Below are 57,671 nucleotides of genomic sequence, written 5' to 3' on the forward strand. Positions count from 1 at the left end.
TCGCACGACGAATGCACGACGAATGCACGAGGCGCGAGCGAACCGGTTACGCTCATGCCGCATGTCGAATGCAGCATCTGCGCAGAAGCCGCCGCACGCCATGTTCTGCGCGGCACCGCACATATCGGCATGTTCGCGACATCCTGTCTCAGCGCGGCAGTCGCAAGAGGCCGCCCCGCATGGCTTCGCCGTCCCTTTGCCGTCCCTTTGCCGTCCCATTACGCATCGTGCGCGTGCGCGAATTGCTGCGCAGCATAACGGATGGGGGAAAACGATAATAAAAAAAATATCGCACTGCGGCAAAATCGGGACCAAGCATTGACATGGCTTTTGGTGGGGAGCAAGAATGTTTCCCATCCACGGGACAGGGCGTCGAGGTCGCGAGCAATCGGCCCGTGCGCAGGCAACCTGCCTCTCAACCCGTCCTTCGGGGCACACCGGTCAACAGCAGGTATGGCTGCATCACGAGATTCCTCCGCTTCCTCGCGTAACAACGCTTCGGCGCACAGCACGCAGCAAACCTCGCCGGACGCTGCCGGCATGCAGCAGATGTTCGATGCCTGGCTCAATGCCTGGCGTTCGCTCGCGAATGCTGCCACTCAACAGGTGCAGGAAGGCGCCGCGGTTGCGGCGAATGCGGCACGCCATGGCGCCGCCGGTGCCCATGGTGCAAATGGTGCCGGCAAGAACGAAAGCGCAGGTGCGGCGTCCGCGTGGCCCTGGTGGCCGCTCGGCGCACCGGGCGCAACTGGGGCATTCAACGCGGGCGCTATGCCTTCGATGCCGGCCATGCCGCCGATGCCTGACTTCACCAAGGCTGCCGCATCGTTCGCGTCCTCGCCGTTCTCCGCATTGCAGGCGTTGAAACTGCCCACGGCATCCATTGCGCCCGAGCGCTTGCAGTCGCTCCAATCCGACTATTCGCGCGAGGCGATGCAACTGCTGCAACAGGCAGCCGACACCGCCCAGACCCCGCCCGAACTCAAAGACCGCCGCTTCTCGGCCGACGCATGGAAGACGACGCCGGCCTATGCATTCACGGCCGCGTGGTATCTGCTCAACGCACGCTATCTGCATGAGCTGGTCGATGCGCTTCAGACCGACGCGAAGACGCGCGAGCGCATTCGTTTCGCCGTGCAGCAATGGACCGCCGCCGCTTCGCCCAGCAACTTCCTCGCACTCAACCCCGAAGCGCAAAAGACGCTGCTCGAGAGTCACGGCGAGAGCTTGCGTCAGGGCGTGATGAATCTGCTCGCCGACCTGCAGCGCGGCAAGATTTCGCAGACCGACGAGTCGCGCTTCGTGGTCGGCAAGAATCTTGCGAATACGGAAGGCTCGGTCGTATTCGAGAACGACCTGATGCAGCTGATCCAGTACAAGCCGCGTACGTCGTCGGTGCGCGAGCGGCCGCTGCTCATCGTGCCGCCGTGTATCAACAAGTTCTACATTCTCGATCTGCAGCCCGAGAATTCGCTCGTCGCGTACGCGCTGGAGTCGGGCCACCAGGTCTATCTGGTTTCGTGGCGCAATGCGGACGCGTCGATTGCGCACAAGAGCTGGGACCACTACGTGGAAGAGGGTGTGCTCACCGCGATCGAAACGGTGCGCAGCATCAGCGGACGCGAGCAGATCAATACGCTCGGCTTCTGCGTGGGCGGCACGTTGCTCGCTGCGGCGCTCGCCGTGGCCGCTGCGCGCGGCGAACATCCGGCCGCCTCGATGACGCTGCTCACCGCGATGCTCGACTTCTCGGACACCGGCGTGCTCGACGTGTTCGTCGACGAGGCGCACGTGCAGATGCGCGAGCAGACCATCGGCGGCAAGGACGGCGCGATGCCGGGCCTGATGCGCGGCGTCGAATTCGCGAACACGTTCTCGTTCCTGCGTCCGAACGATCTCGTATGGAACTACGTGGTCGACAACTATCTCAAAGGGCGCACCCCGGCACCGTTCGACCTGCTGTACTGGAACAGCGATTCGACGAACCTGCCGGGCCCGATGTACGTGTGGTACCTGCGCAATACGTATCTCGAGAACCGGCTGCGCGAGCCGGGCGCGCTCACCGTCTGCGGCGAGCCGGTCGACCTCTCGCGCATCGACGTGCCCACTTTCATCTACGGTTCGCGCGAAGATCACATCGTGCCGTGGCGCACGGCGTACGCCTCGGTGCCGCTCCTTACGGGGCCGCTGCGATTCGTGCTCGGTGCGTCGGGCCACATTGCGGGCGTCATCAACCCGCCTTCGAAAAACAAGCGTAGTTATTGGACCGTGCGCGGCGACGGCAAGCATCTGCCGGAAGACGCCGACGCATGGTTCGAGGCGGCGGAGGAAGTGCCCGGCAGCTGGTGGCCCGAATGGGTGAGTTGGCTCGACCAGTACGCGGGACGCAAGATCAAGGCGCGCACGCAGCCCGGCTCGGCGGAGTTTCCCGAGATCGAGCCGGCGCCAGGACGCTACGTGCTGCAGCGCGACTGAAGCGCACGGCGTATCGGCCATTCGCCTGGCCGGACGGATTTTTAACTCGAAGGGCTCGCGCCGCCCGGCGCACTGATGCCCGAAGGAACCTGAAATGACTGATGTCGTGATCGTATCGGCCGCCCGCACGGCGGTGGGCAAATTCGGTGGCTCGCTCGCGAAGATCGCAGCGCCGGAACTGGGCTCGAAGGTGATCGTCGCCGCGCTCGAGCGCGCGGGCGTGAAGCCCGAGCAGGTGAGCGAAGTGATCATGGGCCAGGTGCTCGCAGCGGGCAGCGGCCAGAACCCGGCGCGCCAGTCGTCGATCAAGGCGGGCCTGCCCACGGCGGTGCCGGCCATGACCATCAACAAGGTGTGCGGCTCGGGCCTGAAGGCCGTGATGCTCGCGGCCAACGCGATCATCGCGGGCGACGCCGAGATCGTCGTGGCAGGCGGCCAGGAGAACATGAGTGCGGCGCCCCACGTGCTGCCGGGCTCGCGCGACGGCTTTCGCATGGGCGACGCGAAGCTCGTCGACACCATGATCGTGGACGGCCTGTGGGACGTCTACAACCAGTACCACATGGGTGTGACGGCCGAAAACGTCGCGAAGGAATACAACATCACGCGCGAAGAGCAGGACGCGTTTGCGGCGCTCTCGCAGAACAAGGCCGAAGCCGCGCAAAAGGCCGGCCGCTTCGACGACGAGATCGTGCCCGTCGAGATCCCGCAACGCAAGGGCGAACCGCTGCGCTTTGCCACCGACGAGTTCGTGCGCCACGGCGTGACCGCCGAATCGCTGGCAGGTCTCAAGCCCGCATTCAGCAAGGAAGGCACAGTGACGGCCGCGAACGCCTCAGGCATCAACGACGGCGCCGCGGCGGTCGTGGTGATGTCGGCGAAGAAGGCCGAAGCGCTGGGCCTCACGCCGCTCGCACGCATCAAGGCGTATGCGAATGCGGGCGTCGACCCGAAGGTGATGGGCATGGGCCCCGTGCCGGCCTCGCGCCGCTGTCTCGAACGCGCAGGCTGGTCGGTGCAGGACCTCGACCTCATGGAGATCAACGAAGCGTTCGCTGCGCAGGCGCTCGCCGTGCATAAGCAAATGGGCTGGGATACGTCGAAGGTCAACGTGAACGGCGGCGCCATCGCGATCGGTCACCCGATCGGCGCGTCGGGCTGCCGGATTCTCGTCACGTTGCTGCACGAAATGCAGAAGCGCGACGCGAAGCGCGGCCTGGCCTCGCTGTGCATCGGCGGCGGCATGGGCGTCGCGCTGGCTGTCGAGCGCGTGTAATGCCGCATTGATTCACCGGCGCTACGCCGCCGCGCACGGTGCGGCGGCGTAGCGTGCAGCAGCGTGTAGGAGCGGGTAGGCGCAGCATCCGAGGTCAGCAGGAGGAGCGGTAGAGGGGCGAGGCATGGGGCCGCCAGTCGGTGCCCCGAAAACGATAACGGAGCGTGGTTTATGTCACAACGAATTGCATATGTAACGGGCGGCATGGGCGGCATTGGCACGAGCATCTGCCAGCGCCTGCACAAGCAGGGTTTCAGGGTGATTGCCGGATGCGGTCCGAAGTCGCCGCGCCGCGTGAAATGGCTCGAAGACCAGAAGGCGCTCGGCTACGATTTCGTCGCGTCGGAAGGTAACGTTGGGGACTGGGAGTCCACGCGCGAAGCGTTCGACAAGGTGAAGGCCGAAGTGGGCGAGGTCGACGTACTCGTCAACAATGCGGGCATCACGCGTGACGTCGTGTTCCGCAAGATGACGCACGAAGACTGGACGGCGGTGATCGACACCAACCTCACGAGTCTCTTCAACGTGACCAAGCAGGTGATCGACGGCATGGTGGAGCGCGGCTGGGGACGCATCATCAACATCTCGTCGGTCAACGGGCAGAAGGGGCAGTTCGGCCAGACCAACTATTCCACCGCGAAGGCCGGCATTCACGGCTTCACGATGGCGCTTGCCCAGGAAGTGGCGACCAAGGGCGTGACCGTCAATACCGTGTCGCCGGGCTACATCGGCACCGACATGGTCAAGTCGATCCGTCCCGACGTGCTGGAGAAGATCGTCGCCACGATTCCGGTGCGCCGTCTCGGCTCGCCGGACGAGATTGCATCGATCGTCGGGTGGCTGGCGTCGGACGAGTCGGGCTTTGCGACCGGCGCGGACTTCTCGCTGAACGGCGGTCTGCACATGGGCTGATCCTGCCGGCGCCCGGTGCTGCAAGGGCGCCCACGGATCAGAAGAAGGTTGGCGGCGCGATGTTCGCGCACGGATGGCCGTGCGCCGGGCGGGCGCCGTTTCTGCGCTGTTACGCGCGAAAGGGCGATACATGACGACTACAAAGAAGAGCGCCGAACGACTGATCAAGAAGTATCCCAACCGTCGGCTGTATGACACTGAAACGAGCACGTACATCACGCTGACCGACGTCAAGCAGCTCGTGCTCGACCAGGAGGATTTCAAGGTCATCGACGCGAAGACGAATGAGGATCTGACGCGCAGCATCCTGCTGCAGATCATCCTCGAGGAGGAGAGCGGCGGGCTGCCGATGTTCTCGTCGTCCATGCTCTCGCAGATCATCCGTTTTTACGGCCATGCGATGCAGGGCATGATGGGCACGTACCTGGAGAAGAACATCCAGGCGTTCATCGACATCCAGAACAAGCTCGCCGACCAGTCGAAGAACCTGTACGAAGGCAACGCGATGAACCCGGAGGTCTGGTCCCAGTTCATGAACATGCAGGCGCCGATGATGCAGGGCATGATGACGAGCTACATCGAGCAGTCGAAGAACATGTTCGTGCAGATGCAGGAGCAGATGCAGAACCAGGCGAAGACCATGTTCAGCAGCTTCCCGTTCAAGCAGCCGGGGGGCGCCCCGGGCGCGGGCGGCAGCAGCGGTTCCGCTTCGCCTTCGGCCGGAGCGGCGCGCGGCGAGCCGAATCCGGACAAGGAACCGGAGAGCAAGTAAAGGTGAACCGCGGCGAACCGCGGCAAACGGCGGCGAACATGGCGGCTTTCGGTCTGAAGGCAGACCGAAAGCCGTGACACATAGCCGTGAGCCGCTGCGTTGCGCCGGGGCAAGCGTGGCCCGCGCAACGCAGTCGATTCCGTTGCGATCGAAGCGGCGGGCGCTGCTACACAAGGCGCGCCCAGCGCCTCTCGCACCGAACCAGCCGGGCGCCTCCCACAGCCCCGCGCGGTACAATACGCGGTTACGCGCCGGCGCCCGCCGCGCGCGAGGAACTCCGCGAGGCGGCGCACGCGTGACCGTGTGCGACTGTCTCGCCGCCATTGTCGTCATTGCGCCGGACCTCTCTTATGCCGCCCAGCCTTTCCCCCGCTTCATCCAGCGATTCCGCCCAGCCCGCCGTGCCCAAAGTAGGCTTCGTCAGCCTGGGGTGCCCCAAGGCCCTCGTCGATTCCGAGCAGATCATCACCCAGCTGCGTGCCGAAGGGTACGAGATTTCGGGCACCTACGACGGCGCCGATCTCGTCGTCGTCAACACGTGCGGCTTCATCGACGAGGCGGTGCAGGAAAGCCTCGACGCCATCGGCGAAGCGCTCACCGAAAACGGCAAGGTGATCGTGACCGGGTGCCTGGGCGCAAAGAAGAGCGCGAGCGGCACGGGTCTCATCGAGGAAGTGCATCCGAAGGTGCTGGCCGTGACGGGCCCGCATGCCGTGGGCGAGGTGATGCAGGCCGTGCACAGCCATTTGCCCAAGCCGCACGACCCGTTCGTCGACCTGGTGCCGGCGGCGGGCGTCAAGCTCACCCCGCGCCACTACGCCTACCTCAAGATCTCCGAAGGCTGCAATCATCGCTGCACCTTCTGCATCATTCCGTCGATGCGCGGCGACCTCGTCTCGCGTCCCGTCGCGGAAGTCATGCTCGAAGCCGAGAACCTGTTTCGCTCCGGCGTGAAGGAACTGCTCGTCATCTCGCAGGACACGAGCGCCTATGGCGTCGACGTGAAATACCGCACGGGTTTCTGGAACGGCCGACCGCTCAAGACGCGCATGACCGAGCTGGTGGGCGCGCTCGGCGAACTGGCCGCGCAGTACGGCGCGTGGGTGCGGCTGCACTATGTCTACCCGTATCCGCACGTCGACGAAATCATTCCGATGATGGCCGAAGGGCCGCTCAAGGGCCATGTGCTGCCGTATCTCGACGTGCCGTTCCAGCACGCGCACCCCGAGGTGTTGAAGCGCATGAAGCGGCCCGCCAACGCCGAAAAGACGCTCGAGCGCGTGCAGGCCTGGCGCAAGGTGTGCCCGGAGCTCACCGTCCGCAGCACGTTCATCGCGGGCTTTCCCGGTGAGACCGAGGAGCAGTTCGAAACGCTGCTCGACTTTATCCGCGAAGCCGAACTGGACCGCGTGGGCTGCTTCGCCTACTCGCCGGTGGAAGGCGCGAGCGCGAACGAGCTGGACGGCGCCTTGCCCGACGACGTGCGCGAAGCGCGCCGCGCGCGCTTCATGGAAGTGGCCGAAGCCGTGTCGGCCAGACGCATTCAGCGCAAGGTCGGCAAGACGCTGAAGGTGCTCGTGGACGAAGTGAACGCCGACGGCGGCATTGGCCGCACGGCCGCGGATGCGCCCGAGATCGACGGCGTGGTCTACGTGGCGCCGCCTTCGAAGCCCTCGAAGCGCTACAAGGTGGGCGATTTCGTTTCCGTGAAGATCACGGGCGCGGACGGCCACGACCTGTGGGGCGAGGTCTGAGCCATGGCATCCACGGGTCCGGCAGCTTCCACGGGTCACGGCACGCCGCAGATCCTCGCGCTCGGCGAGGCGATGATCGAGTTCAACCAGGTATCGCCGAACGCGCCCGAGTACCTGCAGGGTTTCGGCGGCGACACGTCGAACTTCTGCATTGCGGCCGCGCGCCAGGGCGCGGCGACGGGCTTCGTGTCCGCCGTGGGCAGCGATCATTTCGGGCGCCTGCTGCTCGATCTGTGGCAGCGCGAAGGTGTCGATACGTCGTATGTGCGCACCGACGGCGGCGCCTCCACGGGCGTGTACTTCGTCTCGCACGGGCCGTCGGGCCATGAGTTCGACTATCTGCGCGCGGGTTCGGCGGCGAGCCGTTACGCGCCGCGCGACCTGCCGCTCGATGCGATTGCGGCCGCCCAGGTCGTGCACCTCTCCGGCATCAGTCTCGCGATCAGCGTGTCCGCGTGCGACGCGGCGCTGGCCGCCATCGACCATGCGCGGGCGAACGGCGTGCGCGTGAGTTTCGACACGAACCTGCGGCTCAAACTCTGGCCGCTCGCGCGGGCGCGCGCCGTGATGCTCGAAGCGATCCGGCAAACGGACATCTGCCTGCCGAGCTGGGACGACGTGACCGCGCTCACCGGACTCAGGGGCCGCGACGAGATCGTGGACTTTCTGCTCGCCCACGGGCCGCGCGTGGTCGCGCTCAAGCTGGGCCGGGACGGCGCGTATGTCGCGACGCCGGACGAGCGCCGCGTCGTGCCGGGCCACGTCGTGGATGCGGTGGATGCCACGGGCGCCGGCGACTGCTTCGGCGGCACCTTCGTGGCGCGCCTCGTAGCGGGCGACGACCCGTTCGCCGCAGCGCGTTACGCGAACGTGGCGGCCGCACTCTCCACTCGGGGCTTCGGTGCCGTCGCGCCCATTCCGCTACGCGAGACGGTCGAACGCACGCTTGCAGGTTGAGCGATACCTTCTCAGCGCTTACACATTCGCAGCACAAAAAGGGAGACAGACAATGCAACGGGAAGTCGTAGTGGCAAGCGGTGTGCGCACCGCCATCGGCGATTTTGGCGGCAGCCTCAAGGACTTTGCGCCCACGGATCTCGGCGCGCGCGTGGTGCGCGAGGTGCTCTCGCGCGCGCAGGTGTCGGGCGACGAGGTGGGCCATGTGGTGTTCGGCAACGTCGTGCACACCGAAGCGAAGGACATGTACCTCGCGCGCGTGGCCGCGCTCAACGGCGGCGTCGCGCAGCACGTGCCGGCGCTCACGGTGAACCGGCTCTGCGGCTCGGGTCTGCAGGCCATCGTCTCGGCGGCTCAGAGCATCCTGCTCGGCGATGCGGACATCGCGATCGGCGGCGGCGCCGAGAGCATGAGCCGCGCGCCGTATTCGATGCCCGCGGCGCGATTCGGCCAGCGCATGGGCGACGCGCGTCTGGTCGACATGATGGTGGGCGCGCTCAGCGACCCGTTCCAGGCGGTGCATATGGGCGTGACCGCGGAGAACGTGGCGCGCAAGTACGGCATCACGCGCGAGGCGCAGGACGCGCTCGCGCTCGAATCGCACCGCCGCGCGGCACGCGCCATCGCGAACGGTTACTTCAAGGACCAGATCCTGCCCATCACGATCGCGTCGAAGAAGGGCGAGACGGTCTTCGATACCGACGAGCACGTGCGCGCCGAGGCATCGCCCGACGACTTCACGAAGTTGAGGCCGGTATTCGCGAAGGAAGACGGCACGGTGACGGCGGGCAACGCGTCGGGCATCAACGACGCGGCCGCGGCCGTCGTGCTGATGTCCGCCGATGTCGCCCAGCAGCGCGGCGTGAAGCCGCTCGCGCGCCTCGTCGCTTACGCGCACGCGGGCGTCGATCCCGCCTACATGGGGATCGGCCCCGTGCCGGCTTCGCGCAAGGCGCTCGAACGCGCGGGTCTCACGGTGGGCGACCTCGACGTGATCGAAGCGAACGAGGCCTTCGCGGCGCAGGCCTGCGCGGTCAGCAACGAACTCGGCTTCGATCCCGCGAAGGTGAACCCGAACGGCTCCGGCATTTCGCTGGGGCATCCCATCGGCGCGACGGGCGCGCTGATCACGGTGAAGGCGTTGTACGAGCTGCAGCGCATCGGCGGCCGCTACGCGCTCGTGACGATGTGCATCGGCGGCGGGCAGGGCATTGCCGCCGTGTTCGAACGGATCTGAATACGCGGCACGCCGGCAAGCGATGGGCAAGGCGCGGCGGATGCAAGGAAGAGGGCTGATGGAAGGATTGCAGGCAACGAAGTTGGGCAGCATGGGAGTCGCCGACCGGCTGGCGAAGTTCGCGACCGTTGCACGGAGCGCGGCGGGCGAGTGCGATGCGATAGACGCGAGCGGTACGAAGGAAGGCGAGTCGGGCCGCGTCAGGCCGGGCCGCGCCAAGCCCAGCCGCTTGAAATCTAGCCACGCCAGGGCCTTCGCACTGACCCTCGCGCTGCTCGCGGCCACCCTGAGCGCTAGCGTGCCGCTCACCGCGCAAGCGCAAAGCGACGCCGTCAAGGAACTCGCCGCGCCGCCGCCCATCCCGTTGCCGCTCAAGCCCAGCCCGGAATTCGCGAAGTTCCCGCGCTACACGGGCACGCTCGGCAAGCGTGCCATCGTGCTGCGGCTCGGACCGAAGACCGACGATCCTTCCGGCGTGCACGGCGAGTATCAGTTCACCGACACGGGCGAAGTCATCCTGATTGCCGGCGACCGCGAAGGCGACACGCTGGAAGTCGAGGAATCGAACGACGGCACGCACATTACCGGCAACTGGGTCGGCAAGTTCGGGCCAGACGGCGTGCTGCAAGGCGATCGCATGAACGTCGACGATTCGGACCCGCAACCGTTCGACCTGCATCCGCTGGCGGCGGGACAACCGGTGCCGGCCGGGGCCGCGCGGCCCGCGGCGCAAGTGCAGGGGCAAGTGCAGGGGCAAGTGCAGGGGCAAGTGCAGGGCCCAGCCCAGGCGGCGGCTGCACCGTCCCAGCCCGCAGCGGCGCCGCCGGTGGGTGCGGCGGCGGCCTCGTCGTCGGCGCCTGCTGCCGGCGCGCATGCCGTGGGCGGCGTGAGCAATCTCACCATCGGCGATTGATCGCGCACCGATGGCCCTGGAGGGCAAGCATTGCGCGGCCGGGTACTGCGCGCGGTGCTGTCCCGCTAACAGCATCCACGTCGCGGCCGCATTGGCGGCTCCTTGCACATGGCACCTTGCACATGGCACCTTGCGCACCGCAACCTCGGCTAATCTTCAGTCTACGCAGCGCGTGCCGGGCATCGGTCATTCAGTCCGCTCGCGCCGCTACCATCCTCATCCAATAACGTTCCCGTCGCGCTCGCTGCCATGACCCAACCGCCTTCCAAGCCGAACCGCCGCCTCCAGACCCGCATCGTGCGCGCCGAAGACCAGCTCACGCCGGGCTTCGAGTCGTTCGCCGTGCCCGTCACGAGGGCATCGACTGTCGTGTTTCCCGATCTCGCCACCTTGCGTGCGCTCGACTGGCGCAACGACGCGCAGTGGCGCTACGGCCTGCATGCCACGCCCACCTCGCTCACGCTCGCACAGCGGCTTGCCACGATCGAGGGCGGCAATCACGCGCTGCTCCAGCCCTCGGGGCTCTCGGCCATCTCGAACGTGTACTTCGGCATCGTGAAGGCGGGTGACGACGTGCTCATTCCCGACAACGTCTACTCGCCGAACCGCGACCACGCCGAGTGGCTCGCGCACGACTTCGGCCTCACGGCGCGCTACTACGATCCGATGATCGGCGCGGGCATTGCCGGGTTGATCCGCCCGGAAACGAAGCTCATCTGGCTGGAGGCGCCGGGCTCGGTCACGATGGAAGTGCCCGACGTGCAGGCCATCACCACCGTCGCGCGCGCACGCAACGTGATCACCGCGATCGACAACACCTGGTCGGCCGGCCTCGCGTTCCGTCCGTTCGAACACGGCGTGGACATTTCGGTGCAGGCGCTCACGAAGTACCAGTCGGGCGGCGGCGACGTGCTGATGGGCGCCACCATCACCGCGGACAAGGAACTGCACCTGAAGCTCAAACTCGCGCGCATGCGCATGGGCATCGGCGTGTCGTCGGACGATTGCTCGCTGATCCTGCGCAGCCTGCCCAGCATGAAGGTGCGTTTCGAGCAGCACGACCGCAGCGCGCTCGCGCTCGCGAAGTGGCTGAAGACGCGCAGCGAGATTGCCGCCGTGCTGCACCCCGCGCTGCCCGACTGCCCGGGTCACGAATTTTTCGCGCGCGACTTCAGCGGCGCAGGCGGCCTCTTTTCGGTCGTGTTCGACGAGCGCTACACGCCCGCGCAGATCGACACGTTCTGCGAATCGCTGGAGCTGTTCTCGCTTGGCTGGAGCTGGGGCGGCGCGCACAGTCTGGCCATGCCGTACGACGTGGCGTCGATGCGCAGCGCGAGCCGCTGGCCGCATCGCGGCACGCTGGTGCGCTTCTACGTGGGACTCGAGGACGAGGCCGATCTGCAGGCCGATATCGAACGCTGTCTCGCGGCGCTCGATTAACCTGGGTCAACCTGGGTCAGGCTGGATCAGCCTGGATCAGCCTCGGCTAGCGAAGGCGTTGCGGCCTTGCTGGTCGCCGCCTTATGCGGCAACGGCAACCGGCAACGCGGCCAATGTCGTGTGACGAGGTGAGTCGGGGGCGGCGAAGTCAGGCGGCGAACATGACATGAGCCGCCACGCCGCCCGAAATGTCAGAACAGGCGCAACAGCCCGTCGAGGCCGACGAAGTTGAAGGCCACGCTCGCTGCCTCGCGCACCACGGGCTTGGCGCGGAACGCCACCGAAAGTCCGGCCGCCGCCATCATCTTGAGGTCGTTCGAGCCGTCGCCCATCGCAATGGCGCGGCGCGGGTCGATGCCCATTTCCTTGCAGGTTTCGAGCAGCGTGCGCGCCTTCACGTCGGCGTTCACGATCTCGCCCACCACCTTGCCCGTGAGCTTGCCGTCCACGATTTCGAGCGTATTGGCGCGCGTGTAGTCGAGGCCGAGCCGCCCCTTGAGCCGTTCCGTGAAGAACGTGAAGCCGCCCGACACCAGCAGCGTTTTCAGGCCCGCGGCCTTCGCGCCGGCCAGCATGCGTTCGGCGCCGGGCGAAAGGCGCAGCCGCTCTTCGTAGACGCGCCCGAGCACGTTCGCGTCGAGCCCCGCGAGTAGGGCGACGCGGCGCGTCAGACTTTCGTTGAAGTCCTGAATCTCGCCGCGCATCGCGGCTTCCGTAATCGCCGACACCTCGGCCTTCAGCCCGCAGAAATCCGCAATCTCGTCGACGCATTCGATCGTGATGAGCGTGGAGTCCATGTCCATGGTCACGAGCCCGAAGTCCGCGAGCGAGCGGCCCGGCTCCACGAAGGCGTAGTCGAGCGCGTGGGTGGTGCAATAGACATCGAGGTCGGGACGCTGCGCCGGATCGGCGTCTTCGATACGAATGGCGTGCGCGTCGATTTCGACGGCGCGGCGGCCGCGTGCCAGCGCGACGAGCGGTTTCTGGTGGGCCGGGTTGAACGGCGACGAGGCCTGGATGACGAGATTCATGGGCTATGCAGCAGCGCGCGAGGCGGGATAGTCGGAGAAGAAGGGGCGCGGAAAATCCGGCTATTGTAACGGTTCGGGGCGGGCGATCCGGTGCCGTGGCAGCGGGGGCGGGTTTGCGGCTCGGGAGTCGGTGTCGTGCTGGCGTTCCTGGTCATCGGCAGCTTTTGCACGCCGTGGCGCAGGCGTTACAGGGTCAACCCAGGGCCAACCCAGGGCCAACGCGCCTCGCGCGGCCTTGCCGCTGTTCCCCTTGAGCGAGCGCCGGCGGCTCCGGGCGGCGCTAAGCGGCTCGAGGCGGCTCAAGGTGGCGCGAGGCGGCCCTGTCGCGACCCGTAATGGCTTCAGGTGCTCAGGCACGCATGCTGCTTGGTTCTTCGTTCAAGACCTGGGAGCGCAACATGTCACGCATGATCTGGAAAGGCGCGATCAGTTTCGGCCTCGTGCACGTGCCGGTGCAGCTGTTTCCGGCGACGCGTTCGGAGAACGTGAGCTTTCATCTGCTCGACAAGCGGTCCATGGACCCGGTGGGCTACCGGCAGATCAACAAGCGCACCGGCAAGGACGTGCCGCGCGAGCAGATCGTGCGCGGCTACGAGTACGAAAAGGAAAAGTACGTCGTGCTTTCCGACGACGAGATCCGCGCGGCGAACCCCGAATCCACGCAGACGGTCGACATCCTCGCCTTCGTGGATGCCCCCGCCATCTCGTTCCTCTATCTCGAAACGCCGTACTTCCTCGCGCCGGACCGCAAGGGCGAGAAGGTCTACGCGCTGCTGCGCGAAGCCTTGAAGGCGTCGGGCAAGATCGGCGTGGCGAGCGTGGTCATGCACAACAAGCAGCATCTCGCGGCGCTCGTGCCGCTCGGGCCCGTGCTCGCGCTCAACACGCTGCGCTGGGCCGACGAGATCCGGCCCGTGAGCGAACTCACGCTGCCGCCCGAAGACGCGAAGAAGGCCGGCGTGACGGCCCGCGAACTGGACATGGCGAAAAAGCTGATCGACGACATGAGCGAGGACTGGAACCCCGAGCGCTATCACGACACGTTCCGCGACGACGTGCTCGAACTTGTCGAGCGCAAGATCCGCGAAGGCAAGACCGAAGAGATCGAAACGCCGGAAGAGCCGCGGCCGCGGCGTAGCGCCGAGATCCTGGATCTTTCGGAGCTGCTGCGGCGCAGCCTCGGGCGCGGCAAGGGCCGAGGGAGCGGGCGAGCCGAGCGCGACGAAGAGCCGGACGACGACCCGTCGGGCGGCGAAGCATCGGAGGACGGCAAGCGCGGCAAATCGCGTAGCCGTGCGCGCGGCGACGGCGCAGGCACGACAACCCGTGCGACAAACGGCACGACTGCGCGAAGCAGCCACGCCGCCGCGCGCGGCACGGGCCGCACAACGGCGCGCTCGACCTCGCGCGGCACAGGCCGCAAAACCAGCGAGACCGCGCGCAAGGAAACGCCGCACAGAAAGCGGCACGCGGCTTGACGGCGCGAGGCGCAGCCGCAGGTTGAGGCAAACGCGCAAGCAAAGGCACAAGCAAAGGCAAACGGGCATGGCCGGCAAACTCGACACCTATCAGCGCAAACGCCGCTTCGATGCCACGCCGGAGCCCTCCGGCGCGCCGAAGCGTGCCGCTCGCGGTACGCGCGGTACGGGTACAGGAAAGACCGCCGCCGCCACTGCGCGCGCGAAGCGGCGCGGCAACGGCCATGCGCTGTCCTACGTGATCCAGGAGCACGACGCGCGGCGGCTTCACTACGATTTCCGGCTCGAGCTGGACGGCACGCTCAAGTCGTGGGCAATACCGAAGGGGCCAAGTCTCGATCCGTCGGTGAAGCGGCTGGCAGTTCACGTCGAAGACCATCCCATCGAATACGGCAGCTTCGAGGGCGAGATTCCCGAAGGCAACTACGGCGCGGGCACGGTGCTCGTCTGGGACCGCGGCGTGTGGGAGCCCGCGGGCAGCGAAAAGGAGGCGCTCGAGTCTTACCGCGCGGGCAAGCTCAAGTTCAGGCTCGAAGGCGCGAAGCTGCACGGCGGCTGGACGCTCGTGCGAAGCGGTATGCGCGGCAGCGGCGACAAGGAGCAGTGGCTGCTCATCAAGGAGCGCGACGAAGAGGCGCGCCGCACCGACGAGTACGACGTGCTCGCCGAATGCCCCGGCAGCGTGCTTTCGCCACGCGGTGCAGCGGCGGCGCGGCCTGCGGGTGCCGCGGGCCCAGCCAGCACTGCGGGCGCGGCACGCCGCAACAGCGCAGGCACCCCGCGCCGATCAAAGCAGTCATCGAAGGCCGACCGCCCCGACATCATCGCCACGCGCAACACCGAGTCGCTGCGCGAGCTTGCGCGCGAGCCCGGCATCGAAGGCGCGGTAAAGGCGGCGTTGCCGGCCACGCTCAAGCCGCAGCTCGCCACGCTCGTCGATTTCGCGCCGCCCGGCAACGACTGGGTCTATGAGATCAAGTTCGACGGCTATCGCGTACTCGCGCGCATCGACCATCACGCGCGCAAAGAGACGGTGCGCATTTTCACGCGCACCGGCAACGACTGGACCGCGAAGTTCAGCCGCCAGGCGCGCGCGTTCGAGCGGCTGGACCTCGAATGCGCGTGGCTCGATGGCGAGGCGGTGGTGCTCGACCGTCACGGCATGCCGGACTTCCAGGCGCTGCAGAACGCGTTCGACGCGAACCGTCCCCAGGACATCACGATCTTCGTGTTCGACGTGCCGTTTCTCAACGGCTACGACCTGCGCGCCGTGCCGCTCGTGCAGCGGCGCGCGATCCTGCGCGCGCTCCTTGCCGACGTCGACGAGCGCACTCAAGGGCTGCTGCGTTTTTCCGAGGACTTCGCGGTGAATCCCGACGAACTGCTGCAAGGCGCCTGCGCGAACGGACTCGAAGGCATCATCGCCAAGCGCGCCGATAGCCATTACACGTCGGCGCGGGCGTCGTCGTGGATCAAGCTGAAGTGCCGGCAACGGCAGGAGTTCGTGATCGGCGGCTATACCGAGCCCGCGGGCAGCCGCGCGGCGTTCGGTTCGCTGCTGCTCGGCGTCTATGACGCGAAGGGCAAGCTCCAGTACGCGGGCCGGGTCGGCACGGGCTTTGACGCCGCCAGACTGCGCGCCGTGAAGAAGGAACTCGACGCGCTCGAAGCGCAGCGCATGGCGTTTGCGACCATGCCGCGCGAGCGCAGCAGCACGCCCGTGCACTGGGTGAAGCCCGAACTCGTCTGCGAGTGCAATTTCGCGCAGTGGACGGGCGACGGCCTCGTGCGCCAGGCCTCGTTCGTGAGCCTGCGCCGCGACAAGCCCGCGCGTCAGGTGAGCCGCGAAGCGCCGGTGCATGCGGCGGCATCCGCGGATGAACCGGCACAGGACCGTTCGAACGAGGAGGACACCATGCAGCAGACCGGGGAAACAGTGGGAAAGCCCTCCCGCTCGAAGAAGGCAGCACGTACTGCACCTGCTGCACGCGGTACGTCGTCGGCGGCATCGGGCGCATCCGCTCTGTCGAAAGCCCACTCGCGCAGTGCATGGGCCGAGGTGGCGGGCGTACGCATCTCGCATCCCGATCGGGTGATCGACCCCGACAGCGGCACGCGCAAGCTCGACCTCGTTCATTACTGGGAGTGGGTGGCGCCGTGGCTGCTGCCCCATCTGCAGGACCGGCCCGTTTCGCTCGTGCGCGCGCCCGACGACATTGGCGGCGAACTGTTCTTCCAGAAGCACGCGCAGAAGCTGGAGATTCCGCACATCACCCAGCACGCGGGCCTCGATCCGGGCCACGCGCCGCTCCTGACCATCGACAGCGTCGAGGCCCTCGTGGGCGCGGCGCAGATGGGCGTGATCGAGCTGCACACGTGGAACGCGCTCGTCACGGACATCGAGCGGCCCGAGCGCATGGTGTTCGATCTCGACCCCGACCCGGCGCTCGGCTGGGACCGCATGATCGAAGCCGCGGAACTCACGCGCACGATCCTCACTGAACTGGGCCTCGAATCGTTTTGCAAGACGAGCGGCGGCAAGGGCTTGCATGTGGTCGTGCCGCTCACGCCGCAGGCCGGCTGGGACGAGGTGAAAGCCTTCTCGCAGGCTGTCGCGCAGCATATGGCCGCTACGCTGCCGGACCGGTTCAGCGCGAAGATGGGCCCGCAGAATCGCAAGCGCAAGATATTCGTGGACTACCTGCGCAACAACCGGGGGTCGAGCACCATCGCCGCGTATTCGGTGCGTGCGCGGCCGGGGCTCGGTGTCTCGGTGCCGATCACGTGGGACGAGGTTCCCGGCACCACGGCCGGCGACCAATGGACGATCGCGAATCTTCACGAGCGCCTGGACGCGTTGCGGCAGGACCCGTGGGCCGGTTATGCGAAGACGCGCCAGCGCATTACCGCGACCATGAAAAAACGGCTTGGCGTGAAGAACTGAAGCGCGCAGCCGCATACAACGGCATACATTGACGTATAGCGTCGTATGGCGACGTATAGCCGGGCACGCGAGCCGAGATCGGGGGAAGCGGACTGCCGTCAGCCGCGCTCGTGGCATGTGCTGCGCCCGGCGCATCATTCCATTCCAATAAGGAGCCTCGGATGAAAGCTGTTGGTCTTTATCGTTATCTGCCCGTCGACCATCCCGAAGCACTCGTCGACGTGGACATCCCCACGCCCGAGCCGCAAGGGCGCGATTTACTCGTGAAAGTCGAGGCGATCTCCGTCAATCCCGTGGACTACAAGGTGCGTGCACCGAAAGACACGGTGGAGAAAGCGCCGCGCATCCTGGGCTGGGACGCTGCGGGCACGGTGGCCGCCGTAGGCCCCGAGGTTGAACTCTTCAAGGTGGGCGACCCGGTGTTCTACGCGGGCAGCATCACGCGGCCGGGCGCGAACAGCGAATACCACGTCGTGGATGAACGCATTGTGGGCAGCAAGCCCGCCTCGCTCGACTTCACGCACGCCGCAGCTTTGCCGCTCACCGCGATCACGGCGTGGGAGGCATTGTTCGACCGGCTCGGCGTGTCGCCCGAAGGCGCCGATGCGGGCCGCTCGGTGCTGATCGTGGGCGGCGCCGGCGGCGTGGGCTCCATCGGCATCCAGCTCGCGAAACGGCTCGCGAAGCTCACGGTGATCGCCACGGCGTCGCGGCCCGAATCGGCGAAATGGGCGAGCGGGCTCGGTGCGGACCACATCGTCGACCACTACGGCGATATGCCCGCACAGATGAAAGCGGCAGGCTTCGAACAGGTGGACTACGTGCTGCTCTTTCACGACACGGACGCCCACTTCCCGGCCGCCGCGCAGATCGTGAAGCCGCAGGGCGCCATCTGCACGATCGTCGAGAACACGAAACCGGTGCCGGTCGAGCTGCTCAAGGCGAAGAGCGCGTCCTTTCACTGGGAGTTCATGTTCACGCGCTCCATGTTCGGCACGCCCGACATGATCGAACAGCACCGTCTGCTGGGCGAAGTTGCGCGCCTCGTGGATGCGGGCACGCTGCGCACCACCGTAGGCCAGCATCTGGGCACGATCAACGCGCAAAACGTGAGGCATGCGCATCAACTGCTGGAGGCGGGGCGCGCTATCGGGAAGATCGTGCTGTCGGGGTTCTGAGCGCGGCACATGGGTTCATGCGAGGTTCATGCGAGGTTCATGCGGAGTTCATGCGGAGTTCATGCGGAGTTCATGCGGAGTTCATGCGGAGTTCATGCGGAGTTCATGCGGAGTTCATGCGCGGGTCCGGGCGGCGGGTCCACGCGCAAAAAACGCGCGGCGACAAGCGGGGGAATACCTGAATCGGTGCGCGTCGCGGCGGTCGCAGGGTGGCGTTAGACTGGCAGGACACCCTAAGACTGGAAGGCAGCACCGCGCCGCATGCGTGGCCGTTTGAACGCGCGATGGCGCGGCGCCACAACAAGGAGGTGAGGTATGAGCTCCCGCCGTACACGCCGGGCCGTTGTTACCGCAGCCGTACTTGCCGTCGTTTCGGGAGGCGGATTCATGACGAAGGCCGAGGCCGCGCCGCCCGTCAAGGTGACGTCGCAGACGCCGCCCGACGGTCCCATCCAGTACACCGTCAAGGTCGTGTCGAAGGAGTTCGGCAACGCGCAGGAGACGCGCACGCTGCGGTCCGGCCAGACCGACGACTTCACGTGGAAGACCGTGCCGCCCGGCGGCTCCGTGAGCGTGAACAACCAATGCCCCGGCTACGCGGACCTGCCGCTCGATGCGAACGGTGCGCTGCTGCGTCAGACGCGGATTCGCCTTGCGCCCATCGTCGCGAGCGACGGCACGGCTACCGTGCAGTTGAGCTTCCAGGCGCAGGCGCCGCGTGGCAAGGCGACGGTGAAGAGCGGCGGCAAGACGCTGACCTGTCCGACCTTCGCAGCGACGAACCAGGTGCTGCGCTTCGCGATGCCCACCAATGGCACGGTGAAGACCGTCACGCTCACCGACGGCACGCAGGTCAGCGTGTCCGCCAAACGCTAGGGGCGGCCCGCCGTTCGCTCCACGAGCCGCGCCGCGAGAAAGCGGTGCTCGGCCGAGAACAGGTGCCGGTAGGTAAGCAGCACGGCGCCCACGGTACCGAGCGCCGACGACGCGGCGATCAGAAACATGATCACGATCTGGTAGCGCACGGCCTGCAGCGGCGATTGCCCCGCGAGCACCTGGCCCGTCATCATGCCGGGCAGGCTCACCACGCCCACCACGGCCATCTGGTTGAGCGTGGGAATCATGCCGGCCCGCACCGCCTGGCGCGCGGGCTCCTGCGCCGCTTCCCAACGCGTCGCGCCTAGTGCGAGCGCCATTTCGACGCGGTCGCGCCGGGCCGTGAGTTCTTCGGTCATGCGCTCCACGCCGAGCGACACACCGGTCAGCGTGTTGCCGAGAATCATGCCGAGTATCGGAATCGCGTATTGCGGCGCGTACCACGGCCGGATGCGAATCACGACGAAGAGCCCGACGGCCGCCACGAGCCACGAACTAACCCAGATCGAGACGATGCTGTCCGCGCGCTGGCCCGCGTAGGTGCGCGAGCCGCGCTGCGCGCCCGCGAAGCCCGCGATCAGCGTCATCAGCACCATCAACGGCAGCACGGCGTACCAGCGGTCGTACTGGAACACCCATCCGAGCACGTAGCCGATCGCGAGCAGCTGCACCACGGTGCGCACCGCGGCCCAGGCGAGCTTGCGTTCGAGATCGAGCTTGAGCAGCACCGACACCGCGCCGTTCACCACGATCAGCAACGCTGCGATGCCGACGTCGACGAGGCTGAGGTTTTGCAGGCTCGTGTTCATCGCGTGGACTCCTTCGGGAGGTTCGGATCGGGCTGCGTCGCGGGTTGCTTGCCTTCGTGCCGGGGCCGGGTTTCCGGCGGCGCCGTGGCCGCGGCGGCGGGCGCTTCTGCGTTCGCGTCCGTTTCTGCGTTCGCCTCCATTCCGCCGAGCACGCCGGCGCGCATCGTGAGATGCCGGTTGCTGACGCGTTGCGCCTGGGCGGGATCGTGCGAGACCCAGATCGCGGCGCGTTGGGTCGTACCGCTGTCGCAGGCCTCGAACCATGCGAGCACGAGCGATTCGATGGCGCGCGACGACTCGGGGTCGAGCGACGCCGTGGGTTCGTCGAGCAGCAGCACTTGCGGATCGAGTTGCAGTACGCGCACGAGCGCCGCAATCTGCGCTTCGCCGCCGGAGAGTTCGCTTGCTCGCCGTGCGAGGAAGTCGTCGCCGCGTCCCGCCGCGCGCACGAGTGCCGCGGCGCGCTCGCGGTCGAACGAAACGTCGCGGTAGACGCGCAGCGCATACGGATAGCGCAGGTTGTCTTCCACGGTGCCGTCCAGCATGGCGGGGCGCTGGCGGATGTAGGCGACGTTGCGCCGGTAGCGCGGCATCGCCTCGCGCGAGACGGGTTGGCCGTGCCACCACACGTCGCCGCCATCGAGCGGATCGAGCAGGGCGAGCGCGCGCAGCAGCACGCTCTTGCCCGAACCGGAGGGACCGGTGACGGCGGCGCGGTCGCCCGCATGCAGCGCGAGGCTGGCGGGGTGGAGCAGCAGCTGGCCGCGCTCGGCATCGCGGCGCACGATGGCGCGGGCTTCGAGAAGGGGCGTATCGGTCATGGGCGCGGTTATTCGGGGACCTGCGGCGCGGCGGCACCGCTCGCGTGGTTTCTTCGTCCGTGGCCGGATGGCTTCGCGGGCGGCCCGCACGAGGCCGGGCCGCGGTTTGCGGGGCATGCCGCGCTGCGGCATCATACGGAGCCTTCGGGGCGTGAAAGCGGACTGGCCGCTGCGGCGGGTACGGACCCTGCTGCCGCCCTTATAAACGGTCAAAAACACAACGGAGCAGGCATGACGCCGGAGCAGACCCCCGCGCGCACTCCCGGCCGACGCGTCGGCAAGATCATCGCATGGCTCGTAGCGCTCGTCGCTGTCCTCGTCGCCGTGGTCGCTGTGGTATTTCTCACGTTCGACTGGAACCGCGCCCGCCCCTGGGTGGACGACAAGGTGAGCCAGGCGATCGGCCGCACCTTGCGCATCGAAGGCGACCTCAAGCTGGGCTGGCGGCATCCGGTGGGCGAGACCGGCTGGCGCGCATGGGTGCCGTGGCCGCGCTTTTCGGCGGCGCACATCACTGTGGCCAATCCCGACTGGGCGAAGACGCGCTACTTCGCGACGCTCGACGAGATCGACTTCGAGGTCGAGCTGCTGCCGCTCCTCGCACATCGCATCGTGGTGCCGGTGATCAACCTTGTGAATCCGTCCGTCGATCTGGAGCGTACCCAGGACGACCGCAACAACTGGACCTTCAAGCTGCCGTCGTCGAGCGGGCCGTCCACCTGGAAGCTGGATCTGCACGATGTCACGTTCGCCAAAGGCTATGTCGCGTATGCGGACCAGAAAACGAAGGCCGACGTGCAACTGACCGTGGACACGCTGGGCCAGGCGATCCCGATCGGCGACGTGATGGCGGCGCAGGAAAATGCGTCGCGCAACGCGTCGGCACAGATGGTGGGCAAAGCGGGCGCGGCGCGGCTGGCGGCCCAGGCGAAGGCAATCGAGGCGTCGGAGGCTGTCGAGGCTTCGGGGGCTTCGGGGGCTTCCGGCGCTCCAGGGGCTTCCGGCACTTCTGGCGCTTCTGGCACTTCGGTTCCGGGCGCGACTGCGGCCGCTTCCGGTTCGCGGACGGCGGCTGCGTCGGCTCCGGGCACGCCAGGTTCGGTCAGTTCGGGATCAGCGGCCAGGGCTCCGGTGGCCTCGGCGAGCGCGGTCGCCTCGGCGGGCAGCGGCTCCGCCAGTGCAAGCAGGGCCACCAGTTCCAGCAGTGCCGCCAGTTCAAGCAGCGCCGCCAGTGCAAGTGAAGCCGCCCGCGCTACTGCCACGCCTGCCGCCGCACCGCTCTACGCCATCGGCTGGACGCTGAAGGGCACCTACAACCACGCGCCCGTCTCCGGCACCGGCAAGCTGGGCGGCATACTCGCGCTGCAAGACGCGAATCGCCCGTTCCCCGTGCAGGCCGACGTACGCGCGGGCGACACGCACATTGCGCTCGTGGGCACGATCACCGATCCCGCGCACCTCGCGGCCGTCGATCTGCGCCTGTGGCTGCAAGGCGCAAGCATGGCGCATCTCTACACGCTCACCGGCATCACGTTGCCCGAGACGCCGCCTTACGCGACGGATGGCCGGCTCGTGGGCCAGTTCAAGCGCAACGGCAACGTGTTCCGCTACGAGAATTTCACAGGCCGCGTGGGCGGTAGCGATCTCAACGGCACGCTGGCGTGGTTCCAGCGTCAGCCGCGGCCGCTGCTGCAAGGCCAGTTGGTGTCGAACCTGCTGCAGTTCTCCGACCTCGCGCCGATCATCGGCGCAGATACCAACGCGAGCAAACGCAAGCGCGGCGACGTCTCGAAGCAGCCGGCGGACCGCGTGATTCCCGTCGAGGCATTTCGCACCGACCGCTGGAAGGCCATCGACGCGGACGTGACGCTCACGGGCCGGCGCATCGTCAAGAACGCGAACCTGCCGATTACGGACCTCTACACGCACGTGCTGCTGCGCGACGGCGCGCTCTCGCTGCAGCCGCTGCGCTTCGGCGTGGCGGGCGGCACGCTGGATTCGAATATCGACCTCGACGGCAGCGGCGTGCCGCTCAAGGGGCGTTTCGCCGCCGCGGCGCGTCACCTGAAGCTCAAACAGCTGTTTCCGGGCGTGAAGTCGATGCAATCGGCGCTCGGCGAGATCAACGGCGACGCGTCGCTCACGGCCACCGGCAATTCGCCCGCCGCGCTTGCCGCCACCTCGAACGGCGAGGTGAAGGCGCTCGTGACGCAGGGCACCATCAGCCTGCTGCTCATGGAAGCGGCGGGGCTCAACGTGGCGAACGTGGTCTATGAAAAGCTCTTCGGCACGCGCGACGTGAAGATCAACTGCGCCGCGGCGGATTTCGTCGCGACCGACGGCGTGCTCGACTCGCGCGTGTTCGCACTCGATACCGAGGACGCGGTGATCAACATCGACGGGAAAGTGAATCTTCACGACGAGTCGATGGATCTCCACATTCATCCCCATACAAAGGGCTTTCGTGTGTTCTCGCTGCGCTCGCCGCTCTACGTGAAAGGCACGTTCAAGGACCCGCACGTCGGCGTGGACGCCGCCGCGCTCGCGTTGCGCGGCGGGGCGATGGTGGGGCTCGGGTTGCTCAATCCGTTCGCAGCGCTGATTCCGCTCATCGCCCCAAGCAACAACCAGCCGTTGCCGTGCGCCAATCTGCTCGCGCAGATGCGACAGCAGCCCACGGCTCCGCCGCCGGGACAGAAGGAGAAGGCGCCGCGTCTACCGCCGGCGGGCACGGGCGCGCACGCGCCAGGTGGTGCGGCCTCGCGATAGCAGGCCGGACCAGCAGGGCTTACCCAGGATTTAGCTGGAAGTGTTCAAGCGACGCCCGGGCCTGTTATGAACTGACCAGGCCCGGCGCAGCAGACCCTAGCGCAGCGAGCGCGGCGTGGCGTCGCCCGCCGCGTCCTGGCGCCGCGCGCCACGACGGGCGGCGAGCCCTGCGCGCGTAGCGCCGAACTCGGGCAGAATCCGCCCGCGAGCGCGGCTCGCAAAGACAAGGAAGCCGAAACCGTCGGCCTCATACCAATAACCGCCGTTCTCGAGACCGTCGAGGGGCTGCTCGAGCGCATTCGCAATGGATTCGATACAGCGGCGGCGCAACTCCGCGGTGGCCGGGTAGGGCGGCTGCGCGCCGCGCACGCTGCACAACAGCACGTCGAGTCCGGGGAGGACATGCGCATAGAGCACGGGCTCGTCCTGAGCGCGCGCACGCGCGATCTTCGTGTCGAGCTGGCCGAACGGTTTGAAATGCGTGAGTACGGCGAGAAAGGACTCGTCGCTGTCCGCCTTCACGCGCTTACGCTTCTTCGGGAAGGACATAAACATTCGCCTGAAAAGGAATTGCAACAAACGCAGCGTTCTCATGCGACCACTCCCGGCCTCGCGCGCCGCACGTCGATCTTTTATAGCATACGAAAATGCCGGATTCACGATGATTCGACCAACTGTCCGACTCATGTGCACCGCACGTCTCATGCCGGACCGCGCGCCGCGCTGCAGGCGTCTCCGGACTTCTGTCTGTAGCCATAATATAGACCGGCATGCCCGCGCAGTGCATGCAGGCCCCATAAAAAAGGCCGTCTTGCACGCTGTTAGTGTGTGCCTTATGTGCGCTGGCGCTTGCAGGGCGGGTCGTTGAAATATCTGCCGTTCAACAGGATAATGGGCCGCTTCCGTACATGCGAAGTTTCCGCCCTCGCGGTGCGCCCGTCTATCCGTTCGGGCGCGGCCCGCAGCGTCGCGCATGTCGTGCAGAAGTGCACAAGAGCATAAGAGCCACGAGCGCACGATTCGGCAACCTGGACGCCTATCGATGAAACTGTTCACCAAGGGTCTGCTGCTGATCGCCGTGCCGAGCGCCGTCGAACTGGCGCTGTTGGGGTTCGTGTTCGGCACCCAGGAAGAGGCCATGCAGGCCGCGAAAGGCGCGGCGGACAGCCAGCAGGTTCTCTGGCAGGCCACCACGCTCGCCCAGCCGCTGTTGCGCGAGGCGGCGCGCGTGCGCACAGGCGTGGTGCTGGGCGACCCGTCTTTCATCGACCGGCGCGCCATCTGGGCCGACTTCTCGGACCGTCTCGGCCAGCTCGAACATCTCGTGGCCAACCAGCCGGAACAGGTAGCACGCGTGCACCGCATGCGCGCCGCGGCAGAGGCCTGGCGTACCGAGGTGTCGGGCGTGGCGAGCGCGCTTTACGAAGGGCGCACCATCGGCCCTTATGCCGACGCCCAGAACGATGCGCTGCCGCCGCAAATCCAGCTCGTGCGCACACAGCTTGACGATTTCATTACCGAAGAGCGGCGCCGCGATTCGGAGAGCCGTGCATCGCTCGCGCTCACGCGCACGCGCCAGCAGGCCGCGCTGATTGCTGCCGTGGTGGGATCCATGCTGATCTGGGCGGGTTCCGCGTTCGTGTTCGCGCGCAACATCGGCAGGCGGCTCGCGGTGCTCACGGCCAATGCCGGGCGGCTCGGCAACAGCCAGCCGCTCACCGCGCCGCTGTCGGGCAACGACGAGATCGCGGCACTCGACACCGTGTTGCACGACACCAGCGCGCGGTTGCGCGGCGCCGAGCGCGAGCAGATCGAACTCAAGGCGCAGCTCGAAGCGCGCGCGGCCGAACTCGCGCGCCTGAACGAGCATCTGCGCCAGGAGACGCAAGACAACGAGATGTTCATTTACAGCGTCTCGCACGACCTGCGCTCGCCGCTCGTGAACCTGCAAGGGTTTTCGAACGAACTGCAGGTCTCGTGCGACGACCTGCGCACCACGGTGGAAACGGCGCGACTGCCCGCACCCGAACACGAGCGCCTCGCCGAAGTGCTGGACGGCGACATCCGCGAGTCGCTGCAGTTCGTGCGGCACGCGGTGAACCGGGCGGCGGCCATCATCGACGCGCTCCTGCGCATTTCGCGCGCGGGGCGCGTGGAGTACCACTGGCAGCGCGTGAGCATAGGCCGTGTGATGGCGCGTATCGTGGACGGCCTGGAAGGGACGCTCGCCGGGCGCGGTGTCTCCATAGCGGTGCGCGAATTGCCGCCGGCATGGGGCGACCCGGCGGCGATCGAACAGGTGTTCGGCCAGTTGACCGGCAACGCGCTGCGCTATCTCGACCCCGCGCGGCCGGGCCGCATCGAGGTGGGCGCGCTCGACCCCGAACCGGAAGAGCCCGTCGACGAACACGATCCGGCCGCCGTGCCGCGCCCTCGCATGCGCACCTACTATGTGCGCGACAATGGCGTGGGCATTCCCGCGGGCTCGCTGCCGGGCATGTTCCGCGCGTTCTCGCGTCTGCGCACCGACACGGCCGAAGGCGAGGGCATCGGCCTTGCCATCGTGCGGCGCACCGTGGAGCGGCACGGCGGGCGGGCGTGGGTCGAATCGGTGGAAGGCGCCGGGTCCACGTTCTTCTTCACGCTGCCCGAGCAGCCCTTGCGTGCACCATGAAGCCAACCCCAGAGCGCACCGGACAACCAACCGCGAAGCAAACCACCCAGCCCACCATGCCGACATCTCACGTCCGCCTCGCCACGCGCCACGCGCGCCTCTCCTTCCGGAGCCAACCATGACACAAGGAGAGACCGTCAGCATCGTGCTCGTCGAAGACGACGACGGCCATGCGACGCTCGTCGAACGCAACCTGCGCCGCTCGGGCATTTCGAACGGCTTTCTGCGCCTTCGGGACGGCGCCGAAGCGCTCGACTACTTCTTTGGCGATCCGGCCGCGCACGCGGAGCGCGCCTGGCCTGCGCGCGATCAGCTCACGAACGTCGTGGTGCTGCTCGACCTGCGCATGCCGCGCGTGGACGGCTTCGAGGTGCTGCGCCGGCTGAAGGCGTCGCCGGAAACGGCCGCGGTGCCCGTGATCGTGCTCACCACCACCGACGACCCGCGCGAGATCGAACGCTGCTACGAACTGGGCTGCAACGTCTACATCACGAAGCCCGTCGAATATGACGCGTTCATCGAGGCGGTACGGCGGCTCGGCTTCTTCCTTCAGGTCGTGAAGCTGCCGCAGGGCCAACGGTTCGCTTCACATGGATGACGACGCGGCCGGCGCCGCACCCCGGGGAACCGCTACGAACGAACGCTTTTTCACAACACACGCCGCCGCTTCCACCAGCATGACCGACCGCGCTACGCCTGCCGCCTACATTCTCGTCGTCGACGACGACGAAGGCATTCTCCGTCTTGCCCGCAAGTCGTTGATGCGGGCCGGCGTGCGCGTGGCGACCTGCACGGGCGCCGCGAGCGCACGCGAACTGATCGCCGCCGAGGCGCCCGATCTGCTCGTGCTCGACTATCAGCTCGACGGCCCCGAAACCGGGCTCGATTTCTTCCGCCGCCTGCGCGCCGAAGACGTGCGCATTCCGGCCATTCTCGTCACGGGTTTCACCGACGAGTCGCGCGTGATCCAGGCGCTGCGCGCGGGTGTCTCCGACGTGGTGCCGAAGTCGGGCGACTATCTCGACTATCTGCCCGAAGCGGTGGAGCGCGTGCTCGCGCAGATTCGCCTGCAACGCGCGTCGGCCGAAGCGCTCCTGTTGCTCGATCGCGAAGAGCACTACCGCACGCTTTCCGAGGCGCTGCCGCACCTCGTGCTCACGTGTCGCTCAGATGGCCGCTGCGATTTCATCTCGAAGCAGTGGGTGGAGTACACGGGCCTCGACGAAACGCGTTCGCTGGGCCTTGGCTGGCTCGACGCCGTGCACGCCGACGACCGCGAAGAGGTGCGTCGCACCTGGCTCGCGGCGGTGTCGGGCGGCGCGACGGGTTACTACCACCACGAAATGCGGATCCGGCGCCACGACGGCGCGTACCGCTGGTTCGACGTGCGCATCGTCGCCGTGCGCGATCCGCGCGGCGGCGTGAACAAGTGGTTCGGCAGTTGCACGGACATCCAGCCTCAGCGCGAGGCGATCGAGGAACGCGAACGGCTGCTCGCCTCGGAGCAGGCGGCGAGACAGGCGGCCGAAGACGCCAATCGCGCGAAGGACCGCTTTCTCGCCATGCTGTCGCACGAGCTGCGCACGCCGCTCACGCCGGTGCTGGCCGGCACGCGCGTGCTCGACATGATTGTCGATCTGCCCGAGCAGGCGCGCGCGAGCGTGCGGATGATCCGCCGCAATATCGAACTGGAAGCGCGCCTGATCGACGATCTGCTCGATCTCACGCGCGTGGCCAACGGCAAGCTGAGCCTCACGCTGGAAACGGTGGACGTGCACGAGGTGATCGACAGCGTGCTCGAACTTTTTCGCAGCGAGATTCAGGTCAAGCAGCAGGACGTGCACATCGACACGGCGGCGCGCCATCACTACGTGCGCGCCGACCGCGCGCGCCTGCAGCAGATGCTATGGAACCTCGTGCGCAACGCCGCCAAATTCACGCCCGACGGCGGACACATCTACGTGCGCACGCGCGACGAAGGTTCGCAGATCCAGATCTCGGTGGAAGACACCGGCATCGGCATTGCGCCCGAGCAGATCGGCAAGCTGTTCAATGCGTTCGAGCAGGGCAGCCACAACATGACGCGTCAGTTCGGCGGCCTGGGGCTGGGCCTCGCGATCACGAAGGCACTCACCGACGCCCATGGCGGCCACGTGAGCGCGAAGAGTCCGGGCGTGCATTGCGGCGCGACCTTCACGATCGTGCTGCCTGTCTGCGAGCCTCCGCAGGCTGAGCCGGCGGCGCCCGTGTCGGCCGTATCCATGGCCGCGTGCACGTTGACGATCCTGATGATCGAAGATCACGAGGACACGGCCGAGGTCATGGCGCAGCTTGTGCGCAGCCTTGGTCATGACGTGACGGTGGTGAGCCTCGTGGCCGATGCGTTGGCGGCGGCCCAGAGCATCGAGTTCGATCTCGTGATCAGCGACGTGGGTTTGCCGGACGGTACAGGCCTCGATTTCATCCGCGCTTTTCGCGAGCATTCGGCGGTGCCGGCCGTTGCACTGACGGGCTTCGGCACCGACGAGGACGTGCGCCGCAGCATCGAAGCCGGTTTCACCTGGCATCTCACCAAGCCGGTGAATTTCGCGCAACTCGAACAGCTGATCGAGAGCGCGGCGAGGCAGAAGGCCGAACCGCCGGGGGCGACGCCACCACTCGAGCAGACGGCGCGCGACGTCGATCTGGGCCTATAGCGCTCGATAGCCCTTCGTTGCTCTGCCGGTGCAAACCGCGAGCAGAGCAATATGCCGGCAGGTATCAGCGCGGCTGGCTCTTCAGCGTGTCGCGAATCTCGCGAAGCAGCAGCACGTCTTCGGGCGTGGGCGCCGGCGCGGCGGGCGCGGCTTCTGCGGGCTGGCGCAGCTTGTTGATGAACTTCACCATCAGAAAGATGATGAACGCGAGGATGAGGAAGTTGATCACGGCCGTGATGAACGAGCCGTAGCCGAACACGGCCACGCCGGCTGTCTGCAGATCTTTATACGAATCGGGGTTGCCCTTGAACGAGGGCGGAATGGTGCCGAGCCGGACGAACTGGTTCGAGAAATCGAGGCCGCCGGTGACAACGCCAATGACCGGCATGATCAGGTCCTTGACGACCGAATTCACGATGGTGGAAAACGCGCCGCCGATGATGACGCCGACCGCCAGATCCATCACGTTGCCCTTGACGGCGAATTCCTTGAATTCCTTGATCATGCCCATGGGGCGGACCTCCTTGAAGTTATTGATTGGGTAGCGCGGCATTAAAGCACGCCGTTCGGCCAATGATAGTCAACGTCTTACCGTGAGGGTAGCGATTCGCGCTGCGAGGCGAGGCTCATGCCCTCAAGCCGGTTTCGTGCCTGCATGTGCGCCCGCACCCGCCACCGCGCGGCCGATGTGCACGACGAAGCTCGCCGGATCAATGTTGGTGCCGCACAGAAGCACGCCCACGCGCTTGCCCTGAACCGTCTCGCGCAGCGGTCCGACGAGCGCCGCCGTGGCGGCCGCGCAGGCCGGCTCGACGGCGAGCTTGAGCTGGTTGAAGAGCAGCAGCATGGCCGCGCGCAAGGCGTCGTCGGAAACGGTCACGATGCGGTCCACGTGGCGGCGGCACAGTTCGTAGCTGTATTGCTCGGTGAACGGCGCCATCAGCGAGTCGGCAATGCTCTCCACGTGGCTCATCTTCACCGTGCGATTGGCCGCGAAGCTGCGGCTCATCACGTCGGCGCCTTCGGGCTCCACGCCGTACACGTGCACGCGCGGATTGGCGAGGCGCAGCGCCGTGGCCACGCCGGCCGCGAGCCCGCCGCCGCCTATGGGCACGATCACGGCGTCGAGGTCGGGCGTCTGCGTGGCCCATTCGTAGCCGAGCGTCGCAGTGCCGAGCACCGTGCGATAGCCGTTGAACGGATGCACGTAGTAGCGGCCTTCTTCTGCCTCGACCTGGCGCACGGTTTCGAAGGCTTCTGCCGGGCTGCCGGCCATGACGATCTCGGCCTTGTACTGGCGGCACAGCGCCACGCGCGCAGGATTGGCCGAATGAAACAGCACGACCTTTGCGCCGATGCCGAGCCGCATGGCCGCATAGGCCACGGCCACCGCATGATTGCCGCCCGACACGCAGGTCACGCCCGCGCTGCGCTGGGAGCTGTCGAGCGCAAGCATGTTCGTGAACGCGCCGCGCGCCTTGAAGCTGCCGCCCGCCTGCAACAGTTCGAACTTGAAGTTGACGATGGTGTCTTCGAGCGACGGAAAGTCGTGGCGCTCGAACACCGGCGTTCGCACCACCCACGGCGTGAGCGCGAAGTGCTGTGTGGCGATGTCGTCGAGCGTGGGAATCGGCTCGCCGTCTATCGTATGGTCGGTGTGCTGCGGGGTGGCGGTGGACATGGCGCGCGGGCGTCGGCGTGAACGGTTTGCGAAGCGTGCGCGTTAGCGCAGCTGCGCCTCGAGCGACATGCTGTGAATGAATCGATGCAGGAAGCGCTCGCATTCGGCGAGCTGCGTGAGCGCGACGAACTCGTTCGCCTTGTGCGCCTGCTCGATGTCGCCTGGCCCACACACCACGCTCGGAATGCCGGCCCGCGCGAAGAGTCCGGCTTCGGTGCCGTAGGCGACTTTGCGCCGGCCGGTGTCGGACGTGAGTGCGCGCACGAGCTGCGTGACGGCGGCCGCTTCGGCGTCGTCGAGGCCCGGTGCTGCGGCAACCTTCGTAAATTCGATGGCGGCGGCTGCGTGCTCACGTTGCATCTTCGGCAACAGCGTTTCGCGTGCGTACGACTCGATGCGCGAGAAGATCGCGTCGGGGTCGAGCGTGGGCAGATTGCGGAATTCGAAGGCGAAGGTGCATTCGGCGGGCACCGTGTTCACGGCATTGCCGCCCGCGATGGTGCTGGTCTGCGCCGTGGTGAACGGCACGTCGTAGAATTCGTCGAACGGGCCTTGCTCGCGGAAGCGGTCCGCCATGTCGCGAATGTGGCAGATGAGACGCGCCGCGTATTCGATCGCGTTGAGCCCCTTCGGCGTGAGCGACGAGTGCGCGGCCTGGCCGCGCACGCAGCAGCGATACACGTTGATGCCCTTGTGGGCGATGATGGGCCGCATGCTGGTCGGCTCGCCCACGATGCAGCCTTCGGGCGCGACGCCGCGCTTCACGAGTTCGTCGATCATGAGCGGGGCGCCTACGCAGCCCACTTCCTCATCGAACGAGAGCGCGAGGTGAATCGGCTTCGCGAGCTTCGTAGCGAGCATCGTGGGAACGAGCGTGAGCGCGGCGCCGATGAAGCCCTTCATGTCGCAGGTGCCGCGGCCGTACAGGCGGCCGTCGCGAATCTCGGGCTTGAACGGATCGCTGTCCCAGGCCTGGCCGTCCACGGGTACCACGTCGGTGTGGCCCGAGAGCACGATGCCGCCTGCGGTGCGGCCGTCGTGCGCCGGAATGGTCGCAAACAGATTGGCCCACTTGCCGCTATCGTCGTGCGTGAGGGTGGACTGCACGCCGAGCGCGCGCAGCGCGTCGCGCACCGTCTCGATCAGCCCCAGGTTTGGATTGCGGCTCACCGTGTCCATCGACACGAGGCGGGTCACCCACGGAAGCGAAGCGGGGGAAGCGTTTGAATCGGATGAAACTGAAGATGCGGAAGATGCGGAAGGAGGGACGGCGGAGGGTGCGGAAGACAGACCGGGCGACGTGGCGGGATACGCTGACGCAGCAACCTGGGACATGACAGAACTCCACTGGTTTATCGTTGGATCATACAGAAAAAGCCGAGCCTCGCCAAAGGCTTGCGGCGTAAGGTAAGCGACCAGTAAGGGCTCGGCAAGGGGTTTGCGCGTTGCAGCATGAATGCCTCGCGCTCTGGTATCGAGGAGCGTGAGCGGAGCACGAAGCAGCACGAAGCACCGCGAAGCAGCACGAAGCAGCGCGAAAGACACGCGCGGCGCGCAGCGCGTGTCGTCCTGCAAGCCGCCCGCCGCGAAGCGCAGCGGGCGGTGCAAACCGCAGCCTTCGCGTGGCTTGACCTGCTTACCGCACCGACGTGGCGGCGCCAGCGGCCGCATGACGGGCCGGCGTGCCGAGCGCGCGCAGCGTTTCCTTGACGGTGGCCACGCGCACGGCGAGGTCGGGGCTGCGGGTTTCGATGCGCAGCTTGTCCTGACCCGCGAGCTTGATGTGCCGGTTCTTCTGCACCATCTCGATGATCCGCATGGCGTCGATGGGCGGGTTCGGCACGAACTGCAGTCCGATCACGGCTTCGCCCGCGTCGATCTTCGAAATGCCGAGCGGCCGCGCGGCGAGGCGCAGGCGGTGCGTCTCGACGAGCGCGTGCGCCTGCGGCGGCAGCTTGCCGAAGCGGTCGATCAGCTCTTCCTGGATGCTGTCGATCGCGTCGTCGTGTTCGCAGTTTGCGAGGCGCTTGTAGAGCGAGAGCCGTTCCTGCACGTCGCCGCAATAGTCGGCGGGCAAGATGGCGGGCGCGTGCAGGTTGATCTCGGTGGTTGCGGCGAGCGGCGCGTTGAGGTCCGGTTCGCGGCCTTCCTTGAGCGCCTTCACGGCGTCGTTGAGCATGTCCGTGTAGAGCTGGAAGCCGATCTCCTGAATCTCGCCCGACTGCTTGTCGCCCAGCACTTCGCCCGTGCCGCGAATTTCCAGGTCGTGCATGGCGAGATAGAAGCCCGCGCCCAGCTCCTCCATCTGCTGGATCGCTTCGAGGCGGCGCTGTGCCTGCTTCGTGAGGCCCTGCGGGTCGTGCACCAGCAGATACGAATAGGCCTGGTGATGCGAGCGGCCCACGCGTCCGCGCAGCTGGTGCAATTGCGCGAGCCCGAACTTGTCGGCGCGATGGATCAGGATGGTGTTGGCCGTGGGCACGTCGATGCCGGTCTCGATGATCGTCGTGCACAGCAGCACGTTGGCGCGCTGGGCCACGAAGTCGCGCATCACGCGTTCGAGTTCGCGTTCATGCATCTGGCCGTGGGCCACGGCGATGCGCGCCTCGGGCACGAGGGCTTCGAGCATCGCGCGGCGGTTCTCGATGGTCTCCACCTCGTTGTGCAGGAAGTACACCTGGCCGCCGCGCTTGAGTTCGCGCAGCATGGCCTCGCGGATCACGCCGTCTTCCTCGCGCCGCACGAAGGTCTTGATCGCGAGGCGCTTTTGCGGCGCCGTGGCGATGACCGAGAAGTCGCGCAGGCCTTCCAGCGCCATGCCGAGCGTGCGCGGAATCGGCGTGGCCGTGAGCGTGAGCACGTCGACTTCGGCGCGCAGCGCCTTGAGCGCTTCCTTCTGGCGCACACCGAAACGGTGTTCCTCGTCGATGATGACGAGCCCCAACCGCTTGAACTGCACGTCCGACGAAAGCAGCTTGTGCGTGCCGATCACGATGTCCACGGTGCCGTCGTTGATCTGCTGGATCGCGGCGTTGACTTCCTTCGTCGACTTGAAGCGCGAGAGTTCGGCAATGCGCACGGGCCAGTCGGCGAAGCGGTCCGTGAAGGTCTGCGTGTGCTGCTCCGCGAGCAGCGTGGTGGGCGAGAGCAGCGCCACCTGCTTGCCGCCCATCACCGCGATGAACGCGGCGCGCAGCGCGACTTCGGTCTTGCCGAAGCCCACGTCGCCGCAAACGAGGCGGTCCATCGGCTTGCCGCTCGTCATGTCGCCGATCACGGCCGCAATCGCGGCGGCCTGGTCGGGCGTTTCCTCGAAGCCGAAGCTTTCGGCGAACTTCACGTAGTCGCGCGGTTCGAGCTTGAACGCATGGCCCTCGCGCGAGGCGCGGCGCGCATAGAGGTTGAGCAGCTCGGCCGCGGTGTCGCGAATCTGCTGGGCCGCCTTGCGGCGCGCCTTTTCCCACTGACCGGAGCCGAGCGCGTGCAGCGGCGCGCTTTCGGGGTCCGCGCCGCTGTAGCGCGAGATCACGTGCAACTGCGAGACGGGCACGTAGAGCTTGCTGTCGCCCGCGTATTCGAGGTGCAGGAACTCCGTTTCGCCTTCGCCGAGGTCCATCGTGATGAGCCCGCAGTACCGTCCGATGCCGTGCTGCGTGTGGACCACGGGGTCGCCCACCTTGAGTTCGGAGAGGTCGCGCACCATCGAATCGACGTTGCTCGCCTGCTCCTGTCGGCGCCGGCCCGTGCGGCGCGCGAGCGTGCCGTAAAGCTCGGTCTCGGTAACGACGGCGAGCCCTTCGGCCGGCACGATGAACCCGTTCGCGAGCGGCGCGACGCCGAGCGAGAAAGGCGCGTCGCCCGTGAGCCAGTCTTCGAAGCTGTCGGTCTGCGCGGGGCGCAGGGCGTTGTCCGCAAGCAGTTGCGCGATGGTCTCGCGGCGCCCCGCCGATTCGGCCGCGAACAGCACGCGGTTCGGCGTGGTGGCAAGCCAGGCGCGCAGTGCGGCGACGGGGTCGTCGGCGTGGCGGTCGAGTGCGAGGCCTGGCAGCGGCGCGGCCCAGCCGCCGCCGCTTGCGGCCGGCAGCACGAGGCGCGCGAACGGTTTGGCGAGCGCGAAAAAGTCGTCGTCGGAAAGGAAGAGGCGCTGGGGTTCCAGAATCGGCCGGTCGCGGTCGTGTGAGAGGAAGCTGTGGCGCTGCTTCGTGTCCGCGGTGAAGCGGCGGATCGCCACGTCGAGGTCGCCCGAAAACACGAGGTGGGCCGCGGGCGGCAGGTAATGGAAGAGCGTGGCCGTCTCTTCGAAAAAGAGCGGCAGGTAGTACTCGATACCGGCCGACGGCACGCCGTTGCCGATGTCCTTGTAGATCGACGCGCGGCTCGGGTCGCCTTCGAACACCTCGCGCCAGCGGCTGCGAAACGCGGTGCGCGCGGTTTCGTCGAACGGAAACTCGCGGCCGGGCAAGAGGCGCACGTCGCGCACGGGGTAAAGGCTGCGCTGCGAGTCGGGGTCGAACGCGCGGATCGAATCCACCTGGTCGTCGAACAGGTCGATGCGGTACGGCAGCGGCGAGCCCATCGGATAGAGATCGATCAGCGAGCCGCGCACGCAGTACTCGCCGGGACGCACCACCTGGCTCACGTGCTCGTAGCCCGCGAGCGTGAGCTGCGCCTTGAGCTTCGCCTCGTCGAGGCGCTCGCCCTGGGCGAACGAGAATGTGTAGGCCGCGAGGAACGACGCGGGCGGCATGCGGTACAGCGCCGTGGTGGCGGGCACGAGCAGGATGTCGCACCGGCCTTCGCCCAGGTCGTGCAGCGTGGCGAGCCGCTCGGAGACGAGGTCCTGGTGCGGCGAAAAGGTGTCGTAGGGCAGCGTCTCCCAGTCCGGCAGCAGACGCACGCGGGCATTCGGCGCGAAGAAGGTGATTTCCTGCGAGAGCCGCTGCGCGTCCACGGCGCTCGCGCAGACCACCGCGAGCAGCGGAATCTTGTCGCGGTAGGCGAGATGGTAGCGGGCGATCAGAAGTGCATCGGACGACCCGTGCGTGCCGTCGAACGCGAAGCGCTGCCCGCTCTTCACGAGCGCGACAGGGCAGGCCGGCGGCAACGGAGAAGACGGGGACGACGATGAAGCGGCGGTATCGGACATAGGAAAGGGAGCGGCCTTGGGCGGCAATGAAGCCGTGATGATGCGCGATTGCAGCGGCCGCCGGACCGCGCTCGGGCGTGCTCCGGCGTCAACGCAAAGGACCTATTATAAAATCCGTCCTTCCATTTGGCTCCCGCAGCTTTCGCACCCGGCTCAGACGGGCGCTCCGGCGAGCGGCGCCCGCAAGCATCCGACTACTGTGACCTCACGCCTTTTTGCCCTCATTCCGTGCGCCGGCACCGGCAGCCGTTCCGGTTCGGCCATGCCGAAGCAGTACCGTACCGTGGCCGGCCGCGATCTGCTCCACTACACGCTTTCCGCGTTCGACGCCTGCAGCGAATTCGCGCAGACACTCGTTGTAATCTCGCCCGACGACGCCCATTTCGACGCGCGCCGCTTCGCCGGCCTGCGCTTCGCGGTGCAGCGCTGCGGCGGCGCTTCACGCCAGGCGTCGGTGCTCAACGGCCTCATCGCGCTCTCGGGGTTCGGTGCGCGCGACGACGACTGGGTGCTCGTGCACGATGCGGCGCGTCCGGGCATTACGCCCGCGCTGATCCGCACGCTGGTTGCCGAACTCAAGGACGACGCCGTAGGCGGCATCGTGGCGCTGCCCGTGGCCGACACGCTCAAGCGCATGGCGCCTGCGCAGCCGCCGCACGTGGCGCGCACCGAGTCACGCGACGGCCTCTGGCAGGCGCAGACGCCGCAGATGTTCCGGCTTGGCATGCTGCGCCACGCGATCGAGCGGGCGCAACAGGAAGGCCACGACCTCACCGACGAAGCGAGCGCGATCGAATGGCTCGGTCACGCGCCGCGGCTCGTGCAGGGCAGCCTGCGCAACTTCAAGGTGACTTATCCCGAGGATTTCGATCTCGCGGAAGCGATCCTGAGCCGGCCGGCTGCTCAGTGACCTTGAAGTGAGCTTGAACTGAGCTCGAAGTGAGCTCGAGCACCCCCGAATTTTCACTACGGACTTACGCATGGATTTCAGAATCGGACAGGGCTATGACGTACACGCACTCGTGCCGGGGCGCCCGCTCATCATCGGCGGGGTGACGGTGCCTTACGAGCGCGGGCTGCTCGGCCACTCGGATGCCGACGTGCTGCTGCACGCGATCACCGACGCGCTCTTTGGAGCGGCGGCGCTCGGCGACATTGGCCGGCACTTTCCCGACACCGACACCCGCTTTGCGGGCGCGAACAGCCGCGTGCTCCTGCGCGAGTGTGCTGCGCGCGTGAAGCAGGCGGGCTTCGCCATTGCGAACGTGGACAGCACCGTGATCGCGCAGGCGCCGAAGCTCGCGCCGCACATCGACGGCATGCGCGCCAATATCGCGGCCGACCTCGAATTGCCGCTCGACCGTGTGAACGTGAAGGCCAAGACCAACGAGAAGCTGGGGTACCTCGGGCGCGGCGAGGGCATCGAGGCGCAGGCGGCTGTGCTGCTCATGCGGGTGTGATTGACGCGTGTTCCGGCGAGAGCCGGGCAGGATTGCCGGATGGCGTGCCGCGAGCCCGCGTCCGGTAAAAAGACCGTGAAATAAAAGAACAAAAAGTCGTAAAAGCGTTGCCATGCTCTAATGGACGCGCGCGGTCGCGGCAATAACGGGCGAACCTTCGGCCCGGATTAATTTCAATATTTGTCGCCCTATACTGCGCGGGTACTGGCATGCAGGAAGGGCGATGAGCGCAGCTCGAGAACTTCGAGGCCATGTGAGGGGCCTCAACGGCATACGGGCGCTGGCGGTGACGCTCGTGTTCGCTGCTCACAAAGGCCATCTGGGCAGCATGGGCGAAGCCGTGGATGCCGGAAAACTGGGCGTCTGGCTGTTCTTTCTCATCAGTGGTTTTCTGATCATGGGGGAACTGCATCGCAATCGCCTGCGTATTGAAGAAGCGAAAGAAGCGGGCGCGCGGCATAATGCGGCGCTGTACGTGTTTTATATGAAACGCGCGCTGCGTATTTTCCCGGTTTATTACCTTTTGCTTGCGGCACTCGCGATTGCACATCACCTGTTTTATCAGCGCGAGGTGAATCTCGGCTTGCCGTGGCATGTCCTTTATCTTTCGGATTACTGGATCGGATTCGTGCAGGACGGCTGGCCGGGCACCGTTTCGCATTTCTGGAGCCTCGCCGTCGAGCAGCAGTTCTATCTGGTGGCGCCGTTCGTGCTGCTGTTCACGCCAGCGTCACGCCACGTCGCGCTGTGCGCGGGCTTCGTTGCCGTCGCGGCCGTCGTCCATGTGGCGCTCGATGCGGGTGGGGCGAGTCCGCCGCTCGTTTATGCGTGCTCGCCGTGGAACTTCGCGTTGCTCGCGCTCGGGGGCATGGGCGGTATTGCCTGTGCGCGCCATCGGGTAGTGGCCGCCGTGGCAGGCGCCACGCTCACGTTGCTTGTGTGCGCGGCAGGGCTCGTTGCGGTGCTGGTGTGGCGGGTTTCGACGCGCGGCGCCCCGGCCGATGGCGCGCTGGCGGGGGTGCTCGACGTCGGCCTGTCTTTCACGCTGCTCGGCGTGTTCCTCTGGATCGTCAACCGGCAGAACAGCATGCTCGTCTCGGTGCTCGAATGGCGTCCGCTCGACTACTTCGGCACCGTCAGCTACGGCTTCTACCTGTTCCACAACCTGATTCCATCGAAGCTCGGCGAAGCGCCGTATCTGTATGCGCGTCTTCATGTGCCTGCTTGGTTGCAGATTGGCTTGCCGGTGATGCTTCAATTTCTGCTTGCGCTGCTGCTCGCGCATCTATCGTGGCAGTTGCTTGAAAAGCGTTTGCTGGAACTCAAGAAGCCGCTCGAAGCGGCGATTCGCAGGCGCCTTGCCGGGCAGCAACCGGCAGTGGACCTCGGCGCACGCTAAGTCGCCTGCGACGGCTCGCGATCGTTCAGCGCCGTTTGCTGCCGTGCGCGACCACGCACGCGCAGCCCAACGCGTACCGCGCGCCTACGCGTTCTCCGCGGCAATCACCTGCGCGGCCGCGTTCACCACCGCGGCAATACGCCCGACGTCGCGCAATTGCGTCGACGACATGCCTTCTTCAATGAGCGAGTCGAAGTGTGACTTCACGCAGAAGTGGCATTTGCCGACGATCGATGCGGCCAGCGCGTACAGTTCGAAGCGGCGCCTGTCGACGCCGCCGTGCGACGCATAGGCGTTCATGCGCAGGCCGGCCGGTTGCGATTTGAGGTCGGCGTTGCCGGTCATCTCCCCATACGGATACCAGACGTTGTTCATGCCCATCAGCGCGGCCGCGGCGAGCGCGCCGTGGGTTTCCTCGGGCGACAGCACGCCGGCATCGCGGATGGTCTTCACGATCGTCGCGCTCTTCGCGGCAAAGGCGGCGGCGAGCGCGACGCCCACGGCGTCGTTGCCTTCGAGCGACGAACGCGCAATCGTGCCGTCGAGGTTCAGGCGGATGTCCTTCGCGTAGTCGGGAATGCGCTCCTTGATCGCGGCAAGAAACTCCATCAATACCTCCTCGTGGTCGCTTCGTGATCAGTCGGCAGGAAGCTCGCCCGCTTTGCCGGGCATGGCGAGCCGCTTTGTCGCGCTCATAGCGTGGCGCCGCCGACCGCGCGGTTGCAGGGGCATAGCTCGTCGGTCTGCAGGCCGTCCAGAATGCGCAGCACCTCGTCGGGGTTGCGGCCCACGTTCAGGTTGTTGACCGAGACATGCTGGATCGTGTTGTCCGGGTCCACGACGAACGTGGCACGCAGTGCAACGCCCGCTTCCTTGTCGCGTATGCCGAGCTGGTCGATCAGTTCGCCCTTCACGTCGCCGAACGAATAGTGGTTCAGCTTGTCGAGGTCCTTGTGCTCGCGGCGCCAGGCGAGCTTGACGAACTCGTTGTCGACGCTGCCGCCGAGGAGCACCGCGTCGCGCTCTTCGAACGCTTTTTGCAGCTTCGCGAATTCGACGATCTCTGTCGGACACACGAACGTGAAGTCCTTGGGGTAGAAGTAGATGATCTTCCACTTGCCCGGGAACGACGTTTCCGTGATCTCTTCGAACGCCGACGCGCCGTTTTCTTCATGGTTGTTGAAGCCCGGCTTCGCAGCGGTGACGGTGAAAGCTTCGAGTTTGTCGCCCACGGTTTTCATGCGCTTGCTCCTGTGCAGAGATGGATTCGATGAAAGACAGCGCGGTGACGCTCCGGTCAGCGGGAGCGCACCCGCTACACCTGCAAAGACTGGTCTATTGACTGGGTTGTTCAATAGAAATTGTCTAAACGTCGGGAGGATGCTTTTAGGCGTACGGCGTCAGCATGGGTTGTGCCCGCGCGCTGACAGCGGGACCCGTGCGGGTCATGATGCGCCGGCTGCCGGCGCGAGCGAGGGGAGGCGCTGCAGAAATGCCGGCGTGGCCCGCCGGATCAGACGCCCTTGGCGAGCGGAAATTCGATCGTAACTTCGAGGCCGGGGCCCGGTGCACGGTTACGCAGCCGCAAGGTGCCGCGGTAACGGCCCACGAGGCGTTGCACGATCGCCATGCCGAGACCCGTGCCGTTGGCCTGGGTGCGTGCCGAATTGACGCGGTAGAACGGCCGCGTGACGAGCGCAAGCTGGTCCTCGGGAATGCCGGGGCCTTCGTCCACCACGGAAAGCTCCACGCGCGAATGCGAGACACGCGTCTCCAGCATGACGTGCGGAATGCCGTCGGTCTCGCTGATGCCGTACTTGCGGGCGTTCTCGATCAGGTTGCCCACCACGCGACGCATGTCGGTTTCATCGGCTTCTACCACGGCAGCGGGCGCAAGCCGCGTGATCAGGCGCATGCCGTCTTCGGACGACATGCGCGCGGCGAGCTCGCTTGCGATCACGGAGAGGTCGACCTTCTCGGGCTGACGCTGCACGGGCCGCGCGTAATCGAGGAAGCGGCCGATGATCATGTCCATCTGCTCGATGTCGTCGATCATCGCGTCCTTGGTCGTCTGGTCCGACGGACTCATTTCGGTTTCCAGCCGCAGGCGCGCGAGCGGCGTGCGCAGGTCGTGCGAAATGCCTGCCAGCATCAGGGCGCGGTCGGCTTCCAGCTGCTCGAGGTCGCGCACCATCTGGTTGAAGCTGCGGTTCGTTTCGGCGGCCACGCCCATGCCGCGTTCGGGCAGCGGCTCGGGCGACTGCCCCGAGCCCACCTTGCGCGCGGCCATGGAGAGCCGCGAGAACGGGCGGTTCACGAGGCTCGTAATGAACGCTGCGCCGAAGAGCGAGAGCGCGAGCGCGAACACGCCCCAGCCCACCCATTGCAGGCCCGTGACGTTGTCGAGCTGATCGCGATCGAGCGCGACCCAGTAATCGTCGTCGTCGATCTTGAAGCTGATCCACACGCCGGGAATGTCGTTGACCGATTGCGCGATCACCGTGTCGTCGCCGAGGCGACTGCGGATGTCGTGCTCGATCAGCCGGTTCAGCGATTCGTCGGGCTGCAGCTTGTATTTGTCGGTGGTCTCGCGCGGATAAACGCGCACGCCCTCGTTGCTCTCCAGGTCCTGGAGCAGCGCACGGCGCAGATCCGGATCGGAGTAAAGCAGGGCGGTGCGGGTGAGCTTGACGATGGCGACGAGCTGAAGCGCCACGCGCTGCGCGCGGGGCTCGCGCTCGATCACGCGAAAGCTCTGGAACCACGCCGCGAGACTTACCGCAATGAGGAGCGCGATCAGCAGGAAGGTGCGCCAGAAAAGTCCGCCGAAGGCGTGCGTGAGGACGCGCCGGTCAATCCGCATGGACCGTCCCTGTCAGAGAAACGAACCGCAAAGCTGGGCTCGGGATCAGGCTGCGCCGTCCGGAATGAACACGTAGCCGAGTCCCCAGACAGTCTGAATGAAGCGCGGGCTGCCCGGATCGGGTTCGATCAGTTTGCGCAGGCGCGAAATCTGCACGTCGAGGCTGCGGTCGAACACTTCGTACTCGCGACCGCGGGCGAGCTCCATGAGCTTTTCGCGCGAAAGCGGCTGGCGCGGATGCCGGGCAAACACCTTGAGTACCGAGAATTCGCCGGTGGTGAGCGGAATTTCCTGGCCGGCCTTGGTGAGCGTGCGCGTGGCCAGATTGAGGGCGAACTCGCCGAACTCGAACACCTCCGTGGTTTCGGAGGGCGCGCCCGGGAGCTCGGAAGGCGACTGGCGACGCAGCACCGCATGAATGCGTGCCACCAGTTCGCGCGGATTGAACGGCTTCGGCAGATAGTCGTCGGCGCCCATTTCGAGGCCGACAATGCGGTCCACGTCTTCGCCCTTGGCCGTGAGCATGATGATGGGCGTGCGGTCGTTGCTGCCGCGCAGACGGCGGCAGATCGAGAGGCCGTCTTCGCCGGGCAGCATCAGGTCCAGCACGAGCAGGTCGAAACGCTCGCGCACCCAGAGCTTGTTCATGGCCGGTGCGTTTTCAGCGACGTAGACGTTGAATCCCTGTTCGCCGAGATAGCGCCGCAGCAGGTCGCGCAGGCGCGGATCGTCGTCGACGACAAGGATTTTTGAAGGGTTCTTGGTTTCCATGGACGGCATCTTAGCGCGATTAGAAAGGGGTGCGAGTTTTGGCGAATTGCCGAGTTACAGTCAGTTACAAAATTTACCCGCCCCGTGGCACGACGTAAAGCGGCCACGCGTACACTCCTTTACTGACTGCGGCTGTTCGGTGGATACTTCATTAGACTATAACGCTCGCGCCCGCCTTCTTTGGGTCTTGCACATGCACACATGTATTTGAGGTAAGCCGTTTGCCGCGCCACGAAGGGAACAAGATGAAGGGAGGGGTCAGGCCAAGGGTGCGCCTCATCGTGACAGGGCTCGCCGTGGCCGGTGCTCTTGCGAGCCTGCTCGAACCCGCTTCCGTTCTCGCTCAGCCGGCTGCCGACCGGCTTCCCCATTCCCGTCTGTCCCCACGCACGCCCAACGGCACGAAGCCGTATCGCCGCCCGGTGGTTGTGCCCCCGCAGCCCGCCTCGGACCTTGCGATGCGCACCGCCGTCCCCCCCGACCTCGACCAGCGCCGCCGCGACGGCCACATGACGCCCGAAGAGCGCCGCCTGCTACGCCAGCATATCGAGGACGCCGTGCGCGAACTCTACAAGCGCTGACGACGGAAAAGGCCGGCCCGCGCCGTGTAAGAGCTGACCTCGCTACCGCAGCCCAGTCCCGAACCGGTCGACCATGAATACGCTTATGACGATGCGCCCGAGCCTTGCGGGGGTGGCGCGGCAGGCCGTGCTGGCGGTAGCGGCGTCGTGCGCCACTGCAGGGGCGCTGATTACGCCCGCGCATGCCACGGCGACGAGCGGCGGCTTTGGTACCGGCCATCCTGTTGCCACAACGCGTATCACGGCGGCACCCACCGCTCGCCGCGTCACCGCCAGGCCACCCGCGGTGCCTTCGCACCCCACCCACGAGGCCGTACTCGACGCCGACGACGCCCGCTACTTCCTCACCCGCACCGGCTTTGCGCCCGACCACACTGAAGTCGCGCAGTACGTCGGCCTCACGCGCGAAGAGGCCGTGGCCCGTGTGCTCTTCGCTACGCGCACCGTCGCGGTGAACCCGATGCCGTTGTGGACAGCTGAGCCCGTCCCCACGCGCGCCGAACGCAACGCATGGACACCCGACGAGCGCCGCGCCGAGCAGCAGACGCGCGGCCAGCGCTATGACGAACTGCGCGCGTGGTGGGTGCGCGAAATGACCACCACGCCGTCGCCGCTCACGGAACGCATGACGCTCTTCTGGCACAACCATTTCACGTCGGCGCAAGACAAGGTGAGCTGGCCGCAGTCGATGGCACAGCAAAACGTGCTGTTGCGCCGCGACGCGCTGGGCAGCTTCGCGACGATGCTGCACGACGTGGCAAAAGATCCCGCGATGCTGCAATACCTCGATGGGGCGAGCAATCGCAAAGGCAAGCCGAACGAGAATTTCGCGCGCGAAGTGATGGAGCTCTTCACGCTGGGCGAGGGCCGCTATACGCAGCGTGACGTGGCCGAGGCGGCTCGCGCGTACACGGGCTGGGGTGTCGACCCCGACACAGCGGCCTACGTCTGGCAGGCGGATCGCCACGACAACGGCATGAAGACGGTACTCGGCGAAACAGGACCGTTCGACGGCGACGCAGTGCTCGACATTCTGCTCGCGCGCCCTGAGACAGCCGACTTCGTCGTGCGCAAGCTGTGGCGCGAGTTCGTTTCGGAGAGCCCGGACCCGGCGCAGATCGAACCCATTGCCGCTCGTTTTCGCGCGAGTCGCTACGACATCAAGGTCGCGCTGCGTGGGTTGTTTCTCACGGACGCGTTCTGGGACGAGCACAATCGCGGCGTGCTCGTGAAGTCCCCGGCCGAATTCGTGGTCGGCGCGGTGCGCGCCTTCGACATCGGTTACGAAAGCACGGCGCCGTTCGCGGGCGCCATGCGCAACTTCGGCGAGAACCTGTTCTATCCGCCGAACGTGAAGGGATGGCCGGGCGGCGAAACGTGGATCAATAGCTCGACGCTGCTCGCGCGCAAGCAATTCGTCGAGCAACTGCTGCGCTCCACGGCGGCGGTGCCGGCCGGGCGTATGGTGAAGGGCAGCATGCATTTCGACATTGCGCGGTGGCTGACGGACTTCCGCACGTCGCCGACAGCGCGGCCAGGGCTTACCGCCGAACTGCAGTTGCAGCATGCGGTGTTGCCGTTCGCGCCGGTGGACCCGATCGCAACCGACTCCACCGCGAGCGCCTATCTGCAGGCGCTGCTGATGGATCCGGCTTACCAGCTCAAATGACGATGAACCGCGCTTGCCGAAGCGATGGCGCTCGCGGCACAGCCCGCTTTGCCGCGACGGCGGCACAGGCGAGACCGCCCGAACGAGGTACAGCATGAAACGACGCGATTTCCTGACGATGGCGAGCGCCGCCGGCATGTCGCTGTGGCTGGCGCGCGGCGCGCCTCGCGCGTACGCCGGCGAGGGTGCCTCACGCTCGGGTTCTTCAATCACACACGGCTACGACAACCTGCTGATTCTCGTGGAGCTCAAAGGCGGCAACGACGGTTTGAACACCGTCATCCCCTACGCCGATCCGCTTTACCTGAAGCTGCGCAAGAACATCGGCATCAAGCGCGAGCAGGTCATTCAGCTCGACGAACGCACGGCGCTGCATCCCGCGCTCGAACCGCTGATGCCGCTCTGGCAGACGAAGCAGCTCGCCATCGTGCAGGGCGTGAGCTATGCGCAGCCCAACCTGTCGCACTTTCGCTCCATCGAGATCTGGGATACGGCGTCGGATGCCGGCGAATACCTGCGCGAGGGATGGCTCACGCGAGCGTTCGGGCAGCGCGCGGTGCCGCACGGGTTTGCCGCTGACGGCGTGGTGATCGGCAGCGCGGAGATGGGGCCGCTTGCCAATGGCGCGCGTGCCATTGCACTCGTCAATCCCGCGCAGTTCGTGCAGGCGTCGAAGCTTGTCACGCCTGTCTCGCTGCAAGAGCGCAATCCCGAGCTTGCGCACATTCTGGACGTCGAGAACGACATCCTGCAGGCCGCCGATCGCCTGCGTCCACGCCCGGGGCAATACACGCTGAAGACGGCGTTTCCGGGCGGGGCGTTCGGTGCGTCGGTGAAGACCGCGATGCAGGTGCTCGCGGCTTCGTCCACGCCGCAAGGCAAGGCGATGCCGGGGCAGGGCGTCGCGGTGATCCGGCTTACGCTGAACGGTTTCGACACGCATCAGAACCAGCCCGGTCAGCAGGCTGCGCTGCTGCGCCAGTTCGCCGACGGTATGGCCGCGATGCGCGCTGCGCTCGTCGAGCTGGGCCGGTGGGACAGCACGCTCGTCATGACCTACGCCGAATTCGGCAGGCGCGTGCAGGAGAACCAGAGCAACGGCACGGACCACGGCACGGTGGCGCCGCATTTCGTCGCAGGCGGACGCGTGCGCGGCGGCTTCTATGGCGTGCCGCCCGTGCTTGCGAGACTCGACGGCAACGGCAATCTGCCCGTTGGCGTGGACTTTCGCGAGCTTTACGCGACGGTGCTCGATACGTGGTGGGGCATGGATGCGCAGGCCGTGCTCAAGCAGCGGTTCGACCCACTGCCGCTGCTGCGCGCGTGAGAGATGGGTGTCGGGCGTCGCGCGTCGGGCGTCGCGAAAGGCGGGCGAGAGGTCAGCCGCCAGCGGGCTCAGCCGCGCCGCGCCGCGCGCCAGGCAATCCACAGCTTGCGGACGGGCGTGAGCACGATCTGCTGGTGCAAGACCTGATAACCCTCTCGCTCGACCTCGTCGAGCAGCGCGAGCGAGAGCGCAGCGAGCGAGCGCAGCGGGCGCTGCGCACGGCGCTCGGCCGCGGGAATGGCGGCAAGCGCGCTATGCAGCGCGTCGCGCGCGCGCGTGGTCTGGAACTGCATCAGTTGCGTGAACGCGTCGCTGTAGCGGCGGTTGATGAGATCCGCGGCGGTCACGTTGTAGCGCTGCAGTTCGTCGATGGGCACATAGATTCGGCCGTGGCGCGCGTCGTTGCCGATTTCGTGGACGAACTGCGCAAGCATGAGTGCGTGACCGAGCGATGCGGCCCAGTCCTGTGCCTGGGCCACGTCTTGTGCCGATCCTTGTGCCGATCCTTTGGCCGAGACGCGTGCGAGAAGCGCGGCAAACGTGCCCCCGACACCGTCCATGTAACGCCGCAGATTCGGGAAGTCGAGGTAGCGCGCCTGCTCGAGATCCATCTCGAAGCCCGCCAGCAGCGCCTGCAGCGCGGGGTATTCGGCCGCGACGTCACCCAGGTGCGCGGCGAGCGCCATGGACACCGGGTGCGAGGGCGAGCCTGCCGCCAGTGCAGCCGTTTCCTTCTGCCACCACGCGAGTTTGGTGCGGCCCACGGTGGGGTCGCTCGTTTCCTTGACCGTCTCCTCGAACTCACGCCGTAAAGCGAACAGCGCCGCGAGCAGCGGCTGCTGTGCGAGTGGCGCCTGGCGCAGTGCGTAGTAGGTGCTCGATCCAGGCGGGGCCGCCTTTTGCAGGCAGTATTCGTCGAAATTCACAGTGCGGGCGGTAGGGGCAGGGGACGGAGCTCTCGCCGACATGCACGCCGGCCATCGCGCAGCGGCGTGTCTGCCGCGATCATGCGCGGTGGTATGCGATGGGGTGCGTCACGCGAAACGACAAATTCTAGCACCGCAGCGGGTTGCAGATTCAGTGCGCATGCAGACAAGCGTGAGGCAATCGGTTAGAATCTCGCCCTCACGCGATTCCGGCGTGCGGCGCCCGCCGCACCAATGCCGGCAGCGGTGCCGGATATCGGGCCGGCGGCAGCGCCAGGAGCGTTGCCGCCGGCCCGGCGGCGAGGATGGCGAAATTGGTAGACGCACCAGGTTTAGGTCCTGACGCCAGCAATGGTGTGCGGGTTCGAGTCCCGCTCCTCGCACCATCATCTATTTGACTCAGTAGCATCGAACGTCTGTGCGGCCGGCTTTGTCCGGCCGTTTTTTCGTGCCGGGTTTTCGTGCTGGGTTTTCGTGCTGAGCGCGGCATGTACGCTGCACGACCGCGCATGGTTGCCCCCGCAACCGTCCTCTCCTATCCTGCATGGGCTTGCTTCATCCGCCTTTATCCAGCACTCGGCCGCGCCGGGAAAGGAGACCGCCATGCAGACCGTCGACGCCACGCATCCGGTTTCGGCTGCAAGCGCGAGCGACGAGCGCTCGCTTCGTGTTTTGCTCGCCGGCACCTACCGGATCTTCGCCATGCTCGGCTGGACCGAACTGATCTACAACCACATCACCGTGCGCGTGCCTGGCCCCGAGCGGCACTTTCTGATCAATCCGTTCGGGCTGCATTACTCCGAGGTCACGGCGTCGAATCTCGTCAAGATCGATCTCGACGGGCAGGTCGTGGACGGGACCGCGGCGCGGGTGAATCCCGCGGGCTTCGTCGTGCATGCGGCGATTCATCGCGCGGTGCCTGACGCGCACTGCGTGATGCACACGCATACCACGGCCGGCCTTGCCGTTGCCTGTTCTGAGCGAGGGCTCGAGAACTCGAATTTCTATTCCGCGCAACTGCACGACGCCGTGGCGTACCACGATTTCGAAGGCGTCACGATTCACTCCGACGAAGGGCCGCGGCTCGTTGCGAATCTTGGTGCGAAGCGCCTGATGATCTTGCGCAATCATGGGTTGCTCGCCATCGGCGAGACCGTTGCGCAGGCGTTTGCGCGGCTCTGGACCCTCAACCGCGCATGCGAGGTTCAACTCGCGACAGCGTCGCTCGGTGCGGCGCGGCTCATTCCCGACGAGGTATCGATGCGCTGCACGCGCGACGCACTGCAGTTCGATCCGCGTCACGGCGCGGGGCAGGACGTGCTCGATGCCATGCTGCGGCAGGTGGATCGGATCGATCCTTCTTACAAGGCGTAGCGTGTCGCTGCGCGTCTCGGTTCAAGGCAGACATGAAAACAGGACAGATCAGAACGACAGTAGTGGGCGCGGGCGCGATCGGCGGATTGATCGCGGCGGCAGCGGCCCGCGCAGGGCACGCGGTGAGCGTGGTTGCACGAGGCAAGACGCTCGACGCCATTCGTGGCGACGGCATTCGCATCATCGACGAGGAGGGCGAAACGGTGACGCGCGTGATCGCTACCGACACGCCCGCCGAACTGGGCGTACAGGACTTCGTCGTTGTCGCGCTGAAGGCGCAGGCGCTGCCGGGTGTGGCTGCGAGTCTTGCACCGCTCGTGGGTCCGGATACGGTGATCGTCGCCGCCATGAACGGTTTGCCGTGGTGGTTCCTCGCGGGCACGGACGGGCCGCTCGCGACCACACCGATCGAGGCCGTGGACCCTAACGGCGCGGTGTCGGCCGCGTTGCCACCGCGCCGATCGATTGGCTGCGTGGTGCATCTTTCGTCGTCCACGGATGCGCCGGGCGTGGTGCGGCGCGGGCGCGGCAATCATCTGATCGTAGGCGCCCCGCGCGTGGCGAACGGCAGCCCGGGCGCGCCTGACGCGCTAGACGCCCACGCAGCGGCATTCGCCGGTGCGATGCGCGAAGGTGGCTTCGACGTGGCCCTCGCGGACGACATCCGTACCGAGATCTGGGCCAAGCTCTGGGGCAACATGAATATGAATCCGTTGAGCGCGCTGACGGGTTCTACCTCGACGCAACTGCTCGACGATCCGTTCACGCATGCGCTCGTGCTGCGCATGATGGAGGAAGCCGAAGCGATCGGCGCGCGCCTTGGCCTCTCCACGGGCATGAGTCCGGCCGAGCGCATTGCCGTGACACGGCGGCTCGGATCGTTCAGGACGTCGATGCTGCAGGACTTCGAGGCGGGACGCCCGCTCGAGGTAGGGCCGATCCTCGGCGTGTTTCCTGAATTGGGCCGCAAACTCGGTGTGCCTACGCCGTTTTGCGACGCGGTGCTTGGCTTGCTGAGACAGCGTGCGGCGAACAGCGGACTGTGATTCTGGCTGTGAAGAGAACGACGAAGCGGGGCGATGAGCCGCGACGACGAAGCGGCCAGTAACGTAGGCCGTAAAGCGGCCGCTGACACCGGCCCTATGCCCGGGATGCCCCGGATGCTGCGGACGCGGCTTCAGCCGGCCGCCCGCGCCAGAGCGTTCGCAATCACCTTGTCGAGCATGTTGCCGAGCGCGACGCGCTCGGCGTTGTCGAGGCAATCGAACAGGTCCGCGTTCCATTTGCGGGCAATGGGCATCACGCGGCGATAGAGCGCGCGGCCTTCCGGCGTGAGCGAAACGAGCACGACGCGTCCGTCCGCGGGATCGCTGTCGCGGGCCACCAGCCCCCGGCGGATCAGCGCTTCCGCGGCGCGGCTCGCCTGGCTCTTGTCGAGATTCGCGTGGCGCGCGAGGTCCATGACCGAGAACGGCCCGAACGATCCCACCGCGGCAATGATCCGGGCCTCGGGCAGCGTGACGTCGAGCTTCGCCTGGTAGCGTTCGCTGATACCGCGTTCGGACAGCTTGTTCAGGACGTGCAGGCGATAGGTCAGAAACTGGTCGAGTCCGGCTTTGTCGTCGGCCTTCATGGGGGTCCTGGTCGTAGTGGGGAGGGCGGCGTAGTGACGCGGGCAACATGACGCCGTCATGGCGCTGTGATTGTTGCTGCAACTGTGCAGGCGGTCAACGCGCGGCGTGATGCCGACGCGTCGCTGCACGTCGATACTGGAGATGACGCGCGTGGCACGACTCGCGCGGCATGCGGCATGAATCACGGTGTCGTTGCGCGAGGTGTGTGGTCGACGCGCCTCGCGTTGTGCCTGTGTTTTTTCTTGCTCGCGGCGTCGATCGTCGATCAGCGCACGCCGTATTTCAGGCGCGTCAGTTGTTCCGCCTCGTTGGCGAGCAGTTGCGCCGCGTCGCGAATGGCCGTGTCCAGCGTGATAGGACCCGGCGCCGGCGAGAAGCAGCCGTTGAAGTGCTCCGCCAGTCTGGGCAATGCGGCGGGATCCACGGCGCCGGAGAGCAGCGAGGCCGGCACGCCGGCAGCGCGCGCGTGGCGACAGGCGACAAAAGGCGCCTTGCCGTGGAGCGTTTGCACGTCCGAGCGCCCTTCGCCGGTGATCAGCCAGTTCGCGCCGGCGAGTGAGGCGTCGAGGCCGGCCTCGCGGGCCACCACTTCGGCGCCGGGCTCGAAATGCGCGCCAAGCATGCGAAGCGCGAAGCCAAGCCCGCCCGCGGCGCCCGCGCCCGGCTCATGACGCGCCGTGCGCTGCAGCGCGACTTCGAGCAGATCGGCAAAACGCGCAAGCAAGCTGTCGATGGCCTCGACCTGTTCGGGCCGGACACCCTTCTGCGGGCCGAATACGGCGGTCGCGCCATGCTCGCCATTGAGCGGATTATCGACATCGGACATGCCGACGAACGTGGCTTCGGCCACGCGCGCGTCCAGTCGCGAGACATCGACGCGCGCGAGGCGCGCGAGCGAGGCCGGCGTGGGTTCGAGGGCTTCGCCGGCGGCATCGAAGAGCTTCATGCCGAGGCCAGCGAGCAGGCCGGCGCCACCGTCGTTGGTGCTGCTGCCGCCCAGCGCCACATAGAAGCGCCGCACGCCCGCGTCGAGCAGAGAGCGGATCGCTTCGCCCATACCGCGCGTGCTGCGCGCCTCGACGGGCACGCTCATGCCGTCCGCGTCCGTGATGCCGACGATTTCGGCGGTCTCCACGATGGCGCTGCCGTCTTCGAGCAAGCCCACCGCCGCCTCGCGCGCCGTACCGGCTGCGCCGTGCACGCTGAGGATGCGCCGCACGCCGCCGTGCGAGAGCAGCGCGTCGAGCGTTCCTTCGCCGCCGTCGGCCATGGGACACAGACGCACTGTCGCATCCGGGCGCGCGCGACGCACGCCTTCGGCGATGGCGGCGGCCACCTCGGCGGCGCTGAGCGAACCCTTGAAGGAGTCGGGAGCGATGACGACGACAGGCGCGACGGACGTGTCTGACATAGTGTTCCTGGGTGTCTCGTGGAAGTTGGAATATTCGGCAAAGGCGTGGCGTGGGGCCACCATCGGGCCGCGACAGTGTCCTACGCGCGATGCGCGCCCGTTAGCTTATCAGCCTCGCTCGCGCCCGCGATACGGGCGCTCGCATGACGGACATCGGACGCTTGCGCCCGAATGTTTGCGCGAGGCGACCCATGCCGAATATGACAGGTACGCCGATTCCGCTTGAGCGCGTCAATAGTTTGCTAAACTACTGGGCTCTTTTGACCAAACCGTGCTGGAAGTGGCCTCAAAGTGGGTGGCCCGGAAGGCGGTTCCCGGACTGTGGCAAAGGCGTGCGGCAAATGCGTGTGGCAGGTACGTGCAGCAAGTGCGTGCGGCAGGCGCGCCGCAGGTGGGCCGGGGCCAAAGAGACTCGAGGCCGGTGCCGGCCGCGGCGAAGCGGCTCACAGGGCTCGGTTCGCAGAACCGGGGCTGCAGCGCAAAGCAGCCTACGCGGTGGCACCGCGCGGTACGGCAAAGACTGACAGATTCGCTCGAATAATTTTAGGACGATTGAAGCCATGGCTAACGTTGTTGAAAACCTCGGCAAGCTCGAACGCCGCGTGACGATTTCCCTGCCGAAGGAGGCCGTGCAGAAGGAGATCGAGTCCCGTATTCGCCAGATCGCGAAGAATGTGCGCATGCCGGGCTTCCGCCCGGGCAAGGTGCCGCTCAAGATGGTCACGCAACAGTATTCGGGCCAGGTCGAAGCGGAAGTGCTGAGCGACAAGGTCGGCAAGGAGTTCTTCGACATCAGCCGCGCCGAGAATCTGCGCGTGGCCGGTCAGCCGAGCTTCAGCCCGAAAACGGACGCCTCCGAAGGCGCCTACGCCTTTGACGCGACGTTCGAGGTGTATCCGGAAGTGACGCTCGGCGACATCTCCACGGCCGAGATCGAGCGCACGACCACCACGATCAGCGAAGCCGAAATCGATCGCACGCTCGACATCCTGCGCAAGCAGCGCGTGCACTTCCACGCCCGCGGCGAAGCCGGCGAGCACGGCGATGGCGGCGCGGACGCGGCGGCCAAGGACGGCGACCGCGTGACGGTGGACTTCGTCGGCAAGATCGACGGCGTCGCGTTCCAGGGCGGCAGTGCGGAAGACTTCGCATTCGTGCTCGGCGAAGGCCGCATGCTGCCGGAGTTCGAGAAGGCGGCGCAGGGCCTGAAGGTGGGCGAAGCGCGCGAATTCGACCTGAAGTTTCCGGACGACTATCACGGCAAGGAAGTGGCCGGCAAGACCGCGCAGTTCACGATCACGATGAAGAAGGTCGAATGGCCGCATCTGCCTGAGATCGATGGCGAATTCGCGAAGTCGCTCGGCATCGCCGACGGCGATCTCGTCAAGATGCGCGCCGAGATCAAGGAAAACCTCGAGCGTGAAGCGAAGCGTCGCACCCAGGCTATCGTCAAGAACCAGGTCATGGACGCACTCCTGAAGATCGCCGAGCTGGACGTGCCCAAGGCGCTCATCGAGCAGGACCAGGAGCGTCTCGTCGAGATGGCGCGTCAGGACCTGATGCAGCGCGGCGTGCCCAACGCGAAGGACGCGCCGATCCCGGCCGAAATGTTCAAGGATCAGGCCGAGCGCCGCGTCAAGCTGGGCCTCGTGCTGGCTGAACTCGTGAAGCAGAACGGCCTCGAGGCAAAGCCCGAGCAGATTCGCGCCGAAGTGGACGAATTCGCCAAGAGCTACGAAGACCCGAAGGAAGTCGTCCGCTGGTATTATTCGAACAAGCAGCGCCTTGGTGAAATGGAAGCGTTCGTCGTCGAAAGCAACGTCGTCGAGTTCGTGCTCAGCAAGGCGAAGGTGACGGACAAGGAAGTCAGCTTCGAAGAACTGGCAAGCGCGACGGCGCAGGCGTAAGGCGTCGCTGCAACGGCGTGCCGGCTGTCGGAGCGACGGCCCGCACGCCGTTTTTTCGTCCGCGTTTTTTGGCCCTTCCCACGGTATGGTTGAATAGCGCGGCGTTCGTCGCCACGTGGCGAATCAGACGATATTTTCCGGACAAGGACTCATTGCATGACGACTCGCGCTCAATTGCTGGACACGCTGGCTTCCCACGCGCCGCGGGACTTCGAGACTCAGGCGCTTGGCCTCGTGCCGATCGTCGTGGAAACGAGCGGCCGTGGCGAGCGCTCGTATGACATTTACTCGCGTCTGCTCAAGGAACGCGTCGTGTTCATGGTCGGCGAAGTGAACGACCAGACGGCCAACCTGGTGGTGGCCCAGATGCTGTTTCTGGAAAGCGAGAATCCGGACAAGGACATCAGCCTCTACATCAACAGCCCGGGCGGCTCGGTTTCGGCTGGCATGGCGATCTACGACACCATGCAGTTCATCAAGCCCGACGTATCGACGCTGTGCATGGGACTGGCCGCCAGCATGGGCGCGTTCCTTCTGGCGTCGGGGGCGAAGGGCAAGCGTTTTGCGCTGCCGAACTCGCGCGTGATGATTCACCAGCCGCTTGGCGGCGCGCGCGGCCAGGCATCGGACATCGAGATCCAGGCGCGTGAAATCCTCTACCTGAAGGACCGGCTCAACCATCTGTTGGCCCATCACACCGGTCAGCCGGTCGAACGCATCTCGCGCGACACCGACCGCGACAACTTCATGTCCGGCGAAGATGCGCAAGCGTATGGCCTCGTGGACCAGGTCTTGCATAAGCGCCCCTGACGCGGCGCGCTTTCCGCCCAAATTGGGGCGGGAGCGCCCGGCGCAGCGCTTGTGAAATAATCGGGATCAGCGCCCCCGCGGCCTGCGGCCATCACGCCGTCATAGCAGTGCGGTTCACGCGCTCCCGCCGTTGCGGCGGGAGGAAACGGCGTATCATGTAACAGAGTGTCCGGAGGCTCATTTATCCATGGCGGACAAGAAAGGTTCTAACAGCGAGAAGCTGTTGTATTGCTCGTTCTGCGGCAAGAGCCAGCATGAAGTGAAAAAGCTGATTGCTGGTCCGTCGGTATTCATCTGCGATGAATGCATCGACCTCTGCAACGAGATCATTCGTGACGAGGCAGCCGGTGCGGGTGTCGAGGCGGGTCTGTCGAAATCCGACTTGCCGAGCCCGCAGGAAATCCGCGAGATCCTCGATCAGTACGTGATCGGCCAGGAGCGCGCGAAGAAGATTCTCGCGGTAGCGGTCTACAACCACTACAAGCGCCTCAAGCATCTCGACAAGAAGGACGACGTCGAGCTTTCCAAGAGCAACATTCTCCTGATCGGGCCCACGGGCTCCGGCAAGACGCTGCTCGCCCAGACCCTGGCGCGCCTGCTCAACGTGCCGTTCGTGATTGCGGACGCCACCACGTTGACGGAAGCCGGTTACGTCGGCGAGGACGTCGAGAACATCATCCAGAAACTGCTCCAGAACTGCAATTACGAGGTCGACAAGGCGCAGCGCGGTATCGTCTATATCGACGAAATCGACAAGATCAGCCGGAAGTCGGACAACCCGTCCATCACGCGCGATGTGTCGGGCGAGGGCGTGCAGCAGGCCCTGCTGAAGCTTATTGAGGGCACGATGGCGTCGGTGCCGCCGCAGGGGGGGCGCAAGCATCCTAACCAGGACTTCATCCAGGTTGACACCACGAACATCCTGTTCGTCTGTGGCGGTGCGTTCGACGGGCTGGAGAAGGTCATTACCGATCGCACCGAGAAAACCGGCATCGGCTTCGGCGCCAGCGTGAAGAGTAAGCAGGACCGCGACGCCGGCGAGGTGCTGCGCGAAGTGGAACCGGAAGACCTGATCAAATTCGGCTTGATCCCCGAACTGATTGGCCGTCTGCCCGTGGTCGCCACGCTCGGCAAGCTGGATGAAGCGGCACTGATGCAGATTCTGGTCGAGCCGAAGAATGCGCTCGTCAAGCAATACCACAAGCTGTTCGCGATGGAACGTGTCGAACTGGAGATTCGGCCCGGCGCGCTCCAGGCCGTGGCGCGCAAGGCAATCCGCCGCAAGACCGGTGCGCGCGGGCTGCGCTCGATTCTGGAACAGGCGTTGCTGGACGTGATGTACGAGCTGCCCGCAATGAAAGGTGTCAGTAAGATCATCATCGATGACAACGTGATCGAGGGCGATGGCAAGCCGCTTCTGATCTACGAGGACGCACCGAAGGTTGCAGGGTCGAATTGATCGGCTAAAGAGTTGTGGAAAAAAGCCGTTCATGGGAGTGTGAACGGCTTTTTTCGTTTATCTTGTGGTCAAGGCGTACTTTTTGGTGTCACTGAACTTTTCCCACACGCATGAGGCTTGCAATCGATTTCGCCGGCCTCACTTACCGAACAATCTGATTCCATCCATGGGGAAATGAAATGTCAGGAACCCAACTCCTCCCGCCCGAACGCACCACGCTCCCGTTGCTCCCGCTGCGCGACGTCGTCGTGTTCCCGCATATGGTGATTCCGCTCTTCGTGGGCCGTCCGAAGTCGATCAAGGCTCTCGAGGCGGCGATGGAGGGCGGCAAGCACATCATGCTCGTCGCGCAAAAGACTGCCGCCAAGGACGAGCCCACCGAAAAAGACATGTATGAAGTGGGATGTATCGCCAACATCCTGCAGATGCTCAAACTGCCCGACGGTACCGTGAAGGTACTCGTGGAGGGGTTGCAACGCGCGAAGACGCTTTCCATCGAAGAACAGGAAACGCAGTTCTCGTGCGAAGTGATGCCGCTCGAACCGGATCATGCCGACAGCGCCGAAACCGAAGCGCTGCGCCGCGCGATCGTCTCGCAGTTCGACCAGTACGTGAAGCTCAACAAGAAGATTCCGCCTGAGATTCTCACGTCGCTTTCGGGTATCGACGAGGCCGGCCGTCTCGCGGACACGATTGCCGCGCACCTGCCGCTCAAGCTCGACCAGAAGCAGCACATCCTCGAGATGTTCCCCGTCGTGGAACGCCTCGAACATCTGCTCGCGCAACTCGAAGCCGAGATCGACATCCTGCAGGTCGAAAAGCGCATCCGCGGACGCGTGAAGCGTCAGATGGAGAAGAGCCAGCGCGAGTACTACCTGAACGAACAGGTAAAGGCGATCCAGAAGGAACTGGGCGAGGGCGAAGAAGGCGCGGATCTCGAAGAGCTCGAGAAGCGCATCACCGCCGCGCGCATGCCCAAGGAAGCCCGCAAGAAGGCCGACGCCGAGCTGAAGAAGCTCAAGCTGATGTCGCCGATGTCGGCTGAGGCGACGGTCGTGCGCAACTACATCGATACCTTGATCGGCTTGCCGTGGCGCAAGAAGAGCAAGGTCAACAACGACCTCTCGAACGCCGAGCGCGTGCTCGACGAAGATCACTTCGGGCTCGAGAAGGTGAAGGAACGCATTCTCGAGTACCTCGCGGTCCAGCAGCGCGTGGACAAGGTGAAGGCGCCTATTCTGTGTCTCGTCGGGCCTCCGGGCGTCGGCAAGACCTCGCTGGGGCAGTCCATTGCGCGTGCAACGAACCGCAAGTTCGTGCGCATGGCGCTGGGCGGCGTGCGTGACGAGGCCGAGATTCGTGGCCACCGCCGCACGTATATCGGTTCGATGCCGGGCAAGATTTTGCAAAGCCTCACGAAGGTCGGCGTGCGCAATCCGCTCTTCCTGCTCGACGAAGTCGACAAGATGGGCATGGACTTCCGCGGCGATCCCTCGTCGGCGCTGCTCGAAGTGCTCGACCCGGAGCAGAACCACACGTTTGCGGACCACTACGTCGAAGTGGATTTCGACCTCTCGGACGTGATGTTCGTGGCGACGTCGAACTCGCTGAACATTCCGCCTCCGCTGCTCGACCGGATGGAAGTGATCCGTCTGTCGGGCTATACCGAGGACGAAAAGGTCAGCATCGCGCAGCGTTACCTGCTGCCGAAGCAGAAGAAGAACAACGGCCTGAAGGAAGGCGAGATCGAAGTCGCGGAGCAGGCTATCCGCGACATCATTCGCTACTACACGCGTGAAGCGGGCGTGCGTTCGCTCGAGCGTGAAGTGTCGAAGATCTGCCGCAAGGTCGTGAAGATGCTTCTGCTCAAGAAGGCCGAAGGTGCGGTGAAGGTGGACGGCAGTAACCTCGACACCTTCCTCGGCGTGCGCAAGTACGACTTCGGTCTCGCGGCGAAGGAAAACCAGATCGGTCAGGTGACCGGTCTCGCGTGGACGGAGGTGGGCGGCGACCTGCTGACGATCGAAGCGGCCGTCATGCCGGGCAAGGGCAACGTGATCCGTACGGGCTCGCTTGGTGACGTGATGAAGGAATCGGTCGAAGCGGCGCGGTCGGTGGTGCGTTCGCGTTCGCGGCGTCTTGGCATCAAGGACGAAGCGTTCGAGAAGCAGGACATCCACATCCACGTGCCGGAAGGGGCGACGCCGAAGGACGGTCCGTCCGCCGGTATTGCGATGACGA

General features: G+C 66.1%; 44 protein-coding genes and 1 tRNA gene (1 of these 45 running past the window's edge). 30 read left to right on the top strand and 15 right to left on the bottom strand.

Annotated features, from left to right (window positions below; translation table 11 throughout):
• Window positions 1-453: 453 nt before the first annotated feature.
• From phaC to PXJ20_RS16725, 9 genes are all read left to right on the top strand, one after another.
• Complete coding sequence (phaC, locus tag PXJ20_RS16685) at window positions 454-2,475, top strand: class I poly(R)-hydroxyalkanoic acid synthase (protein ID WP_421029324.1); 2,022 nt, start codon at window positions 454-456, stop codon at window positions 2,473-2,475.
• A 94-nt stretch (window positions 2,476-2,569) separates the two neighbouring features.
• The gene (locus PXJ20_RS16690) at window positions 2,570-3,751 is read left to right on the top strand and encodes an acetyl-CoA C-acetyltransferase (RefSeq protein WP_199539980.1); all 1,182 of its coding nucleotides are present in this window, start codon (window positions 2,570-2,572) and stop codon (window positions 3,749-3,751) included.
• Between the two features lie 171 nt (window positions 3,752-3,922).
• On the top strand, window positions 3,923-4,663 hold the full coding sequence (locus PXJ20_RS16695; protein WP_026121238.1) for a 3-ketoacyl-ACP reductase: 741 nt from the start codon (window positions 3,923-3,925) through the stop codon (window positions 4,661-4,663).
• Between the two features lie 130 nt (window positions 4,664-4,793).
• Entirely contained in the window at window positions 4,794-5,435 is a 642-nt protein-coding gene (gene phaR, locus PXJ20_RS16700; protein ID WP_277596237.1) for a polyhydroxyalkanoate synthesis repressor PhaR, read from the top strand.
• Window positions 5,436-5,785: 350 nt separating this feature from the next.
• The gene (rimO, locus tag PXJ20_RS16705) at window positions 5,786-7,189 is read left to right on the top strand and encodes a 30S ribosomal protein S12 methylthiotransferase RimO (RefSeq protein WP_017773770.1); all 1,404 of its coding nucleotides are present in this window, start codon (window positions 5,786-5,788) and stop codon (window positions 7,187-7,189) included.
• A 3-nt stretch (window positions 7,190-7,192) separates the two neighbouring features.
• Complete coding sequence (locus PXJ20_RS16710) at window positions 7,193-8,146, top strand: sugar kinase (protein ID WP_421029323.1); 954 nt, start codon at window positions 7,193-7,195, stop codon at window positions 8,144-8,146.
• Between the two features lie 52 nt (window positions 8,147-8,198).
• Window positions 8,199-9,383 (top strand): beta-ketothiolase BktB, encoded by a 1,185-nt coding sequence (gene bktB, locus PXJ20_RS16715; protein WP_421029322.1) that lies wholly within the window; start codon window positions 8,199-8,201, stop codon window positions 9,381-9,383.
• 91 nt (window positions 9,384-9,474) lie between these two features.
• Window positions 9,475-10,296, top strand: coding sequence for a hypothetical protein (locus tag PXJ20_RS16720; RefSeq protein WP_421057431.1), 822 nt, complete (start codon window positions 9,475-9,477; stop codon window positions 10,294-10,296).
• 249 nt (window positions 10,297-10,545) lie between these two features.
• Complete coding sequence (locus tag PXJ20_RS16725; protein WP_421029320.1) at window positions 10,546-11,736, top strand: cystathionine beta-lyase; 1,191 nt, start codon at window positions 10,546-10,548, stop codon at window positions 11,734-11,736.
• Between the two features lie 191 nt (window positions 11,737-11,927).
• Here PXJ20_RS16725 and serB read toward each other — a convergent pair whose 3' ends face one another.
• Window positions 11,928-12,767, bottom strand: coding sequence for a phosphoserine phosphatase SerB (serB, locus tag PXJ20_RS16730; protein ID WP_421029319.1), 840 nt, complete (start codon window positions 12,765-12,767; stop codon window positions 11,928-11,930).
• A gap of 398 nt (window positions 12,768-13,165) precedes the next feature.
• On the opposite strand from serB, the gene PXJ20_RS16735 reads away from it, so the two are divergent.
• The 4 genes from PXJ20_RS16735 (at window position 13,166) to PXJ20_RS16750 (ending at window position 19,243) form a co-directional block, all read left to right on the top strand.
• On the top strand, window positions 13,166-14,245 hold the full coding sequence (locus PXJ20_RS16735) for a Ku protein (RefSeq protein WP_421029318.1): 1,080 nt from the start codon (window positions 13,166-13,168) through the stop codon (window positions 14,243-14,245).
• A 67-nt stretch (window positions 14,246-14,312) separates the two neighbouring features.
• On the top strand, window positions 14,313-17,189 hold the full coding sequence (gene ligD / locus PXJ20_RS16740; protein WP_421029317.1) for a DNA ligase D: 2,877 nt from the start codon (window positions 14,313-14,315) through the stop codon (window positions 17,187-17,189).
• A 161-nt stretch (window positions 17,190-17,350) separates the two neighbouring features.
• Window positions 17,351-18,367, top strand: coding sequence for a zinc-binding alcohol dehydrogenase family protein (locus PXJ20_RS16745; protein ID WP_421029316.1), 1,017 nt, complete (start codon window positions 17,351-17,353; stop codon window positions 18,365-18,367).
• A 315-nt stretch (window positions 18,368-18,682) separates the two neighbouring features.
• Entirely contained in the window at window positions 18,683-19,243 is a 561-nt protein-coding gene (locus PXJ20_RS16750) for a DUF6013 family protein (protein WP_026121239.1), read from the top strand.
• On the opposite strand, the gene PXJ20_RS16755 is transcribed toward PXJ20_RS16750, so the two are convergent.
• Together PXJ20_RS16755 and PXJ20_RS16760 are read right to left on the bottom strand one after the other, a co-directional pair.
• Window positions 19,240-20,052 (bottom strand): ABC transporter permease, encoded by an 813-nt coding sequence (locus tag PXJ20_RS16755; protein ID WP_421029315.1) that lies wholly within the window; start codon window positions 20,050-20,052, stop codon window positions 19,240-19,242. The genes PXJ20_RS16750 and PXJ20_RS16755 overlap by 4 nt on opposite strands.
• Window positions 20,049-20,873 (bottom strand): ABC transporter ATP-binding protein, encoded by an 825-nt coding sequence (locus PXJ20_RS16760; protein ID WP_421029314.1) that lies wholly within the window; start codon window positions 20,871-20,873, stop codon window positions 20,049-20,051. Before PXJ20_RS16760 ends, PXJ20_RS16755 begins: the two co-directional genes overlap by 4 nt.
• 231 nt (window positions 20,874-21,104) lie before the next feature.
• On the opposite strand from PXJ20_RS16760, the gene PXJ20_RS16765 reads away from it, so the two are divergent.
• Entirely contained in the window at window positions 21,105-23,642 is a 2,538-nt protein-coding gene (locus PXJ20_RS16765; protein ID WP_421029313.1) for an AsmA family protein, read from the top strand.
• A gap of 96 nt (window positions 23,643-23,738) precedes the next feature.
• Here the strand turns inward: PXJ20_RS16765 and PXJ20_RS16770 are convergent, their stop codons facing one another.
• On the bottom strand, window positions 23,739-24,236 hold the full coding sequence (locus tag PXJ20_RS16770) for a hypothetical protein (RefSeq protein ID WP_026121240.1): 498 nt from the start codon (window positions 24,234-24,236) through the stop codon (window positions 23,739-23,741).
• Between the two features lie 448 nt (window positions 24,237-24,684).
• Here PXJ20_RS16770 and PXJ20_RS16775 point away from each other — a divergent pair, with 448 nt between their 5' ends.
• The 3 genes from PXJ20_RS16775 to PXJ20_RS16785 all read left to right on the top strand — a co-directional run bounded on the left by PXJ20_RS16775 (window position 24,685) and on the right by PXJ20_RS16785 (window position 29,012).
• Entirely contained in the window at window positions 24,685-26,316 is a 1,632-nt protein-coding gene (locus PXJ20_RS16775; protein WP_421029312.1) for a sensor histidine kinase, read from the top strand.
• 118 nt (window positions 26,317-26,434) lie between these two features.
• A complete protein-coding gene (locus tag PXJ20_RS16780) occupies window positions 26,435-26,914 on the top strand; it encodes a response regulator (protein WP_017773783.1) in 480 nt (159 codons plus the stop codon).
• Window positions 26,915-26,993: 79 nt separating this feature from the next.
• Window positions 26,994-29,012 (top strand): hybrid sensor histidine kinase/response regulator, encoded by a 2,019-nt coding sequence (locus PXJ20_RS16785; RefSeq protein WP_051061961.1) that lies wholly within the window; start codon window positions 26,994-26,996, stop codon window positions 29,010-29,012.
• 64 nt (window positions 29,013-29,076) lie between these two features.
• Here PXJ20_RS16785 and mscL read toward each other — a convergent pair whose 3' ends face one another.
• The 4 genes from mscL to mfd form a co-directional block, all read right to left on the bottom strand.
• Complete coding sequence (gene mscL, locus PXJ20_RS16790) at window positions 29,077-29,523, bottom strand: large conductance mechanosensitive channel protein MscL (RefSeq protein WP_017773785.1); 447 nt, start codon at window positions 29,521-29,523, stop codon at window positions 29,077-29,079.
• A gap of 123 nt (window positions 29,524-29,646) precedes the next feature.
• Entirely contained in the window at window positions 29,647-30,693 is a 1,047-nt protein-coding gene (locus PXJ20_RS16795) for a threonine/serine dehydratase (protein ID WP_421029311.1), read from the bottom strand.
• A gap of 42 nt (window positions 30,694-30,735) precedes the next feature.
• A complete protein-coding gene (gene argE, locus PXJ20_RS16800) occupies window positions 30,736-32,028 on the bottom strand; it encodes an acetylornithine deacetylase (RefSeq protein ID WP_421029310.1) in 1,293 nt (430 codons plus the stop codon).
• A gap of 301 nt (window positions 32,029-32,329) precedes the next feature.
• Window positions 32,330-35,839: a transcription-repair coupling factor gene (gene mfd / locus PXJ20_RS16805; protein WP_421029309.1), complete on the bottom strand. Its 3,510-nt coding sequence runs from the start codon at window positions 35,837-35,839 to the stop codon at window positions 32,330-32,332.
• 199 nt (window positions 35,840-36,038) lie between these two features.
• On the opposite strand from mfd, the gene ispD reads away from it, so the two are divergent.
• The 3 genes from ispD (at window position 36,039) to PXJ20_RS16820 (ending at window position 38,698) form a co-directional block, all read left to right on the top strand.
• Window positions 36,039-36,749 (top strand): 2-C-methyl-D-erythritol 4-phosphate cytidylyltransferase, encoded by a 711-nt coding sequence (gene ispD, locus PXJ20_RS16810; protein WP_126877332.1) that lies wholly within the window; start codon window positions 36,039-36,041, stop codon window positions 36,747-36,749.
• A 70-nt stretch (window positions 36,750-36,819) separates the two neighbouring features.
• Window positions 36,820-37,299 (top strand): 2-C-methyl-D-erythritol 2,4-cyclodiphosphate synthase, encoded by a 480-nt coding sequence (gene ispF / locus PXJ20_RS16815; protein ID WP_126877331.1) that lies wholly within the window; start codon window positions 36,820-36,822, stop codon window positions 37,297-37,299.
• A gap of 223 nt (window positions 37,300-37,522) precedes the next feature.
• Window positions 37,523-38,698, top strand: a complete 1,176-nt coding sequence (locus PXJ20_RS16820) for an acyltransferase family protein (RefSeq protein ID WP_421029308.1) — start codon at window positions 37,523-37,525, stop codon at window positions 38,696-38,698.
• An 84-nt stretch (window positions 38,699-38,782) separates the two neighbouring features.
• On the opposite strand, the gene PXJ20_RS16825 is transcribed toward PXJ20_RS16820, so the two are convergent.
• The 4 genes from PXJ20_RS16825 to ompR all read right to left on the bottom strand — a co-directional run bounded on the left by PXJ20_RS16825 (window position 38,783) and on the right by ompR (window position 42,341).
• Window positions 38,783-39,307: a carboxymuconolactone decarboxylase family protein gene (locus tag PXJ20_RS16825; protein ID WP_421029307.1), complete on the bottom strand. Its 525-nt coding sequence runs from the start codon at window positions 39,305-39,307 to the stop codon at window positions 38,783-38,785.
• Window positions 39,308-39,390: 83 nt separating this feature from the next.
• On the bottom strand, window positions 39,391-39,939 hold the full coding sequence (locus tag PXJ20_RS16830) for a peroxiredoxin (RefSeq protein ID WP_017773793.1): 549 nt from the start codon (window positions 39,937-39,939) through the stop codon (window positions 39,391-39,393).
• 272 nt (window positions 39,940-40,211) lie between these two features.
• Window positions 40,212-41,561 (bottom strand): ATP-binding protein, encoded by a 1,350-nt coding sequence (locus tag PXJ20_RS16835; RefSeq protein WP_017773794.1) that lies wholly within the window; start codon window positions 41,559-41,561, stop codon window positions 40,212-40,214.
• A 45-nt stretch (window positions 41,562-41,606) separates the two neighbouring features.
• On the bottom strand, window positions 41,607-42,341 hold the full coding sequence (gene ompR / locus PXJ20_RS16840; RefSeq protein ID WP_017773795.1) for a two-component system response regulator OmpR: 735 nt from the start codon (window positions 42,339-42,341) through the stop codon (window positions 41,607-41,609).
• Window positions 42,342-42,577: 236 nt separating this feature from the next.
• Here ompR and PXJ20_RS16845 point away from each other — a divergent pair, with 236 nt between their 5' ends.
• The 3 genes from PXJ20_RS16845 to PXJ20_RS16855 all read left to right on the top strand — a co-directional run bounded on the left by PXJ20_RS16845 (window position 42,578) and on the right by PXJ20_RS16855 (window position 45,909).
• On the top strand, window positions 42,578-42,913 hold the full coding sequence (locus PXJ20_RS16845) for a hypothetical protein (RefSeq protein WP_421029306.1): 336 nt from the start codon (window positions 42,578-42,580) through the stop codon (window positions 42,911-42,913).
• 73 nt (window positions 42,914-42,986) lie between these two features.
• Entirely contained in the window at window positions 42,987-44,582 is a 1,596-nt protein-coding gene (locus PXJ20_RS16850) for a DUF1800 domain-containing protein (RefSeq protein ID WP_421029305.1), read from the top strand.
• 94 nt (window positions 44,583-44,676) lie between these two features.
• Window positions 44,677-45,909: a DUF1501 domain-containing protein gene (locus PXJ20_RS16855; protein WP_421029304.1), complete on the top strand. Its 1,233-nt coding sequence runs from the start codon at window positions 44,677-44,679 to the stop codon at window positions 45,907-45,909.
• A 68-nt stretch (window positions 45,910-45,977) separates the two neighbouring features.
• On the opposite strand, the gene PXJ20_RS16860 is transcribed toward PXJ20_RS16855, so the two are convergent.
• The gene (locus PXJ20_RS16860) at window positions 45,978-46,835 is read right to left on the bottom strand and encodes a squalene/phytoene synthase family protein (protein WP_421029303.1); all 858 of its coding nucleotides are present in this window, start codon (window positions 46,833-46,835) and stop codon (window positions 45,978-45,980) included.
• 299 nt (window positions 46,836-47,134) lie between these two features.
• Here PXJ20_RS16860 and PXJ20_RS16865 point away from each other — a divergent pair.
• The 3 genes from PXJ20_RS16865 to PXJ20_RS16875 all read left to right on the top strand — a co-directional run bounded on the left by PXJ20_RS16865 (window position 47,135) and on the right by PXJ20_RS16875 (window position 49,255).
• Window positions 47,135-47,221: transfer RNA gene (locus PXJ20_RS16865), tRNA-Leu, on the top strand.
• A 217-nt stretch (window positions 47,222-47,438) separates the two neighbouring features.
• Window positions 47,439-48,209 (top strand): class II aldolase/adducin family protein, encoded by a 771-nt coding sequence (locus PXJ20_RS16870; RefSeq protein WP_017773861.1) that lies wholly within the window; start codon window positions 47,439-47,441, stop codon window positions 48,207-48,209.
• Between the two features lie 32 nt (window positions 48,210-48,241).
• The gene (locus PXJ20_RS16875) at window positions 48,242-49,255 is read left to right on the top strand and encodes a 2-dehydropantoate 2-reductase (RefSeq protein ID WP_421029302.1); all 1,014 of its coding nucleotides are present in this window, start codon (window positions 48,242-48,244) and stop codon (window positions 49,253-49,255) included.
• Window positions 49,256-49,386: 131 nt separating this feature from the next.
• On the opposite strand, the gene PXJ20_RS16880 is transcribed toward PXJ20_RS16875, so the two are convergent.
• Entirely contained in the window at window positions 49,387-49,842 is a 456-nt protein-coding gene (locus PXJ20_RS16880) for a MarR family winged helix-turn-helix transcriptional regulator (RefSeq protein ID WP_413211876.1), read from the bottom strand.
• Window positions 49,843-50,108: 266 nt separating this feature from the next.
• On the bottom strand, window positions 50,109-51,254 hold the full coding sequence (locus PXJ20_RS16885; protein ID WP_421029301.1) for a glycerate kinase: 1,146 nt from the start codon (window positions 51,252-51,254) through the stop codon (window positions 50,109-50,111).
• Window positions 51,255-51,814: 560 nt separating this feature from the next.
• Here PXJ20_RS16885 and tig point away from each other — a divergent pair.
• From tig to lon, 4 genes are all read left to right on the top strand, one after another.
• Window positions 51,815-53,161 carry a trigger factor gene (gene tig / locus PXJ20_RS16890; RefSeq protein WP_017773866.1) on the top strand — a complete coding sequence of 449 codons (1,347 nt, stop codon included), beginning with the start codon at window positions 51,815-51,817 and terminating at the stop codon, window positions 53,159-53,161.
• Window positions 53,162-53,317: 156 nt separating this feature from the next.
• On the top strand, window positions 53,318-53,971 hold the full coding sequence (gene clpP / locus PXJ20_RS16895) for an ATP-dependent Clp endopeptidase proteolytic subunit ClpP (RefSeq protein WP_026121255.1): 654 nt from the start codon (window positions 53,318-53,320) through the stop codon (window positions 53,969-53,971).
• Window positions 53,972-54,158: 187 nt separating this feature from the next.
• Window positions 54,159-55,430, top strand: a complete 1,272-nt coding sequence (gene clpX / locus PXJ20_RS16900; protein WP_017773868.1) for an ATP-dependent Clp protease ATP-binding subunit ClpX — start codon at window positions 54,159-54,161, stop codon at window positions 55,428-55,430.
• Between the two features lie 179 nt (window positions 55,431-55,609).
• Window positions 55,610-57,671 carry the 5' portion of an endopeptidase La gene (gene lon, locus PXJ20_RS16905; RefSeq protein WP_017773869.1) on the top strand. The gene runs 359 nt beyond the window's last position, so the window shows 2,062 of its 2,421 coding nt (coding positions 1-2,062); its start codon is at window positions 55,610-55,612; the stop codon falls past the right edge of the window.

This window comes from Paraburkholderia sp. A1RI_3L, assembly GCF_048957895.1.
In the GTDB taxonomy this organism is placed as follows: Bacteria; Pseudomonadota; Gammaproteobacteria; order Burkholderiales; family Burkholderiaceae; genus Paraburkholderia; species Paraburkholderia kururiensis.

Bases quoted from the DNA above. Each gene is read 5' to 3' on its own strand.
- clpP (WP_026121255.1), top strand. From the start codon at position 53,318: ATGACGACTCGCGCTCAATTGCTGGACACGCTGGCTTCCCACGCGCCG.
- PXJ20_RS16710 (WP_421029323.1), top strand. From the start codon at position 7,193: ATGGCATCCACGGGTCCGGCAGCTTCCACGGGTCACGGCACGCCGCAG.
- mfd (WP_421029309.1), bottom strand. From the start codon at position 35,839: ATGTCCGATACCGCCGCTTCATCGTCGTCCCCGTCTTCTCCGTTGCCG.
- PXJ20_RS16690 (WP_199539980.1), top strand. From the start codon at position 2,570: ATGACTGATGTCGTGATCGTATCGGCCGCCCGCACGGCGGTGGGCAAA.
- serB (WP_421029319.1), bottom strand. From the start codon at position 12,767: ATGAATCTCGTCATCCAGGCCTCGTCGCCGTTCAACCCGGCCCACCAG.
- clpX (WP_017773868.1), top strand. From the start codon at position 54,159: ATGGCGGACAAGAAAGGTTCTAACAGCGAGAAGCTGTTGTATTGCTCG.
- tig (WP_017773866.1), top strand. From the start codon at position 51,815: ATGGCTAACGTTGTTGAAAACCTCGGCAAGCTCGAACGCCGCGTGACG.
- PXJ20_RS16765 (WP_421029313.1), top strand. From the start codon at position 21,105: ATGACGCCGGAGCAGACCCCCGCGCGCACTCCCGGCCGACGCGTCGGC.
- PXJ20_RS16720 (WP_421057431.1), top strand. From the start codon at position 9,475: ATGGGAGTCGCCGACCGGCTGGCGAAGTTCGCGACCGTTGCACGGAGC.
- ligD (WP_421029317.1), top strand. From the start codon at position 14,313: ATGGCCGGCAAACTCGACACCTATCAGCGCAAACGCCGCTTCGATGCC.
- PXJ20_RS16845 (WP_421029306.1), top strand. From the start codon at position 42,578: ATGAAGGGAGGGGTCAGGCCAAGGGTGCGCCTCATCGTGACAGGGCTC.
- PXJ20_RS16755 (WP_421029315.1), bottom strand. From the start codon at position 20,052: ATGAACACGAGCCTGCAAAACCTCAGCCTCGTCGACGTCGGCATCGCA.
- PXJ20_RS16770 (WP_026121240.1), bottom strand. From the start codon at position 24,236: ATGAGAACGCTGCGTTTGTTGCAATTCCTTTTCAGGCGAATGTTTATG.
- PXJ20_RS16760 (WP_421029314.1), bottom strand. From the start codon at position 20,873: ATGACCGATACGCCCCTTCTCGAAGCCCGCGCCATCGTGCGCCGCGAT.
- PXJ20_RS16735 (WP_421029318.1), top strand. From the start codon at position 13,166: ATGTCACGCATGATCTGGAAAGGCGCGATCAGTTTCGGCCTCGTGCAC.
- PXJ20_RS16880 (WP_413211876.1), bottom strand. From the start codon at position 49,842: ATGAAGGCCGACGACAAAGCCGGACTCGACCAGTTTCTGACCTATCGC.
- PXJ20_RS16780 (WP_017773783.1), top strand. From the start codon at position 26,435: ATGACACAAGGAGAGACCGTCAGCATCGTGCTCGTCGAAGACGACGAC.
- mscL (WP_017773785.1), bottom strand. From the start codon at position 29,523: ATGGGCATGATCAAGGAATTCAAGGAATTCGCCGTCAAGGGCAACGTG.
- PXJ20_RS16695 (WP_026121238.1), top strand. From the start codon at position 3,923: ATGTCACAACGAATTGCATATGTAACGGGCGGCATGGGCGGCATTGGC.
- PXJ20_RS16745 (WP_421029316.1), top strand. From the start codon at position 17,351: ATGAAAGCTGTTGGTCTTTATCGTTATCTGCCCGTCGACCATCCCGAA.
- PXJ20_RS16750 (WP_026121239.1), top strand. From the start codon at position 18,683: ATGAGCTCCCGCCGTACACGCCGGGCCGTTGTTACCGCAGCCGTACTT.
- bktB (WP_421029322.1), top strand. From the start codon at position 8,199: ATGCAACGGGAAGTCGTAGTGGCAAGCGGTGTGCGCACCGCCATCGGC.
- phaR (WP_277596237.1), top strand. From the start codon at position 4,794: ATGACGACTACAAAGAAGAGCGCCGAACGACTGATCAAGAAGTATCCC.
- rimO (WP_017773770.1), top strand. From the start codon at position 5,786: ATGCCGCCCAGCCTTTCCCCCGCTTCATCCAGCGATTCCGCCCAGCCC.
- PXJ20_RS16855 (WP_421029304.1), top strand. From the start codon at position 44,677: ATGAAACGACGCGATTTCCTGACGATGGCGAGCGCCGCCGGCATGTCG.
- PXJ20_RS16725 (WP_421029320.1), top strand. From the start codon at position 10,546: ATGACCCAACCGCCTTCCAAGCCGAACCGCCGCCTCCAGACCCGCATC.
- PXJ20_RS16825 (WP_421029307.1), bottom strand. From the start codon at position 39,307: ATGGAGTTTCTTGCCGCGATCAAGGAGCGCATTCCCGACTACGCGAAG.
- PXJ20_RS16795 (WP_421029311.1), bottom strand. From the start codon at position 30,693: ATGTCCACCGCCACCCCGCAGCACACCGACCATACGATAGACGGCGAG.
- ispF (WP_126877331.1), top strand. From the start codon at position 36,820: ATGGATTTCAGAATCGGACAGGGCTATGACGTACACGCACTCGTGCCG.
- argE (WP_421029310.1), bottom strand. From the start codon at position 32,028: ATGTCCCAGGTTGCTGCGTCAGCGTATCCCGCCACGTCGCCCGGTCTG.
- PXJ20_RS16820 (WP_421029308.1), top strand. From the start codon at position 37,523: ATGAGCGCAGCTCGAGAACTTCGAGGCCATGTGAGGGGCCTCAACGGC.
- ompR (WP_017773795.1), bottom strand. From the start codon at position 42,341: ATGCCGTCCATGGAAACCAAGAACCCTTCAAAAATCCTTGTCGTCGAC.
- PXJ20_RS16775 (WP_421029312.1), top strand. From the start codon at position 24,685: ATGAAACTGTTCACCAAGGGTCTGCTGCTGATCGCCGTGCCGAGCGCC.
- PXJ20_RS16830 (WP_017773793.1), bottom strand. From the start codon at position 39,939: ATGAAAACCGTGGGCGACAAACTCGAAGCTTTCACCGTCACCGCTGCG.
- PXJ20_RS16875 (WP_421029302.1), top strand. From the start codon at position 48,242: ATGAAAACAGGACAGATCAGAACGACAGTAGTGGGCGCGGGCGCGATC.
- phaC (WP_421029324.1), top strand. From the start codon at position 454: ATGGCTGCATCACGAGATTCCTCCGCTTCCTCGCGTAACAACGCTTCG.
- PXJ20_RS16885 (WP_421029301.1), bottom strand. From the start codon at position 51,254: ATGTCAGACACGTCCGTCGCGCCTGTCGTCGTCATCGCTCCCGACTCC.
- PXJ20_RS16870 (WP_017773861.1), top strand. From the start codon at position 47,439: ATGCAGACCGTCGACGCCACGCATCCGGTTTCGGCTGCAAGCGCGAGC.
- PXJ20_RS16835 (WP_017773794.1), bottom strand. From the start codon at position 41,561: ATGCGGATTGACCGGCGCGTCCTCACGCACGCCTTCGGCGGACTTTTC.
- PXJ20_RS16850 (WP_421029305.1), top strand. From the start codon at position 42,987: ATGAATACGCTTATGACGATGCGCCCGAGCCTTGCGGGGGTGGCGCGG.
- PXJ20_RS16785 (WP_051061961.1), top strand. From the start codon at position 26,994: ATGACCGACCGCGCTACGCCTGCCGCCTACATTCTCGTCGTCGACGAC.